This is a genomic window from Marisediminitalea alba (genome assembly GCF_002993365.1).
Taxonomy (GTDB): Bacteria; Pseudomonadota; Gammaproteobacteria; order Enterobacterales; family Alteromonadaceae; genus Alteromonas; species Alteromonas alba.
In genome coordinates this window covers 1-43,107 of record NZ_PVNP01000021.1, presented here as the reverse complement: position 1 = coordinate 43,107, position 43,107 = coordinate 1, and the positions used below count along the sequence as shown (strand labels likewise).

At 48.2% G+C, this 43,107-nt stretch carries 34 protein-coding genes, 1 rRNA gene and 1 pseudogene; 23 read left to right on the top strand and 13 right to left on the bottom strand.

All coding sequences use genetic code 11. From position 1 onward, the window contains the following. A pseudogene (locus C6Y40_RS03310) lies at nucleotides 1–295 on the bottom strand (IS4 family transposase); the annotation flags it as partial. A gap of 309 nt (nucleotides 296–604) precedes the next feature. On the opposite strand from C6Y40_RS03310, the gene C6Y40_RS03305 reads away from it, so the two are divergent. Next, a complete protein-coding gene (locus C6Y40_RS03305) occupies nucleotides 605–745 on the top strand; it encodes a hypothetical protein (RefSeq protein WP_205664740.1) in 141 nt (46 codons plus the stop codon). Nucleotides 746–777: 32 nt separating this feature from the next. On the opposite strand, the gene C6Y40_RS03300 is transcribed toward C6Y40_RS03305, so the two are convergent. From C6Y40_RS03300 to C6Y40_RS03290, 3 genes are all read right to left on the bottom strand, one after another. Next, entirely contained in the window at nucleotides 778–1,554 is a 777-nt protein-coding gene (locus tag C6Y40_RS03300) for a hypothetical protein (RefSeq protein WP_105933334.1), read from the bottom strand. A gap of 550 nt (nucleotides 1,555–2,104) precedes the next feature. Continuing rightward, on the bottom strand, nucleotides 2,105–3,535 hold the full coding sequence (locus tag C6Y40_RS03295; protein WP_105933333.1) for a sugar porter family MFS transporter: 1,431 nt from the start codon (nucleotides 3,533–3,535) through the stop codon (nucleotides 2,105–2,107). After that, nucleotides 3,535–4,605, bottom strand: coding sequence for a glycoside hydrolase family 43 protein (locus C6Y40_RS03290; RefSeq protein WP_170308397.1), 1,071 nt, complete (start codon nucleotides 4,603–4,605; stop codon nucleotides 3,535–3,537). Before C6Y40_RS03290 ends, C6Y40_RS03295 begins: the two co-directional genes overlap by 1 nt. A gap of 374 nt (nucleotides 4,606–4,979) precedes the next feature. On the opposite strand from C6Y40_RS03290, the gene C6Y40_RS03285 reads away from it, so the two are divergent. The 7 genes from C6Y40_RS03285 (at nucleotide 4,980) to C6Y40_RS03255 (ending at nucleotide 15,606) form a co-directional block, all read left to right on the top strand. Beyond that, complete coding sequence (locus C6Y40_RS03285) at nucleotides 4,980–5,987, top strand: C4-dicarboxylate TRAP transporter substrate-binding protein (RefSeq protein WP_105933337.1); 1,008 nt, start codon at nucleotides 4,980–4,982, stop codon at nucleotides 5,985–5,987. Continuing rightward, entirely contained in the window at nucleotides 5,984–6,451 is a 468-nt protein-coding gene (locus C6Y40_RS03280) for a TRAP transporter small permease (protein ID WP_105933331.1), read from the top strand. The genes C6Y40_RS03285 and C6Y40_RS03280 overlap by 4 nt, the downstream gene beginning before the upstream one ends. Continuing rightward, the gene (locus C6Y40_RS03275) at nucleotides 6,448–7,734 is read left to right on the top strand and encodes a TRAP transporter large permease (protein ID WP_105933330.1); all 1,287 of its coding nucleotides are present in this window, start codon (nucleotides 6,448–6,450) and stop codon (nucleotides 7,732–7,734) included. Before C6Y40_RS03280 ends, C6Y40_RS03275 begins: the two co-directional genes overlap by 4 nt. Before the next feature lie 24 nt (nucleotides 7,735–7,758). After that, nucleotides 7,759–8,967, top strand: a complete 1,209-nt coding sequence (manD, locus tag C6Y40_RS03270) for a D-mannonate dehydratase ManD (RefSeq protein WP_105933329.1) — start codon at nucleotides 7,759–7,761, stop codon at nucleotides 8,965–8,967. A 447-nt stretch (nucleotides 8,968–9,414) separates the two neighbouring features. Then, nucleotides 9,415–12,444, top strand: coding sequence for a TonB-dependent receptor (locus C6Y40_RS03265; RefSeq protein ID WP_205664739.1), 3,030 nt, complete (start codon nucleotides 9,415–9,417; stop codon nucleotides 12,442–12,444). Nucleotides 12,445–12,496: 52 nt separating this feature from the next. Continuing rightward, complete coding sequence (locus tag C6Y40_RS03260) at nucleotides 12,497–14,056, top strand: tryptophan halogenase family protein (protein WP_105933328.1); 1,560 nt, start codon at nucleotides 12,497–12,499, stop codon at nucleotides 14,054–14,056. After that, nucleotides 14,053–15,606: a tryptophan halogenase family protein gene (locus tag C6Y40_RS03255; RefSeq protein ID WP_105933327.1), complete on the top strand. Its 1,554-nt coding sequence runs from the start codon at nucleotides 14,053–14,055 to the stop codon at nucleotides 15,604–15,606. Before C6Y40_RS03260 ends, C6Y40_RS03255 begins: the two co-directional genes overlap by 4 nt. A 457-nt stretch (nucleotides 15,607–16,063) precedes the next feature. Here the strand turns inward: C6Y40_RS03255 and C6Y40_RS03250 are convergent, their stop codons facing one another. Further along, nucleotides 16,064–16,924, bottom strand: coding sequence for a nucleotidyl transferase AbiEii/AbiGii toxin family protein (locus C6Y40_RS03250; protein WP_170308396.1), 861 nt, complete (start codon nucleotides 16,922–16,924; stop codon nucleotides 16,064–16,066). Next, nucleotides 16,908–17,939, bottom strand: coding sequence for a type IV toxin-antitoxin system AbiEi family antitoxin (locus tag C6Y40_RS03245; RefSeq protein WP_105933325.1), 1,032 nt, complete (start codon nucleotides 17,937–17,939; stop codon nucleotides 16,908–16,910). Before C6Y40_RS03245 ends, C6Y40_RS03250 begins: the two co-directional genes overlap by 17 nt. Before the next feature lie 346 nt (nucleotides 17,940–18,285). Between C6Y40_RS03245 and dusA the strand changes: the two genes are divergently transcribed. From dusA to C6Y40_RS03195, 10 genes are all read left to right on the top strand, one after another. Then, a complete protein-coding gene (gene dusA / locus C6Y40_RS03240) occupies nucleotides 18,286–19,332 on the top strand; it encodes a tRNA dihydrouridine(20/20a) synthase DusA (protein WP_105933324.1) in 1,047 nt (348 codons plus the stop codon). Nucleotides 19,333–19,520: 188 nt separating this feature from the next. Then, nucleotides 19,521–19,799: a hypothetical protein gene (locus C6Y40_RS03235; RefSeq protein ID WP_105933323.1), complete on the top strand. Its 279-nt coding sequence runs from the start codon at nucleotides 19,521–19,523 to the stop codon at nucleotides 19,797–19,799. Nucleotides 19,800–20,366: 567 nt separating this feature from the next. Continuing rightward, nucleotides 20,367–21,035, top strand: coding sequence for a phage shock protein PspA (pspA, locus tag C6Y40_RS03230; RefSeq protein WP_105933322.1), 669 nt, complete (start codon nucleotides 20,367–20,369; stop codon nucleotides 21,033–21,035). Nucleotides 21,036–21,100: 65 nt separating this feature from the next. Beyond that, nucleotides 21,101–21,304, top strand: coding sequence for a PspC domain-containing protein (locus tag C6Y40_RS03225; RefSeq protein WP_105933321.1), 204 nt, complete (start codon nucleotides 21,101–21,103; stop codon nucleotides 21,302–21,304). Then, nucleotides 21,304–21,630, top strand: a complete 327-nt coding sequence (locus C6Y40_RS03220; protein ID WP_105933320.1) for a hypothetical protein — start codon at nucleotides 21,304–21,306, stop codon at nucleotides 21,628–21,630. Before C6Y40_RS03225 ends, C6Y40_RS03220 begins: the two co-directional genes overlap by 1 nt. Nucleotides 21,631–21,761: 131 nt before the next feature. After that, nucleotides 21,762–22,754 (top strand): DUF2333 family protein, encoded by a 993-nt coding sequence (locus tag C6Y40_RS03215; RefSeq protein WP_105933319.1) that lies wholly within the window; start codon nucleotides 21,762–21,764, stop codon nucleotides 22,752–22,754. A 3-nt stretch (nucleotides 22,755–22,757) separates the two neighbouring features. Then, a complete protein-coding gene (locus C6Y40_RS03210) occupies nucleotides 22,758–23,513 on the top strand; it encodes a TIGR04219 family outer membrane beta-barrel protein (protein ID WP_105933318.1) in 756 nt (251 codons plus the stop codon). A gap of 90 nt (nucleotides 23,514–23,603) precedes the next feature. Beyond that, on the top strand, nucleotides 23,604–25,442 hold the full coding sequence (locus tag C6Y40_RS03205; protein ID WP_105933317.1) for an assimilatory sulfite reductase (NADPH) flavoprotein subunit: 1,839 nt from the start codon (nucleotides 23,604–23,606) through the stop codon (nucleotides 25,440–25,442). Continuing rightward, the gene (cysI, locus tag C6Y40_RS03200) at nucleotides 25,442–27,154 is read left to right on the top strand and encodes an assimilatory sulfite reductase (NADPH) hemoprotein subunit (RefSeq protein WP_105933316.1); all 1,713 of its coding nucleotides are present in this window, start codon (nucleotides 25,442–25,444) and stop codon (nucleotides 27,152–27,154) included. The genes C6Y40_RS03205 and cysI overlap by 1 nt, the downstream gene beginning before the upstream one ends. Continuing rightward, nucleotides 27,147–27,896 carry a phosphoadenylyl-sulfate reductase gene (locus C6Y40_RS03195; protein ID WP_105933315.1) on the top strand — a complete coding sequence of 250 codons (750 nt, stop codon included), beginning with the start codon at nucleotides 27,147–27,149 and terminating at the stop codon, nucleotides 27,894–27,896. Before cysI ends, C6Y40_RS03195 begins: the two co-directional genes overlap by 8 nt. 11 nt (nucleotides 27,897–27,907) lie before the next feature. Here the strand turns inward: C6Y40_RS03195 and C6Y40_RS03190 are convergent, their stop codons facing one another. Further along, nucleotides 27,908–28,810 (bottom strand): TIGR03899 family protein, encoded by a 903-nt coding sequence (locus C6Y40_RS03190; protein ID WP_105933314.1) that lies wholly within the window; start codon nucleotides 28,808–28,810, stop codon nucleotides 27,908–27,910. Nucleotides 28,811–28,938: 128 nt separating this feature from the next. Between C6Y40_RS03190 and C6Y40_RS03185 the strand changes: the two genes are divergently transcribed. Together C6Y40_RS03185 and C6Y40_RS03180 are read left to right on the top strand one after the other, a co-directional pair. Beyond that, a complete protein-coding gene (locus C6Y40_RS03185) occupies nucleotides 28,939–31,170 on the top strand; it encodes a bifunctional diguanylate cyclase/phosphodiesterase (RefSeq protein ID WP_105933313.1) in 2,232 nt (743 codons plus the stop codon). A gap of 132 nt (nucleotides 31,171–31,302) precedes the next feature. Continuing rightward, nucleotides 31,303–31,611, top strand: a complete 309-nt coding sequence (locus C6Y40_RS03180; RefSeq protein WP_105933312.1) for a pyridine nucleotide transhydrogenase — start codon at nucleotides 31,303–31,305, stop codon at nucleotides 31,609–31,611. A 68-nt stretch (nucleotides 31,612–31,679) separates the two neighbouring features. Here the strand turns inward: C6Y40_RS03180 and sthA are convergent, their stop codons facing one another. The 4 genes from sthA to C6Y40_RS03160 form a co-directional block, all read right to left on the bottom strand. Continuing rightward, entirely contained in the window at nucleotides 31,680–33,107 is a 1,428-nt protein-coding gene (gene sthA, locus C6Y40_RS03175; RefSeq protein ID WP_105933311.1) for a Si-specific NAD(P)(+) transhydrogenase, read from the bottom strand. A 120-nt stretch (nucleotides 33,108–33,227) separates the two neighbouring features. Next, a complete protein-coding gene (locus C6Y40_RS03170) occupies nucleotides 33,228–35,090 on the bottom strand; it encodes a sensor histidine kinase (RefSeq protein WP_105933310.1) in 1,863 nt (620 codons plus the stop codon). 21 nt (nucleotides 35,091–35,111) lie between these two features. Continuing rightward, nucleotides 35,112–37,343 carry an EAL domain-containing protein gene (locus tag C6Y40_RS03165; RefSeq protein ID WP_105933309.1) on the bottom strand — a complete coding sequence of 744 codons (2,232 nt, stop codon included), beginning with the start codon at nucleotides 37,341–37,343 and terminating at the stop codon, nucleotides 35,112–35,114. A gap of 194 nt (nucleotides 37,344–37,537) precedes the next feature. Continuing rightward, on the bottom strand, nucleotides 37,538–38,665 hold the full coding sequence (locus C6Y40_RS03160) for an acyl-CoA desaturase (protein WP_105933308.1): 1,128 nt from the start codon (nucleotides 38,663–38,665) through the stop codon (nucleotides 37,538–37,540). Nucleotides 38,666–38,785: 120 nt separating this feature from the next. Here C6Y40_RS03160 and fabR point away from each other — a divergent pair, with 120 nt between their 5' ends. Further along, on the top strand, nucleotides 38,786–39,412 hold the full coding sequence (gene fabR, locus C6Y40_RS03155; protein ID WP_105933307.1) for an HTH-type transcriptional repressor FabR: 627 nt from the start codon (nucleotides 38,786–38,788) through the stop codon (nucleotides 39,410–39,412). Here the strand turns inward: fabR and trmA are convergent. Next, on the bottom strand, nucleotides 39,409–40,509 hold the full coding sequence (gene trmA, locus C6Y40_RS03150) for a tRNA (uridine(54)-C5)-methyltransferase TrmA (protein ID WP_105933306.1): 1,101 nt from the start codon (nucleotides 40,507–40,509) through the stop codon (nucleotides 39,409–39,411). The genes fabR and trmA overlap by 4 nt on opposite strands. 146 nt (nucleotides 40,510–40,655) lie before the next feature. On the opposite strand from trmA, the gene C6Y40_RS03145 reads away from it, so the two are divergent. Next, nucleotides 40,656–41,900, top strand: a complete 1,245-nt coding sequence (locus C6Y40_RS03145; RefSeq protein ID WP_105933305.1) for a DUF5610 domain-containing protein — start codon at nucleotides 40,656–40,658, stop codon at nucleotides 41,898–41,900. Between the two features lie 37 nt (nucleotides 41,901–41,937). Here C6Y40_RS03145 and C6Y40_RS03140 read toward each other — a convergent pair whose 3' ends face one another. Further along, nucleotides 41,938–42,426, bottom strand: a complete 489-nt coding sequence (locus tag C6Y40_RS03140) for an RNA recognition motif domain-containing protein (RefSeq protein ID WP_105933304.1) — start codon at nucleotides 42,424–42,426, stop codon at nucleotides 41,938–41,940. A gap of 525 nt (nucleotides 42,427–42,951) precedes the next feature. Between C6Y40_RS03140 and C6Y40_RS03135 the strand changes: the two genes are divergently transcribed. Continuing rightward, nucleotides 42,952–43,107: ribosomal RNA gene (locus C6Y40_RS03135) — 16S ribosomal RNA — on the top strand; the annotation flags it as partial.

Sequence of the window (43,107 nt, the reverse complement as noted above, 5' to 3'; positions counted from 1 at the left end):
CTGACCAGTCAACGGCAATGACAGGATGTTTACAGGTACAAAATAACCGGCAAATCATTGCATAGATAAACGGTACTTCACGCTGGAGGTGACCATTAGATAACAGCCGGTCAGCCCGCTTAATACGGTGTTTCTCATAGGCATTGGAACGGATACCGCGCCCCATACTGGTCACAGTGGCCGAACCGCTCTCAATCAAGCTTCGCACACAGGCGACAACGGCCTGTTTGCGGGTTTTATGCATTTTATGGCTGACAAAAGAGACAAGATTGTTCAATATAGAGCGTGCATTCATGGTGTTTTCTGTGTTGGTTTTTTTTGGCGAAAGATCTGATCACCAAATGCCATGAATGTTCCCTAACTCTTTGACTTTATTTTACTATTCGTGGGGATAGCTCAGTACTAAATAGTAGTGTTTAGTTTACTGCTTATTCGAGAGAAAAGAACGTCAATAGTGCCTATTTCAGTGCTTCCAACCCATACTGCAATTTAGCAATAGCTGGGAGGTTGCTATGACAACCGCAAGCAAACCTTGGAACATCCCCGAATTATTGGACAGAACCGACCGCTAAAGATCTCACACATATGGGGCATCCTCATCCGATTGGAATTGGAGGACCACAAAGAAGGCAAGGTTATCGCGGCATTAGCAAAATACTATCCGAAGCTGACAGCAAAAATGGTCATCGAAATGGACGACCACGTATCGCTGGCATCTGTGAAGGCGGAGCTAGAAGCGGCATGAATCAGGCTAATCTCATCAATAGACTAAATGAATCAGAAAGTCAGCAGCATATACATCCAGTAGGAGCCGTCGTCATTCATCATGGTAGTGGGGCTGGGGCCGCCGGTGATGCCGAATGGCCGAGTTTGCATCAGCTGCATGTAAAGAATAATTCCCGCTCTGTCGTCTTTACCAGTCAGGGTTACTTCGCATTTCTTTTGCATACAAGTAATATTAAGGATTTCCAGCCTGGGGTCGGTGCTGTTCATAATAATGTAATCATGAATGTTAACCTGAGCCTGCTCGCGCCAGGCAAAATCTTCTTCCATGGGTTGCTGTGCGAGCGGTTCGTTGAGCATGGCATTGTCCTTAAGTACCTCCTCAAACATGAAGCCACTGCTCTCTCCGAGCGTCGCTTCCATGCGGGATTTTAAATCCGCCTTGTGCAATTCAGCCCACTCATGCAGCTCCTGTTGAGCTGCGGGATAGTTGTCCTGAGCCATACGACGAAGATCTTCATAGGTCTGCTGTTCTGCGATTTGTTCATTACTGTAAGGCGCGCTGCTGTCCGGGTCAACGTCGGCTCTGGAATAAGGCGAAGGTTGCGATGTTGCAGGGGACGCAGACATTTTCGTTGAAGTACTTTCAACTGGCGATATAGGTTTTGTCTCCGAGTTTTCCGGCGCGGATGTCGGCAGGGAGGGCACTACTGACGAATCATCCGTTGATAATTCACTCACCGGCAAGGACGCAGTAGGCGCTGACGCTCTGCCGACCAAAAAACCAGATACAGCAGCGAAAACAATCAGGCTAATCCATAAAACTTTCATCGTACCTCCTGTACAAAATATGACTCTAATTTCTACGCTACTGTATCCGTAGGTAAATGAAAAGTAAAAGCCTTTTGAGAACCTCCCGATTGTTTAGCGAAATGTTACAACCTTTAATTTAACCGAAAGAGATAAGGCTTGAGAATCCTAGACACTTTCCATGTTCCTAAAATATTGCCGGCCATATTATATTGGTGACAATCATTCGTTGCTGGTACGTCGACGTTTGGGATTGTAGAACATTTCGATTTAATTGAACCTCGCCTGGCGAGCATCATCTCTGGTTTTATATTTAATTCACCTGAACACGTAGTTCAATAGACGTTACAGTAGTGTTGGTGCATTTATCTGAGTACTCAAGCATCACGACGCCCCTTTCCTGTTCATCGCTGGCCCTTTGCGCGGGCTGAATATGTGTCAGTAACGCCTAGTGCATCGGCATTGCAACGGATGTTGGTGCTTCCATAGGTAAATAAGCATAAAAAAGCCAGCGCAGAAGCGCTGGCAACACTGATTTTTATTATTGTAAACAGTGCGGGAGTGGGTACAGCTATCCCTGCATTTGTTCCAGCTCTTTACCTTTGGTTTCGTTAACAAACTTCACCACAAAAATTACCGACAGGAAGGCGAAAATGGCATAAATACCGTAAGCACCGCCTAAGCCAATACCGGCTAGTAGCATTGGGAAAGTAATGGTGATCAGGAAGTTTGAAGTCCATTGCACCAGGCCGCTTACCGCAAGGCCAGAACCACGGATCTGATTGGGGAACATCTCGCCCAGCATTACCCACATTACCGGGCCCCATGACATATTAAAGAAAAAGACATACAGGTTTGCCGCTACCAGTGCAGTGGTTCCCCAGTCACCCAGGATAAGCTTACCGTCTGGCCCTTGTGAGGCATTCAAAAAGGCTACTACCATTATGCCAAGGGTTATTGTCATGCCAATTGAGCCCCACTTGAGCAGTGGTTTACGGCCGATTTTATCAATTACCAGCAAGGTAAGAATACAGGCGGCAATACTGATAGCCCCACTTAACACATTGATTAGCAGAGCGTCCGACTCGGAAAAGCCAACCGCTTGCCACAGCACCGCACCGTAGTAAAACACGACGTTAATACCAACGAGTTGCTGAAACGCCGCCAGGCCCAAACCAACCCAAACAATGGGGCGCACCTTAGTGGTGTTATTGTCGATTAAGTCTTTAAGTTGAGGACGGTGATCGTCGGCCAGTGATTGCTTAATTTCGTTGAGTTTATGCGTGGCTGCATCATCGCCCAGTAAACGGGTGAGTACGCGGTGAGCTCGCTCGGTTTTGTTGCTGGATACCAGAAAACGCGGGCTTTCAGGTATAAACCATAGCATCACAAAAAACAGGGTTGCCGGAATAAGCTCAATCCAGAACATCCAGCGCCAGGCCTCAAAATTTAGCCACAGCGTATTGGTTGAACCGGCTGCTTCACCAGCCAGCATGTAGTTACTCAGAAATGCAGCAAACAAACCGCTGATAATGGCAATTTGCTGAATACTGGTAAGCATACCGCGGTAACGGGCCGGGGAGACTTCCGAAATGTACGCTGGCGCCATCACTGAGGCCGCACCTACCGCAAGGCCGCCAAGGACCCGGTAGATAACAAACTCAAAAGACGACGTAGCAATACCAGAGCCCCAGGCGCTGATGATAAACAGTACTGACGAGACAATAAGTAGCGCACGGCGGCCGTATTTGTCGGCAAAGCGGCCAGCAAAAAATGCCCCTACCGCACAGCCCAGCAGCATGCTGGAAACATTAAACCCGGTGCCGGCGCTGGCCGAGTTAAACGCTTGCTGTAAGCCATCTACGGTACCGTTGATTACCCCGCTGTCGAATCCAAACAGGAATCCGCCTATGGTGGCCACAATACTGATAAAAATAACAAAGCCGATATTTTCGCCCGACGGACTGTCCGTCGATGCTGGCGTGGCGGTTGATTCAAGCATTACTTCTGCTCCAGGTATGGATCGATGGTAACGATGCTGCCATCCGGGTTATAGGTGAGTTCGGTCATTTTTACGCTGCGTAAATGCGTTTGACCGCCGGATAATGAGCTGTCGTGATAGAACAGGTACCATTTACCCTTGAATTTGGCGATAGAGTGGTGGTTAGTCCAGCCTTCTACCGGTTGCAGGATCACGCCCTGATAGGTAAACGGGCCGTATGGATTATCGCCGGTTGCGTAAACAATTTTATGGGTATCGCCGGTAGAGTAAGAAAAGTAATACTTACCCTGGTATTTGTGTACCCAGGCTGCCTCAAAGAAGCGACGGTCATTATCGCCTTGCAGGATGGGACTGCCATCTTTATCGAGTAATTCAATTTCTTTAGGCGTTTCGGCGTAAGAAAGCATGTCATCCGCCATTTTGGCGATACGTGGTTTTACTGCCGGTGCATCATCGGCCGGATAAGCATCTTCCGGGTTATAAGTGCCGCCTTCATAGCGCTGTAGCTGACCACCCCAAATTCCCCCGAAATACATGTAGTACTCGCCGTCGTCATCTTTAAACACGGCGGGATCCATACTGTAACTGCCGGCAATCGGCTCCGGCTCGGGAGTGAACGGGCCTTCCGGCGTGTCGCTCACGGCTGCACCGATGTGGAAAACGTCGTTCTTGTCTTTAAGCGGGAAATACAGGTAGTACTTACCGTCTTTTTCGGCGGCATCCGGCACCCATAGCTGGCGTCCGGCCCAGGGAATATCCTTAACCGATAAGGCTACGCCATGGTCGGTCACTTCTCCGCCCACTTCGTCCATGCTCAGTATATGATAATCGCGCATGTCGAAATGATCGCCATTGTCGTTTTGCGGAATGCCTGATTCCACGTCATGAGAAGGATAAATATACAGGCGGCCGTTAAACACGTGGGCGGAAGGATCCGCGGTATAGATATGTTCTACTAACGGCTCGGCAAGGCCGCTTTTTACCTGTGGTTGTGTTTGTGGCTCAGCTTGAGCCTGAGTGCTCTGGGCTTCAACATTTTGTTGTTGTGGCTGACACGCTGTTAGCACCATGGCTGATAACAACGCAGAAAAGGTCAGTGAATATTTTGGTTGAAACGTCATAATACGCTCCCGGTCAGTGATTAAAATTCAGGGGCAAATAATGCAGCGACTGACGGCAATCGGCAATGTTAACGAGCTGTGAAACGATAAAAAGATAAAGCGGTAATGAATAACATAAATTTCACAATGTAAAGTGCTTATACTGCACTCGATTTTCGGCAATGGAAAAAATTCTTTTTTAAATAACGCTTTGCTAATTACTGGCTTTGCCGAGGATTTTTTCGGTCATCCAAAAAACGTTGCTGGAATGTGAAAAATGGCAATGTCGCCTGCCAACCACCAGCGCTATCCTGACGCCTTTACGCAGTAATTTAAGTAAATCTATGGTGACACAACATCGTCTGCTCAATTTGATTTTTGGCTTGCTGCTGGCTTTTTTTGCTACCGGTAGCAATGCAGATGCGGGGTCAGAAAAAGTGACGTCACTCAACGTGGTGACGTCGCTGAGTAGCAGCGATCCTATGTATAAAGGCCTGATGCACTTTAAGCAGATGGTCGAAACGGGCAGTAAGGGCTCACTTAGCGTTAACCTGTTTATTGGTTCTCAGCTCGGTAATGACGACGACATTCTGGAGCAGGCCATGGCGGGTGCTGGCATTGCTGTGCTGGTAGATGGCGGGCGTCTGTCTGTGTATGCCCATGAAATGGGCATTCTTGGCGCTCCTTATCTGGTGAACAACCTGGCTGAGCTACAACACCTGGTTGGATCTGATCTGTTTCAACAGTGGAATGGCAGCCTGCAGCAAAACGCCGGTTTACGTGTGCTGGCATTTAACTGGTGGCAGGGCGCACGGCATCTGCTAACCCAGCAGCCGGTAGCTCAGCCTGAGGATCTCAACGGACTAAGACTTCGCACGATCAGTGCGCCGGTTTGGATAAGTACCATCGAAGCCATGGGGGCTTCGCCCACACCATTGAGTTGGTCTGAAGTATACAGTGCTTTGCAGCAGCGCGTTATCGACGCCGGTGAAGCACAGCTTGCTGCTGTATGGGGCGCAAGGCTCTATGAAGTAATAAGTCATGTGACTAAAACTGGCCACATTCAACTAATCTCCGGCCTGGTGACCAGTGATGAATGGTTTAACCGGCTAACAGCCGCCGAACAAGATATCATCATCCACGCTGCCACTGCGGCAGGTAAGTATGCCACTTCTCAGGTACTTACTGCTGAAAATGACATCGAGGCTAAGCTAGCCGCAGCCGGCGTTTCAATATCAACCCCGCCGCTTGAGCCATTTTTACACGCTACGGAGTCAGTCTATCAGGCCCTCGGCTATAGCGAGCTGCGCCAGCAGGTTTGTGCATTGCTGGATGAGGGGAACGCCCAATGAACCACCTCGATAAGATAGAGCGCATAGTGTGTATTGGCTTGTTATCTGCCATTGTGTTGCTGGTCTTTGCGGCGGCAGTGATGCGCACTGTAGGCTTGCCGATTATCTGGTCGGTCGATATTGCCCAACTTCTGTTTGCCTGGCTGTGTATGCTTGGTGCTAATCAAACCTTAAAACACGCACAACATGCCACCGTGGATATTGCCACCCAATACCTGCCCGCACGTTGGCAGCGGCGGCTTTCAGGCCTGGCATCTCTTATCATGATCGGCGTGCTCGCCGTTATTGTTGTATATGGCATTGCGCTGTTTAACCTTAACCCTCAGCGAACGCTGGGTAGTACGTCTTTACCTTACCGCTACGTAGCCCTTGCACTCCCGGTAGGCGCCGGATTGATGCTGTTAACCCTGCTTGAACAAAGCTGGCTTAAGTGGTTTTCAAATAAACAGAGGGCGGCGCAATGATGATGCTGCTGGTTTTCTTAGCCTTGCTATTAGCCGGGGTGCCTCTGGCGTTTAGCCTGATGGCCAGCGGCCTGCTGTTTTTTGTGATGCATGACTCCTTACCGGCGCTGGTGGCCGTGCAGCGAATGGTATCGAGCAGTCAGAGTTTTCCATTACTGGCAGTGCCGTTTTTCATCCTGGCGGGGCACATTATGAATGCTTCGGGTATCACCACGCGGCTGATTAGCTTTGCTAATTTACTGGTGTGTTGGATCAGTGGTGGTCTGGCTCATGTCACTATTGTGCTCAGTGCTTTGATGGGCGGCGTGTCCGGGTCAGCGATTGCCGATGCGGCCATGCAGGCCCGTATTCTTGGTAAGCCTATGGAAGACTCCGGCTTACCGCGGGGCTTCAGTGCTGCCATTATCACCGTGAGTGCTTTGATCACGGCCTGTATTCCGCCCAGTATCGGCTTAATTTTGTATGGCTACATGGGCAATGTGTCGATTGGTAAATTGTTTATCGCCGGACTATTACCCGGCGCTTTGCTGACTATCGCACTGATGCTTTGTGTACGTTGGGTGGCAAGCTCTCAGAAGCTGGGTAACACCGAAACACAAAAGCCGCCGGCATTCCGGGAAGTAATGCACGCCGCCAGCCGTTGTAAGTGGGCGCTGTTATTCCCGGTATTGCTGATTGTTACCATTCGTTGGGGGATCTTCACGCCATCAGAAGCCGGTGCCTTTGCTGTGGTATACGCCGTTTTAGTCGGGCTATTTGCCTATCGGGAACTTACCTTTGCACAGCTGTACAGCGCCTTAAACGAAAGCGTACGGGATATCGGCATGATCATGTTGATTGTACTGGCAGCCGGCACGGTAGGTTATGTGATTGCCTTTCAACAACTACCGGTTGAGCTAGCCCAAAGCGTGTCGGCAGTAACCCAGTCGCCGCTGCTTGTGCTGATGATATGTTTGGCGCTGTTGCTGGTGATCGGTACGTTAATGGAGGGCACCATTACGGTACTGTTGCTCACTCCTATTCTGGTGCCCGTTATCCAAAGCGTGGGGATCGATCCGGTTCACTTTGGCATTTTACTCGTACTGGTAGTGACCTTTGGCGGTACTACACCGCCGGTGGGTATTGCCATGTACACCGTGTGCAACATCATGGATTGCTCGATCACTCAGTTTATTCGTCATGTCTGGCCATTCTATCTCACTGTGCTGGTGGTATTGCTGTTACTGGCATTGTTGCCCGAGCTGGTGCTGTTTTTACCCGACTATGTGTATGCCACGCCTTAACCAATTTGAAGATGAGACTTTATTATGAAAATTACTGATGCGTATGTGATTGTTTGTTCGCCTGGTCGCAACTTCGTTACCCTCAAAATAGTCACCGACGAAGGGGTATACGGTATTGGTGATGCAACACTCAACGGCCGTGAGAAAACGGTAGTCAGTTATCTTGAGGATTACCTTATCCCGGCATTAATCGGTAAGGATCCGGCCCGGATTGAAGATATCTGGCAGTATATTTATCGCGGTGCTTACTGGCGTCGTGGGCCAGTGGGTATGACAGCCCTGGCCGCTGTTGATATGGCTCTGTGGGATATTAAAGGCAAAGTGGCTGGCCTGCCGTTATACCAGTTACTCGGTGGCCGTAGCCGTGATCGCATCATGACATATACCCATGCCAACGGCAATGATCTGGCCTCAACGCTAGAAGCGGTGGGTGAAGCTATCGATCAGGGATATCAGGCGGTGCGCGTGCAGTCGGGTATACCTGGTATGGACAGCACTTACGGCGTTGCTAAAGACGGCAAAAAGTATGAGCCGGCGGATGCGGCGCTGCCATCCGAGGCGGTGTGGTCTACCGAAAAGTATCTCAATTTTGTGCCACACCTGTTCAGTGAAGTGCGTCGCCAGTATGGCGAAGAAATTCACCTGCTACATGATGTGCATCACCGCTTAACACCCATTGAGGCAGCGCGGCTGGGTAAGGAGTTGGAGCCTTATCATCTGTTCTGGATGGAAGATGTCGTGCCCGCTGAAAACCAGCAGGGCTTTGAGCTTATCCGCCAGCACACCACCACCCCACTGGCTGTGGGAGAAGTGTTTAACTCTATTCATGACTGTAAGGAGCTTATCCTTAATCAGTCGATTGACTATATTCGCTCTACGCTGGTTCACGCCGGCGGCATTACGCAAATGCGCCGGATAGCCGATTTAGCGGCCCTCTACCATATTCGTACTGGTTTTCATGGTGCGACCGATCTGTCTCCGGTATGCATGGGGGCCGCACTTCACTTTGATTACTGGGTGCCTAACTTTGGTATTCAGGAGCATATGCCGCACAGCGAACTGATGGAATCGGTGTTCACTTTTGACTACCAGTTTGACCGTGGTTTCTTCACGCCGGGTGAAGCGCCCGGCCATGGTGTGGATATCGATGAAAAGCTGGCAGCAAAATATCCTTACCAGCGAGCGGCGCTACCAGTTAACCGACTCGAAGACGGCACGCTGTGGCATTGGTGATCGTTTTTTCTTATTAAAACCGACTCAGGACAACCCATTTGTAGGTTAAAAAAAAGGTTAATTTTGAATTGAGGTGAAAGGTTATCGGGGCGATTGTCACCCTGAGGCATGCTTTTGTTTATGTGATTATTTTACATGGTAATTTTTTATTAATGTTATTTAAGCAAAAGCAATAAACTTACCAATAAACGTAAATTAAATGTTAATATAATAAGTTAATAATACCCTCCGGAATGAGTTGTACAAAGGAAACTCTGACACTCGATTGCGAACTCGATTGTAAATTCACAGTTGCCTCAATAAAGGCTGAGAATCACTGAAACCGGAGGGCTGCTACACATGCCTAAATCAAAAAGCAGAAATTTAAATTCACAAAGTGAGCAAAACGGCTTGATGCCAGGGGAGTCATTCCCGCGGTTTAAAAGGTCGGTGCTTGCCGCTGCTATTATGTCTTGTACCACAGCGGTAATGGCGCAAGAGGCAGTTGATGAAAGCAAAGAAAGCGAGGACGAGAGCGCTGTAGAGGTGATCTCGGTAACGGGTCAACGTCAGTCGCTGGAAAGCGCCATCGACTTAAAGAAGAATGCCGATACCATTGGTGATTCTATTGTCCTTGATGAAGCTGGCAAAGTCCCCAGTACCTCATTGTTAGAAATTCTGGAACGTTCACCGGGTGTTACCATGAACCGGGTTAGAGCGGGCAGCGAAGGCTCACCAGATGGTTTCGCCTTCGAAGGTTCAGGTATTCAGGTACGCGGCTTAAATAAGTCCAAAACACTGATCAACGGGCGCGAAGTATTTTCCGCTAACGGTGGTTCAGGGCTGAGCTGGGCAGATGTAGGCCCGGAGCTGCTAAAAGCGGTAACCGTATATAAAGCCAGCCGCGCCGATCTGATTGAAGGTGGTGTGGCCGGTACAGTAAACCTGCAAACCCGTATGCCTTTTGACTTTGAAGGCTTTAAAGCGAATGGCTCAGTAACGGCCGATTACGGTGACTTTTCTGAAGAGCTAACCCCAGCTTATTCTGGTCTTATCTCAGATCGCTGGGAAACTGACTACGGCGAATTTGGTGTGTTACTCAATATGGGTTACTCAAAAATCGCCTCGCACGACAGTAATATTATTATTCCGCCGTACCACGCGACCAACTACAACGGCCAGCGCGTATATGCCCCTGCCGGAGTGCGTTTTACCCAGGACCAGTTTGAGCGTGAACGGACCGGCTATTACGCAGCCCTGCAGTGGAAGCCAAGAGAAAACCTGGAATTCTTCCATACTACCTTTATATCAGAACGTGAAAGTAACCGTGACAGTCAGATCATGACTATTGAGCCGGGTGCGCCGGTAGGCGTGCTTGATGGTGCGCAGTTTGATGGTGACGTATTCGTTAGCGGTGCAATTTCCAGCACTAACCTTACTTCTGGCTTGCCAGTGGCAATGAACTCTAGCTTTACGCCGGGCTTCAGTAAAACAGCTGATCACAGCTTTGGCTTTGAATACGAGTCGGATTACTGGGATTTAAGCGGTAGCTATCAGTACGTTAAAGCGGAATCTCGTTCGGGCAAGTACAGCCTGGGTGGTGCGGTGCTTGAGAATATTATTGAAACCAATATGGACTTAACCGGCAGTCGTCCGGCGGTAACCTTTGGTAATCCGCTGTCTACCGATCCGGCGAATACCGGTATGTCGCGGATTAACTGGCTGGATATGGAAAATGAAGGCGATGCGCACGCGTTCCAACTGGATGCCAGTTTCTATCTTGAGCATGACTTCTTCCGTAAAGTCGCAGTGGGCGGCCGGGTAGCCGACCGTGAAGAATCAGATAGCTTTGTAGGTACCTGGTGGTCGGCCACAGGTCGTAACTGGAACGGTGTACCCAGAGCATTTGTTGATACGGCACCGGAAGGCGATTTCTATTTAGAAGAATTTTCCGACTTCTTTAAAGGTGATGTACAGGCGCCAGGCGCTGTATGGGTAGGTACCGACCAAATCAACTCTGCCGACCAGTTTGCGCGTGTTTATAACACTTATACCGCTTGTGGACCAGACCTGTATTACCAGTGTAGTGATCCGGAAGCGAGTAATTATATCTACGGCAACCCGCCAAACCGTAACTTTGATCAGCGTCCGTCTTTCTACGATACCAAACATAAAACCCAGTCGTTATATGCCATGGTAGGGTTCGAGAATTACGGTGATTCGTTCTGGTCTAACTTTACCGGTAACTTTGGTGTGCGTTGGGTGAATTATGATATTGAGAGTATGGGTAACTTTGCTTTCAATGGCGGTGCGCGCTACTACGCCAGTGTTGCTGATGCTCAGGCGTCGGTAGAAGCCATGGGCGGATTGTCTAATATTCTTGCCTGGCAGGAGGCCAACGAAGGGGTGCAACCACCGTTTACCCGCGAGAGTGTCGGGTTTGAAAACGAACGAGTGGGTGAATTGACGAAAGACTACTTCCTGCCATCCTTCAACATTAAGTTTGAACCGGTTGAAAACTGGATTGTTCGCTATGCGTTTACCAAAACCCTAACGCCACCGCGTTATCCGGACATCCGGGCTCAGGGTATTGCCTCAGTACAAACCACTGAGAATGTAATTAACCAGGAGCTGGATGCGTTGTATCCGGATGATGATGTATCGATTCCGGCCATCTTCTCGGGCTACACCAACACCTCTGGTAACCCGTTCCTTGAACCGGAAATTGCATATAACCATGATATATCGGTGGAGTGGTACCCGCGTAAAGGCTCTTCGGTGCATCTATCGCTGTTCCATAAAACCATTGAAAATTACATCACGTTCAACAACTTCTCTGGCCCGGGGGCGGAGTATTTTAATGAAGACAGCTATCCGCAATCGGCGTTTACCGACGGCAGTGGAAGTAGCTTCCTGGATGGGCCGGTACAGAGCCGTACCAACTTTAACGCTGAGGAAGATACCATTATCAGCGGTTTCGAGTTGGGAGGCAGAACCTACTTCGATGACCTGCCGGGTTGGTTAAGCGGCTTTGGTGTGGATGCCAACGTTACCTATATTGGCAATGATTCGCCGGATGCTTTCGCGCTGGATATTAATGGCGATGAGCTGAGTGTACCGGTGATTGGTTTGTCTGAATGGTCTTACTCAGCCACCTTACTTTACGATAAAGGCGATCTGAGTGCGCGTCTGGCCTATAACTGGCGTGATCGTTACCTGACTACCACCAACGACTCAGGTACTACGCGGGTGTATACCGACCCGTTCAGCGGTGACGATATTCAAATCGGTCTGCCGGTTTACGCAGCGGCTATTGGGCGTCTGGATGCCAGTGTTTCGTATCGGGTGACTGACGCTATCAACGTTAAGCTGAACGTACAGAACCTGACCGACGAAGACCAGCGTACCGAGATGGAAATCCTCGACGGCGTGTTTGTCGACCGGGCCGTGTTTGTGACCGACCGTCGTATCAGCCTGCACGTTGGATTTGACTTCTAAGCAGGGTGTTGAGATGGTTCAAACTAAGTTGTAAATAAAAGGTAAATGTAAGATGAGAAAGAGTGTATTGATCGTTGGCGGCGGTACCGCAGGCTGGATAACCGCGGCTTACATGGCGCGGATGCTGGCAGCAGACACCCCCGGCGGCGTATCAATCACTCTGGTCGAATCTGAAGAAATCGGTATCCTCGGCGTAGGCGAGGGTACCTTTCCTATCATCCGTAAAACCATGGGCCGTATAGGCCTGGATGAAAGTGATCTGATTAAACACGCGGATGCTACCTTCAAACAGGGCATCCGTTTTAATAACTGGAAGAAAAATCCCGCTGACGACCCGAATGACAGCTACTTTCACCCTTTTCAGGTAGCATCTCAGCATACTGATATGGATTTGTTGCCCTACTGGTTGTTAGGTGTCGCCGGGGATGTGCCCTGGTCTGAATGCTGCACAGTACAGGAACGGGCGGTGGAGGCTAAGCTGGCACCCAAGTTAATATCGCATCCCAATTATGAGGCGCCCCTTAATTACGCTTACCATTTTGATGCGACCAAGCTGGCAGCGTTAGTACGCCGTCGGGCGATGGAGATGGGGGTTAAACGACTAATCGATACCATTGACGATGTGAAGCTCGATGAAGGCGGTGCCATTGCATCGGTTACCGCCAGAGAGCATGGCGAACTCACTGCCGATCTGTTTATTGACTGCACCGGCTTCAGAGCCAGACTCATTGGTGAAACCCTGGGGTCGGAATTTACTTCCTATAAAAATGAGTTGTTCTGCGACCGGGCGGTAGCTTTGCAGGTGCCTTATGAACAAGCCGGCGGCCCCATTCCATCCTGTACTTATACTACAGCCAAAGATTACGGCTGGATTTGGGATATTGGTTTGCATGAACGGCGTGGACTGGGATATGTGTATTCCTCAAAGTACTGCGATGAAGAAACCGCAGTGGCTACCCTCAAAGCGCATATCGGGCCAGCGGCCGATAACCTGCAACACCGCTTACTGAAATTTGAGCCGGGTTATCGTAAAACCCAGTGGCATAAAAACTGTGTAGGGATAGGCTTGTCGGTGGGCTTTATTGAGCCGCTCGAAGCTACGGGGATAAGCTTTGCGGAAGTGGCCGCATTGATGCTGTGTAATCTGTTTCCGTGGTCCGGTGATTATGAGCGTTCTGCTACCCAGTTTAACAACGCCATGAGTAAACGCTTCGAACACGTAAAAGACTTCATTAAGCTCCACTACTATCTTACTGACCGCGACGATACGGCATTCTGGCGTGACAACCAGGATCCGGCCACAGCTTCTGAGTACCTTAAGGGGAAGCTGGAACAGTGGCGTCACCGGCCGCCTTCGTTTTTAGACATTGACGCCAGCCACGATATTTTTGATGAAAACAGCTGGCAATATATTCTTTATGGCATGGGCTTTAAAACCGATATTTCGGCCCGTGAAGGCGCGTTGCGTTTCTTTGATGATGCACGTAACGAGTTTGCCAGCATTCGCCAGCAAAGTGAGAATGCCAAACGGGCAGTGCCTACCCATCGCGATTTGGTGAGTGAGGTATGCCAGAATGGCTTTAAACCACAGCCGCGGAGGGCCCGTCGATGAGCCACTCAGCTAACCCCGTTAATACACCTGAAGTAAAACGCGTGGTGATAGTGGGAGGAGGCTCCTCAGGCTGGATGTGTGCAGCCGCCATTGCTCGCATTGCGCCGCCGGAAACCCGCATTACCCTGGTGGAATCTGAGGATATCGGCGTGATAGGCGTGGGTGAAGCCACCATTCCAACGTTGATGGAGTTTAATGATTTTCTCGGCATTAAAGAGCACGATTTACTCCGCGAGTGCCAGGGTACTTACAAACTGGGCATCGACTTTGTCGACTGGTATCAAAAAGGCGAGAGCTATTTTCATCCCTTTGGCTTTTACGGCCGCGATACGCCGGAGTTCTCCTTTCACCAACTGTGGCTGCGCTTAAATGCAATGGCTGAAAAAGGCGAAATCCCTGCCGATGCCCCTGGCATTATCAGCGACTATAATTTGTGTAGCGTAGCGGCTAAGCAAGGGCGTTATGCGCCGCCTCAGGGGGGCGCTGATACCATCTTATCGACCATGCGTTACGCCTATCATTTTGATTCTGCCCGCTATGGTCAGATGCTCCGGCGCTATGCCGAGCAACGCCATGTAGAACGCATTGAAGGCATTGTTAACAGTGTTGAACGGGATCACAATACGGGCCTGCTACAATCAGTAACGCTAAACAGCGGGCAGGTGCTGCAAGGTGACCTGTTTGTTGATTGCAGCGGCTTCAAGGCACTGTTGATTGATGGTGCGATGCAAAGCGAATTTGTCGACTGGCATCACTATTTACCCTGCGACCGGGCTATTGCTGTGCAAACCAAATTAGCCGGTGCGCCTGACCCGTTTACCCGTTCCACTGCCGACGATGCGGGTTGGCGCTGGCGCATACCACTGCAAACCCGGTTAGGGAATGGCCATGTGTATAGCAGTGACTTTATGGAGCACGACGAGGCACTGCAAAAGTTACTTGCCGGTGTTGAGGGAGAACCGGTTACTCAACCGCTTCCACTTAAGTTTCGTACCGGGCATCGCAAAGCATTCTGGGACAAGAATTGCGTGGCTATCGGCCTGGCCGGCGGATTTATCGAACCGTTGGAATCCACCAGTATTCACCTTACTCAAATGGGGATCCAGCGATTAGTGAATTTGTGGCCGGGGCGCGGCTGTAACCGTTCAGAGATAGCGCAGTACAATGCGTTAATGACCGCCGACTATGAGCGCCTGCGCGACTTTATCGTACTTCACTATAATGCTACCGAGCGCGAGGATACTGAATTCTGGCGCTACGTAAAGCATATGGCTATTCCGGACTCGCTGGCGGCCAAGCTTGAAATATTCCGCAGCAGTGGCCGGGTGATCCCGTCCCCCGAAGATCTGTTTACGCCGCATAGCTGGCTGGCCGTGATGCTGGGGCAGGGGATATACCCGCAAAACTACGATGTGCTGGTGGATCGGGTGCCTGCACAGGCGTTACTTAAAAACATGCAAATGCTGCGCATGTCTGTAGCGAAAACGGCCGGGTCTATGCCTACTCACGAGGAGTTTATCCGCCGTTATTGCCAGGCCTCGGCCGCATAATTCTGTTGCGCAATGCTAAGGAAGCAATGAGGGGAAGGCAAAGCCCCTCTATTTCAGAGCTTTTGGTATCAGTTCAATCTGGCTGCGCTCTCTATTACCCTTCAGCGTTCCTGCAGTACACCTTACTCCACGCCAATGTAAAAGCGGTTTTACTATTACTGAACCCCATCAGCCCTTTGTTTTCCTGCGCCGGGGCAAGTAAACTATGCGGCCCCATCGCCATGGATCTGCTTGATGGTTATGTCAGAAGTTAGTTTTCAATATAAATCGCAGAGGTAATGGTTGTGTCTATCGGTCCCTTAGATCGTAAAATTTCAGTGGCTCCAATGCTCGATAGCCAGGACTAACATACAATAGCGTTGATTTATAAGGTGATTTCAACAAAAAGTGACAATTGTTGTATTCCCATTGTGTTTCTCAGTCTACTGAAATAGACGGAAAAAACCAGAAACCCACGTTAGTTTTTTTCTTCATTTAATTGTTCTTTGATTATTTCAATCAGCGTCTCAGCTTCCTCGAAGCCTGCACGGGTGAACTTAGTGATATCAGTCTTGAGGCGTTCCAATACTCGTTCATTGTTGAGCAGAGTCTGCCTGATATAGTTTAAGGTATCGTCGAGTGCTATAGCAGCGACCTCATCAGCGAGCATCATTGCACTGGCTTTCATATCGTCATAATTCTGTAAATCCATGTACTCGCGCTCATAAAGGGCTTCAAATACGTCGGGAATTTTACCGTAGTGTTTTATGACGTAATAAATATCGATAGCGTCCTTTCCCTGGTACTCGCGACCTCGTTCTGTCCAGGCGATGAGTTTGAGTAACAGGATGCCAGCCGGAGAGGCTACTTTCACGCTAAGCGTAGGTTCTCTGGTAAGGAGCACGTCCCAGGCATGTTTGTATACTTCATCAAAGCCTAACACACTCATTTGAAAAGCATGTTCTGGCGGCCAGGTGATCTGGCCCTCGGCGTCACTGACGCCCCCAAATGGAATAAGGTCGATTTCCCAGGGGTGGCCGTCACTGTCAGTAGTATTGAGTTGATGTATTTTCATTGGGTGTGCTGTAAACCCAGATTGGATCAGGGTATCTCGCATTTTTTGGTAATGTTCCCAACTCGGCACTTTCAGGCCGAAATCCACATCCCGCGTGCCGCGTTCAATCGCAGCGCTATAACCATGAACTAAAATTATATCCCTTGCCGTCGCACCTACGATTAGTAGTGGTATGTCTAAGGCTATGGCAACCCGCTGAATTCGGCCATAAACCTCAACCAGTCCTTCTGGTAGTTTGTTGCTGACATTAAGCGAGATAGTCATTGTAGATCCTTTTGGCGGTTTCCAGATTACGAGGGTCGTCGCTATTGAGCAATTCTGCATAGACCAGTAAAGGCGTGGCATAGCCTGGTAATTTACCTTTAATCTTCTCAATTGCGACAGGCGGCTCTACAACCCTGATTGGGGTAACCTCTGTTTCATTGGCATGTAGTCGGCGCAGTCTGAATTTTTTTAACAGTGTTTTATGCGCCTCGGCATCTGCGTAGATTTGATAGGTTTTCGGTTTGAGGTAATGGGTATAAGCGTCGGCAGCAACCTCACCGCCCCAAAGTGCACCGTATGGTTCAAGCGGGGTATTGCGGATTTCAGTTAAATCTTGAGCGACATAGAGAGCCTGTTTCAGCTTTGCTTCCATGTTGTGAGGGTAAGCATCCAGCCATCGTGTGAGGAGTAGGTCTTGTTCATTGAGCACGCCCCCCTTTTTCCCTTTGTCGATAATAAAGGTAAGTTGCTTAAGATCATCTAAAACTTGTTTTACAGTGCCCAAAGCAATTTCAGCTTGTTCCGCAAGTACCCGCATTGGCTGATTAACTAGCTCAGGCTTCAATAACAGCATCATCACCAGTTTCATCCCTTTAGGCTGGAAAGCCTTACCTGTTAGCTGGCGAGTTAGTTGTATCTGATGCTCTGGCGGTGGTTTACGGCCCCGAATGTCTATATAAATCGGTGGATGATTGAGGTGAGCGTTTCCCGCGAGATCTAAGTAATCTACCTGCATTTCCCGACAAAGTTCGGCAATATTTTCATTAATGTAGGGGGCAATGATGAGCGCTTTTTCATCATGAAGCACCGTTTTACCTTTTGTGAGCTTTGCCAGCATCTGACGTGTGAGTCTTTTGTTTAATTCAACGCCCCAGGTAAACTTTTGTTGTCGGTTGGTAATAGCTAGATGCCCGTCGATTCCCCTATCAATCTTTTCTTGGTCATAAGTGTAGGTGACGTTTAAGTTTGTTGTTGCGGCTAACAGTTCGGCTGCTTCAGCTAATAGAGTGTCCATATGTTCACTTATTGATATTGTTCATTACCACTGAACAATGCACTAAAGTGAACAGTGTGGCAATATGTTGTTCATTAATTTTATTTGTTCATTTATTTTGAACATTGTTTAAAAGTGAACATTAAGAAAAGTCGGCGCGTTTCTGTCTGACCCTGGCGATGTAACACGCCGTTTTTTCTCGTCCCTTTACTTATGCTAATATTAGCCATCTTATTTTCACTCACTTTAAGTGTAACGCTGCCCAAAAGTATTCCCCTATTTGGGCACCGAGTTCCCTTGAAAGGGGACAAAACAGTGTGAAAATGCTCAACTCTTGAATGTTTAGTTTACCTGAGGAACGCCGTAAGTGGCTGATGTAAAAGATTTAAATAGAAAACTTGCGAAACCCACTTTGGACAGGCGAGTCTCTGTCGCTCCTATGCTGGACTGGACAGACAGGCATTGCCGGTACTTCTTGCGGTTGATATCCCGCCACACTCTGCTGTATACCGAGATGGTCACCAGCGGCGCAATTATTTATGGCAAGGGCGACTATCTTGGCTTTAACGAAGAGGAGCATCCTGTGGCGGTACAACTTGGCGGCTGCGATCCGGAGCATATGACACAGTGCGCGGTTAAGTCACAGGAATACGGCTATGATGAAGTGAATATCAACGTTGGTTGCCCTTCCGATCGGGTAAAAAACGGCAGCTTCGGGGCTTGTCTGATGGCCCAGCCCCAGGTGGTGGCAGATTGCGTAAAAGCCATGCAGGCCGAAGTGGATATTCCGGTTACTGTTAAATGCCGGATTGGCATTGATGATATGGACGAGTACGAAGACTTCAGCCGGTTTATTGATGTGGTGGCCGGCGCCGGGTGCGATACGTTTATTGTACATGCCCGTAAAGCCTGGCTGCAGGGACTCAGTCCGAAAGAAAATCGCGATATTCCGCCACTCAACTATGAGCGGGTGTACCAATTAAAATCGCAACATCCCGAACTGAACATTTCAATCAACGGCGGTATTACCAGCCTGGAGCAGGCCGAAGGGCACCTTAATCAGGTCGATGGCGTAATGATTGGCCGTGAGGTTTATTCAAATCCCTACATTCTGGCAGAGGTTGATAAGCGCTTTTACGGCAATACTGCGCAGCCGCTGGACCGCGCAGAGATTGTCCGCTTAATGCAGGCTTATATTGAGCGCCAGGATGCACCGTATTTTAAACCCTGGCATGCCGCCCGACATATGCTCGGCCTGTTTCAGGGGCAACCGGGTGGCAGAGTGTGGCGACGCTACCTGAGTCAGAAAGGCACTGGCAAGAATCCGGATCCGAATTTGTTGATGAATGGTTTAGCGGCAATGCAGGAAACCGCATCGAAAGCTATTGAGTATCAAACTAAAGAGGTTGGTTAATTTCACAACCTTATTTGGTTAAATTAACCAATAGTTGGTACGCTTCTTTTTTGTACGATAATTGGCATGCCAACACTAAAATTAAAAATCAATATATTTCAATTGCTTAAAATTTTTTGAAAGAATGGCACAGGTTTCGCTATCTAGTGTGTAACAAATCACTTGTTTAACTAAATAGAGGAAACACCATGAAAATCAAATCAATCATCATTACTTCAGTCGTTGCTTTAGGTCTGTCTGTAAGTGCTCAGGCAAATGCCCAGGAATCAGCAGTAGAGCGTTTAATGAGTAGCCTGATCTCCAGCGCAGTATCAGTAACTCAGGCCGAAATTAGCCGTGAAGTTCAGCAAAATATTGCTAATGCCACCTATCATGTATCACTGTCTGATGCGCCGGTAGGTAAAGTCTCTGTACAGGAACTGGCTGCCAATACTGAGCAAAACAACAAACAGGCTGATAGCGAGTAACAGGCGGCACTGGCTATGATGTTCAGCCATGCACTACTCGCCAGTTACGTAGTCCTTCTACCGATAGTCAGCATAGGCCTCTGCGCTCTGGTGACATCCGCGATACAAAGCTACGTACAAAGGGTCAGAAACATAAGACCCCATGTCTTACTAAGACAAATTCGAAGGCACAGGTAACCGTAAAAACGTTACCTGTTTTTTTTTGCACTGCTTTTTTCCTCTGCTAATCTTTGCTAATCCTCCAGTCTCTGTGTCCTTCTGCACGTCTTACCATAATGAATCCTTCACATCGCTGCTCTGAAGCTCTCCTATACGCCGACTGGTGCGGTTAATTGATGATTTAAACGCCTTATATGGCGTTGGATTAGGCTTTTGGTCAATTAGGCTAAGCCGTTAGTCAATTATGCCAATATGTGGTTCTGATAATTCAATATTCACTATGAGAAACACGTGTCTTTATTTTATTTCCTTATAATCAATGGCTTATAAGTTGGCATGCGAATTGTTATATCTAAGCAAGTGTTAAGTAACTTTTTAAACAACGTTTCGCCAATCGGAGATTTAATTATGGGAATGTTCACACGTATCAACGACATCATTCAGTCTAACATTAACGCGCTGCTGGATAAGGCAGAGGATCCTGAAAAAATGATCCGCCTGATTATTCAGGAGATGCAGGAAACCCTGGTGGAAATCCGTACGCTGGCTGCGCAGCATATTGCTGAGCAAAAGCACCTTAACCGCCAGATTGACAACCTGGAAAAACGCGCCGCTCACTGGCAGGAAAATGCAGAGCTGGCAGTCAGTAAAGGTAAAGATGATTTGGCTCGTGCAGCGCTGAAAGAAAAGAAAGAGCTGGAAGCGAAGCAAGCCGAACTGCAGGAGCAGTTACAGGTAATCGATGAAGCACTGTTGAAAGTGCAGGACGATACCGGCCGTTTAAACGAGAAGTTAAACGAAGCCAAAGCCAAGCAAAAAGCGCTGGCAGTACGTCGTCAGTCTGCCTCAGTAAGAATGCAGGCCAAACAGGCAACACACAGCGACAAGTTAGATAGCGTGATGGGCCGTTTCGATCACTATGAACAACGGGTTGATGAACTGGAAGCACGGGTTGAAGCCTACGATTTAACCGACAGCGCTGCAAAAAGCTCATTACAGGCTGAGTTCGACGCCCTGGAAAAAGACGAATCAATCGAGCAGGAACTGGCCGCGTTAAAAGCGAAAAAAGTCGCGTAAACGCATGATGGTCCGCACTGTGCGGGCCTCGCAACCAACCAGGTCATTCAAGCAGGAGTAAGGTTATGAAAACTATTTATGAAAAAAAACGTGTATCAAGAGATTTAGGTCGGGCTGTTATTTCAGGTGTGTGTGCTGGTGTAGCCCGCCATGCTGACATCGATCCGGTTTGGGTTCGCGCCGGTGCCGCTTTAGGTTTAGTGTTCATGCCAATGATTACTCTGCCTGCTTATGTTGCGGCGGTGATCCTGTTACCAGGAAGAGCATAATGAAAAACTTTATTCTTGCCATCCTGATTGCCATCGTGCTGACCAAGGTTTTGGGCGGTGTAGCATCTGACTGGTTCGATTTACACCTGGTCATGGGGGACGAACTGGTAAGTGGTACGCTGGAATGGATAATTATGGCCGGAGTTGGTGTACTGTTGGTGGTTATTGGCTTTGTGGTCGCCATGAGCATTGCTGCAGCCCTGGGCATCGCTGCCATCGCGGTACTTGGCGGACTGGTGTTTGCCGGACTGGGTGTGTTCTGGCCGGTATTGTTAATTGTTGCCATTGTAATGCTGGTAGGGAAGTCAAATAACGCAACAGCCTGATTCCCCCTTCGCCAGCCTTTACCAATCACCGTGGATTTACTTTCAGAGATGAACAACTTAGCATAATGAGCCATACTTTGAATGTATGGCAGGTTGTTCACCTGCAAGGCCAATCGCAAACAAGGAAAACTATGAAACAGTATTTAAATGTAAAAACCATTAGTATTACCGTAGGTGTTTTGTTTCTGCTTCTTTGGCTGGTTGGTTTTTACTGGAGTTTCGAGCCCGATACGTTCGACGTTAAAGCTAATGCCAGGGCACAAATGAGCAGCACCAATGCGCAGCCCGTCCCCGGCTATACCGTTACTACCACATTAATCACTGTTGCCGATACTCTCATGGATAAACCCGGCGGCTACTTATCAAACGACGTAATGCCCCCTTCGGTGTTCCTCGACAACATGCCCAGTTGGGAATTCGGAGTGTTGGAGATAGTGCGTGATATGTCATTATCCATGCGCAAGGATTTTAGCCGTTCACAGTCGCAATCTGTTGAAAACCCTCATCTGGTAAAAGCGCAGCCAAAATTCAACATCGACAGCCGCAACTGGTTGTTTCCTTCCGCTGAGTCGCAGTACGCTGAAGCCATTGATTATCTGCGTGAGTACCGTGATGATCTGGCCGATCCTACGCTTGGAGATAGTCAGTTTTACACCCGGGCCGATAACCTTCGTGAATATTTAAAACAGGTTGAGAAAAAGCTTGGCAGTTTATCGCAACGACTCAGCGCCAGTGTTGAGGCGGAGCGGGTAAATACCGACCTGGCCGGAGATAAGTCTGCATCCAACAGTACACCGCGTCCCAGTTCTATTCAAACCCGTACCAGTTGGTGGCAACTGGATAATGTATTTTATGAAGCCAGAGGGTCTACCTGGGCACTTTTACACCTGCTGAAAGCCATTGAAGTAGACTTTGCCAGTGTCCTGGAAAACAAGAACGCGTTAGTGAGTTTACAACAGATAATCAAAGAGTTAGAAGCAACTCAGCAGACTATCTGGAGCCCGATGATTCTTAATGGCAGTGGCTTTGGTATGTTAGCTAATCACTCGTTAGTAATGGCGAACTATATTTCTCGTGCAAATGCAGCCATAATTGAGTTGTCTGAATTACTCAATCAAGGATAAACGATGAAAAAACGTGTCATTGCCGCCGCTCTTGGGGCGTTATGTCTTGCCCCTGCCACTCATGCAGATACGCTGCTTGGGCTCTATGCTGGCGCTCAGGGATGGAACACTTCAACTTCGGGCGGTTTCTCAGAAACCTCTAACACGGCTGATTTTGATTTTGACAGCAGCACCAATGCATCTGTATACGTTGCATTTGAACACTTTGTACCGCTGGTTCCTAATGTAAAAGTTAACTACCTGCAACTGGATACCGACGGTGTAACTAATCTGAATGCGGCCTTCGAATTTGAAGGCACCGTATACGAAGCCAACACCTCGTTATTAACCGACGCGAGCATCGATAGCGCCGACCTTATTCTGTATTACGAGATCTTTGATAACGATCTGGTTAGCTTTGATATTGGTGTTAACGGCAAATACATCGACGGCACATTTTATGTTGAAGATGTTGATAGCGGCGAAAGTGGTGAAGCATCGTTTAAAGGTATTATCCCAATGGCTTACAGCCGGGTGGAGTTCGGCCTGCCGTTCACTGGTTTAGGTGTTTACGCTGAAGGTAGCTATCTGAGCTTTGATGATCACGAGGTTCGTGACATTCAGGCAGCGCTAACTTATTCTTTTGTCGAGAATTTAGCTATCGATATGACCTTACAGGTTGGCTATCGCGACATTACTGTAGACATTGAAGATCTGGACGATATCTACGCCGATCTGGGCTTTGATGGCGTCTTTGCCGGTCTTGAAATTCACTTCTAGTATTTTAAGATATAAAAAAGTAATTTTAATTCTTTCCAGTTATCAAGAAAACTCATTAGCCTAGTAGTATGCAAATAAGGCTAATGAGTTATGTCAGCAAATTCTAACAACCAAAACAGTTCAGTCGGTGCACCGGGAGCAATTCTGAGTGAACCGCAATGGAATGCGATCACCCAGTCGATCTCTGGGCTGAACGCACAGCAATTAACCTGGGTAAGTGGTTACCTGGCGGGTCTGGCAGCGTCCGGACAAGCGTTACCGCAAGGGCAGGCTGCTGCCGTGCCAGCGGCGGCCGGAAAAGCGCCGGTATTAACCATTTTATTCGGCTCTCAAACCGGTAACGCCAAGGGTATTGCCCAGTCGTTACAAGCTAAGGTTGAAGCGGCAGGTTACTCCAGCAAATTAATCAGTATGGCCGATTACAAACCGCGCCAGATTAAAAATGAAACTCACCTGGCTATTGTGGCCAGTACCCATGGTGAAGGCGAGCCGCCTGATGATGCCATTGAGTTACATGAGTTCCTTGGCACTAAGAAAGCCCCTAAAGTGGATAAGCTGAAATACGCAGTGTTGTCGCTAGGCGATTCAAGCTATGAATTCTTCTGCCAAACCGGTAAAGACTTCGACGAGCGTCTGGCGAAGCTCGGCGGTAAGCTGGTTGTGCCTCGCGTAGACTGCGATGTGGATTATGAGGCTGAAGCCGAGGCCTGGGTTGCCAAACTGATCGAAACGTTAAAAGACGATTTCACTTCAGCAGGTTCAGCCGCCGTTGCCATGCAAACTGGTTCTGCAGTAGCTGCCGGCACCGCGGCGCAGGTATACACCAAGAAAGCGCCTTATCAGGCAACCTTGTTAACCTCGCAAAAAATTACGGGGCGTGATTCGGTTAAAGATATCCGCCACATCGAAATCAGTCTGGAAGATTCTGGTATTACTTATCAGGCCGGTGACGCGCTGGGCGTTTGGTTTAAGAACGATGCAACACTGGCCGACGAGATTATTACTCTGATCCAGGCCTCTGCCGATCAGGAAGTCACCGTTGCCGAACACACGCTGTCGTTTAAAGAAGCGCTGATCAATAAGCTGGAGCTTACCCTGAGCTATCCGGGTTTTGTAAAAGCCTATCAGGAAGCCTCCGGCTGTGAAGCATTAGCGAAGTTGCTGGAAGACAAAGCTGCACTGCGTGACTATCTGGCCGATCGCCAGATTATCGATATTGTTCGTGACCATCCGCATCCGGTTACAGCTGAGCAATTTGTGGCAGCTTGTCGTCCGTTAACACCGCGTCTGTACTCGATTGCATCAAGCCAGTCTGAAGTAGAAGACGAAGTGCATTTAACCATTGCCCACGTTGATTACGATGCCTTTGGTAATCGTCATCAGGGCGGCGCATCAGGCTATCTGTGTGAGCGTCTTGAAGAAGGCAGTGAAGTAGAAGTATTTGTTGAGCCAAACGATAACTTCCGTCTGCCGGAAAATCCGGATACGCCGGTGATCATGATTGGTCCGGGTACCGGTATCGCACCGTTCCGCTCGTTTATGCAGGAACGTGATGCCCAGGGCGCTGAAGGTAAAAACTGGTTGTTCTTTGGTAACCCTCACTTTACTCAGGACTTCCTGTATCAGCTTGAGTGGCAAGGCTACGTGAAAAGTGGCCTGCTGAGCAAAATCAGCCTTGCTTTCTCGCGTGATCAGAAAGACAAGATTTATGTTCAGCACCGCTTGCTTGAAGAAGGCAAGGAGGTTTACCAGTGGTTAGAAGAAGGCGCTCACCTGTACGTGTGTGGCGATGCTAACCAAATGGCCAAAGATGTTGAAAGTGCGCTGCTTGAAATCTTCAGGACCCACGGTGGTAAGAGTGATGAAGAAGCCAAGGCTTACTTACTTTCACTGCGCAAAGCGAAACGATATCAGAAGGATGTCTACTAATGAGCGATACTAAGTCTCCTTTTATTGTTGAAGGCAAACTGGCCGACAACGAACGCCTTAAGGCAGAGAGTCGTCATCTGCGCGGCACCATTGAGCAGGATCTCAAGGATCCGTTAACCGGTGGCTTTACCGCAGATAACTTTCAGCTGATCCGCTTTCACGGCATGTATCAGCAGGACGACCGTGACATCCGCGCAGAGCGTACCAAGCAAAAATTAGAGCCATTGCATAACGTAATGCTGCGTGCCCGTTTACCGGGTGGTGTGTGTAACCCTGAGCAATGGCTGGCCATCGACAAGTTTGCCGATGAGTACACCATGTACGGCAGTATTCGTTTAACAACCCGTCAGACGTTCCAGTTTCACGGCGTGTTAAAACCGAATATTAAGCTGATGCACCAAACCCTTAATTCCGTAGGTATTGACTCAATTGCAACAGCCGGTGACGTTAACCGTAATGTGCTGTGTACCTCTAACCCGGTTGAGTCGGAAGTACATCAGCAAGCTTACGACTGGGCCACTAAGATTAGTGAGCACTTACTGCCTAAAACTCGCGCCTATGCCGAGATTTGGTTAAATGGTGAGAAAGTAGAAACCACCGATCAGGAGCCAATCCTGGGTGATACCTACTTACCCCGTAAGTTTAAAACCACCGTGGTTATTCCGCCGCAAAACGACGTAGACGTTCACGCTAACGACCTTAATTTTGTGGCAATTGCTGAAAACGGCAAGCTGGTGGGCTTTAACGTATTAGTGGGCGGTGGCCTGGCCATGACTCATGGCGACAAAACCACCTTCCCGCGTAAGGCCGACGACTTTGGCTTTATCCCGTTAGAGCATACGCTGGCGGTTGCTGAAGCCGTGGTCACCACCCAGCGTGACTGGGGTAACCGGGTGAATCGTAAAAATGCGAAAACCAAGTATACCCTTGAGCGTGTTGGTGTGGATAACTTCCGCGCTGAAGTCGAAATGCGTGCCGGTGTTACTTTTGCTGAAAGCAAGCCCTATGAATTCACCAGCCGTGGCGATCGCATTGGCTGGGTAGAAGGCATCGACGGTAAATTCCACTTAACGCTGTTTATCGAAAACGGCCGGATTCTGGATTACCCGGGGAAAACCCTGAAAACCGGTTGCCGCGAAATTGCCAAAATCCATAAAGGTGATTTTCGCATGACGGCTAACCAGAATTTGATTGTGGCGGGCGTACCAGCCGATCAGAAAGAGGCTATTGAAGCGCTGGCCAGAGAGCATGGTTTAATTCAGCCAGACGTATCGGCACAGCGTTTAGATTCCATGGCTTGTGTAGCGTTACCAACCTGCCCGCTGGCAATGGCGGAAGCCGAGCGCTTCTTACCCGGTGCAGTAGATCAGCTCGACGAGCTAATGGCTAAGCACGGTTTAAGCGACGAAAGCGTGATCTTCCGGGTAACCGGTTGTCCGAATGGTTGTGGTCGCGCCATGCTGGCTGAAGTCGGTTTGGTGGGTAAAGGGCCGGGCCGTTACAACCTGCACTTAGGTGGTAACCGCGAAGGGACCCGTATTCCTCGTATGTTTAAAGAAAACATCACCGAGCAGGAAATCATGACTATTCTCGATGAGCTTCTTGGCCAGTGGGCCGGCTCGCGTGAAGCGAATGAGTCATTCGGCGATTTCGTAGTGCGCACAGGCGTGATTGCCCCGGTGATCAACTCCGCTCAGGATTTTTATGACTGATCACGATCTTCAATCGATTCGTCGACCGGTTACCTCCGATACTACTGATGAGGAACTGGCGGCGATCAATCAGCTGCTGGAAACACTGGATGCGTCAGCGCGTATCCGGTGGGCCCTGGAGTATTTGCCGGGTAACCATATTGTGTCGTCAAGCTTTGGCGCGCAGTCTGCGGTTATGCTGCATTTACTTACCCAGGCAAAGCCTGATATTCCGGTTGTGTTAACCGATACCGGTTATCTGTTTCCGGAAACGTACCGGTTTGTCGACGAACTGGCAGAGCAGCTCAAGCTCAACTTAAAGGTGTATCGCAGCGATATCTCACCCGCCTGGCAAGAGGCGCGTTTCGGCCGCTTGTGGGAGCAGGGCATCGACGGTATCGAGCGTTACAACAAGATGAACAAAGTTGAGCCTATGCAACGGGCGTTAAAAGAGCTTGAGGCACAAACCTGGTTTGCCGGATTGCGTCGTAGCCAGGCGGATACACGTCAGCATTTGCCCGTACTGCAGCGCTCTGGCAACCAGTTTAAGTTGTATCCGATTATCGACTGGTCGAATAAAGACCTGCATTATTACCTTAAAGATAATGGCTTGTCTTATCACCCACTGTGGGAGCAGGGTTATGTTTCCATTGGTGACTGGCATACCACTCAGTCACTGCAGGAAGGGATGAGCGAGCAGGATACCCGCTTCTTCGGGCTTAAGCGTGAATGCGGCCTGCACGAATTCGGTGACGGTATCTAAAAAATGGTTGTTTACTCCACATCAAAATGTGGGGTAAACAGCGATTTAATATGTGCAGTAAATGCCTCAGACTTTTGTTTTGGTAACAAGCGTGCCAACTCACTGCCCACCGAAGTAAACTTATAATACGTCATCAGCAATTGCCTACTTTTCGCTTCTAACGTCAAACTTTCGGTTGAAAACTTCAGGGTCATGGATGCTCCCTTGTCCAGCAGGCCGGTTTCTATCTCTGTGGCATACAATAATTTCATGCTGCCCAGTGCCAGAATATCAGTGTAAGACAAGCCAAACTGAGCCAGTTGGGTTTGTGCGGCCGGGGCCGGAAACAAGGCATTAAGTAATCCGGGTTGTTGATGGTACCCGGTAATGATAATTGGTGCCGGGTCACTGTTGCGCCGACAGGCTAACTGGCAAGCCTTGCTGAATAAACCTGCATCCCGTTGGGTGAGTTTTGTCAGCGTTTCCAGACTCCGTAGTGAAAAGCTGCCTGGTCGCTGCACTTCCACTGCCAGAATCTTGCCCCACAATTCCTGCATGGTAGGGGAATAAATATTTTCAGCCATGGAAATAAACGAATGAAACCAGTCCGGGTCGACCTGCTCCTGAGACTGTTCGCCGCTGGAAACGGATAAAGCTACTGACATAATTTTTTGCAGGTTAGCCAGTCGCTTCTGTTCGCGCAGGCTTTGATACTGAGCTATCTGCCTGGACGGCTGAGTGGAGTAATCCAGCGCCGATTGCTCAATGCCGATGGATGAAAACCAATGGGTTATACGGTGTTGAGTTGAACTACTATGCTGTGTAGAGCGGCGTTTGGCGGATGAAGGTTCTTCACTGGCAGGCTTAGGGACTTTACGTTCCTTACTGGTAGCGCTGGTCCACTGCGTGGCTGATGTGTGCGTGGGTATTTTCATCTTATAACATTCGCCGTAAACACATAACTAAAAATACCCTGTTTCGACTTTAGTGTATAGGAAGTTTACTATGCAAAGGTCTATATTAGGGGTAGGATACTAATAATATTGGTCACAACGTAAACAAGATGTCCGCGGAATACGATAACGACGAGCTGGTATTTCTTGATGAAGACACCCATCAGGAATTAGAACATAGCAATAAAAGAGAATGGAATATCTTGATCGTAGATGATGATGAAGAAATTCATACCGTTACCCGCCTGGCCTTATCTGATCTTGAAGTTCACGACCGCAAGTTAAACTTTCTCCATGCCTATTCCGGCACAGAAGCCAAAACCATACTCGATGAATACGGCAGCAGCATTGCTATTATTTTGCTCGATGTAGTGATGGAAACCGATGACGCCGGCCTGACAGTAGTACGCTATCTGCGTGAAACACTGAATCACCATGAGCCGCGAATAATTCTGCGTACCGGCCAGCCAGGTTTTGCCCCTGAAGAAGAAGTCATTAAAACCTATGATATTAATGACTACAAAACCAAAACAGAGCTGACCCGGGCAAAATTGCTTACCACGGTCATTTCTTCGGTGCGGTCATATCAGCAAATTCTGACCATTAATCAAAGCCGGATTGGTTTACAGAAAATCATCCACTCAGCCTCCAATTTGCTGGAAGAGCATTCCATTAAAGGATTTTGTGAGGGGATCGTTACTCAAATCAGCTCGATGGTAGGGCTAGAGGCCGAAGGCATTGTGTGTGCCCGGGCGGGGTCTGTGCTAGATCGCGACGATGATGGTGTTTACGTGCTCGGCGCGGCCGGCGATTACGCCACCTACATAAACGAACGTATCGAGTCGTTGCATAATGCCCTGATAGTAGAGCATGTCAGCCGCTGTTTACGGCTTAAGAAGCATATCTTTGAAGCCGGCGTATCCGTGCTTTACTTAAATAGCTCAGGCTTTGAAGCCGCTGTGTACTTAAACCTGCACAGTGAAATCAGCGAATTGGATAAACAACTGCTGGAAGTGTTCCTGTCGAGTATTTCTGTAGGTTATGAGAACGTGTATCTGTTTCATGAGCTCAGAAACGCTGCCTTCAGAGACTGGCTCACACGGCTGCCCAACCGCAACGAATTTATTAATATTCTCGACCACTCAAAAAACTACCACACCCAGGAGCAGCTCTGCGCGGCGTTAATTGATATTAACCAGTTTTCAGATATTAACGACGGGTTAGGGCAGGAAGCCGGTAACGAACTTCTTAAAGCCGTGGCGCAGCGGTTAAATAACTGCTTTGGTGCAGAGGTTAAAAAAAGCCGTATCGCAGCAGACGTATTTGGCCTGTTTGGTAAAGCTGATAAGGTGACTCCGGCACTGATTAATCAGGCTTTTCAGCAGCCCTTCAGTGCCGGTGATAACACTATGCCACTGAATGTCACAATTGGTTTGTGTTTGCTGGGGCGTAAGCCCGAAGCCGGCGTGGATATTCTCAAGCGCACCAACATCGCACTTAACCGGGCCAAGAAAATCCCCACTACCAACTTTGAGTATTTTGCCCCGGAAATCGAAGAGCAAACTACCTGGCGACTGCATATGATCCGTCGTCTGCGCAACGATTTTACTGCCCGCAAACTGGAACTCTGGTTTCAGCCGCAGGTCGACCTTTCCAGCGAAAAAGTGATTGGCATGGAAGGCTTATTACGCTGGCCTGACGGTAACGGTGGTTTTATCTCACCGGCTGAGTTTGTGCCTCTGGCCGAGTATTCCGGGCTGATTGTTGATATTGGCTACTGGGTGGTTGAGGAGTCTTGTAAACGTCTTCAGGAACTGGCGAATCTGGGTTATCCGAACTTACGGGTTGCGGTAAATGTGTCGATTCCGCAGTTCCGGGATCCGCAGTTTGTTAAAAGCATCAAACGTTTAATTACCGAATCTGGTATCAGCCCCAGTTTACTTGAGCTCGAAATTACCGAGAGTGTGGTGATGGATGAACCACAAATCGTCATCGATGCACTCACAGACCTGAAACAATTTGGCGTGACCATCGCCATTGATGATTTTGGTACCGGCTTTTCGTCTATGAGTTACCTGCAAAAGCTGCCGTTGGATCGCCTCAAGGTAGACCGCTCCTTTGTGGCCGAAATCCGTCCCGGCGAAACCGCCTTCATTGCCGAGACCATTGTGACACTCGGCAGTAAACTAGGCCTTACCACCATTGCCGAAGGCATTGAAAAACGCGAGCAGGCGAGCTTTATGATCAAGCTCGGCTGTGATGAAGCTCAGGGTTATCTGTTTGGTCGCCCCATGCCATTTACCAGCCTGGTAGAGTTTCTGGCCGAAAGAAACGCAGACTAAACGCAATTAGCGAATTTTTTTGCTTTGTTACACTCACTGTAATATTACTGTCATATAGCTGTGATTTGGCGTTTGCTAATTGGACAAAAATACAGTAAAGTAAAATTATCGTTAACAAAAGGAGATTATCTCATGCGTAAAGTTGTATTAGCATCACTGTTGCTTGCTGGAGCTAGTGTGGCGCATGCTGACACCGGTAACGATAAAGCATTTTCTTGTATGGATGCGAAGACGTTTGAAATTAATAGTACATGTATGGTTGATAAAATCAGCAACAACATGGACTTCCGGGCTGCTCAACAAACTATTGTTGAAGCTGCTGATACCAACAGCAGCAAGTACGCGATGGCAACTATGACTTTTAATGTCGAAGAAATGACTATCGATATCGTCGCTCACAGAGACGCACTGTTAGTGCGTAACGCCACCGAGCAGAAATAGCCTTCAGCATTGACTGAATAAAAAAACCGGAGTTTATCTCCGGTTTTTTTCCTTTAAGGGCCTGATGATTAGTCAGTAAAGACCCGGTTTAAACCATTGAGTGCGGCCACCCGATAGGCTTCGGCCATAGTGGGGTAGTTAAACGTGGTATTGATGAAATACTCAATAGTGTTACTGGCGCCCTGTTGCTGCATAATCGCCTGGCCGATGTGAACAATTTCCGACGCACGTTCACCAAAGCAGTGAATACCCAAAACTTCTTTAGTCTCACGGTGAAACAGAATCTTTAAGCTACCCACCTGAGTAGACGCAATTTGTGCTCTGGCTAGGTGCTTAAACTGAGCTCGGCCTACTTCGTAAGGGATCTTAAGCTGTGTGAGCTCCTGCTCATTTTTACCCACCGAGCTGATCTCAGGAATGGTATAGATACCGGTTGGGATATCTTCAACCAACTGCGCATTAGCGTTGCCGTGTAACATGGCTTCAGCAGCGAAGCGACCCTGGTTATAGGCAGCTGATGCCAGACTGGGGTAGCCAATGACATCACCGATGGCATAAATGTTATCTACCTCGGTCTGATAATTGTGGTTAACCTTAAGCTGGCCACGGGAATCGGCTTTAAGACCGATGTTTTCCAGCTTAAGCATATCGGTGTTACCGGTTCTACCGTTTGCAAACAGCAGGCAGTCGGCGCGCATCCGTTTGCCGGACTCCAGGTTTAAGATAACCGAGTCTTCTCTGCCTTCTACCGAGCTGTACGTTTCGGTATGGCGGATCACCACGCCGTTATTCCATAAGTGATAACTCAGGGCGTCAGAAATCTCGGCATCAAGAAATGAAAGCAACCGATCGCGCATATTTACCAGGTCGACCTTTACGCCCAATCCTCGGAATATCGACGCGTATTCAGTACCGATAACCCCCGCTCCATAAATAATGATGGATTGCGGTTCATGGTCGAGATTTAAAATGGTATCAGAGTTATAAATTCTCGGATGGTTAAAGTCGATATCCTTAGGACAATACGGCCGTGAACCGGTAGCAATAGCAGTTTTTTCGCCAGTGATAATTTCTTTAGAGCCGTCATTGCGGGTGATTTCAATGGTGTGAGCATCAATAAAGCTTGCTTCGCCATGAATCAACGTAACTCTGTTGCGATCGTAAAAGGTAGAACGAAGCCGGGTCTGACTATGAATAACGCCGCTGGCATGTTTCATAATGTCGGAAAAGGTCAGACTGCGGGATACGTGATTATCGGCGAATAACGGCGTGTTGTTATATTCAATTAAACGACTCACCGAATGCCGTAACGCTTTTGACGGGATGGTTCCCCAGTGCGTACAGCCTCCACCCACTGCATGATATTTCTCTATTACTGCGACCCGTTTGCCTGCCTTGGCCAGCTGCATGGCAGCACCTTCACCACCAGGACCGGTACCAATAACGATCGCATCAAATTGATAGTTGGGTTTAGCTGTTTTCTTTTTGGTTGTCATAATTGTGCGCTGTTCAACTTGCGTTAAGTGAATGAGTGGGAGATATCAAAATTATAGTAGCAAAAAATACTGATATGTTTAGGATTTTCTGCCGGACTATCGCTTTGAAGGGGTCTCTCTTCAGGTAAATGGGTTTTCCGGGATCTTATTTTTGGCTATTTGCTCTGCCAGTTTGCGCGCCGAACGGAATGTCAGCTCAAAAGTGGTACCCACACCAGGTGATGATTCAACCTTAATATCACCGGAAAAAGCCTGTTCAATCCAGACCCGGGCCATATGCAAACCCAGCCCGGTGTGTTCCTGTTGCCGTTTGGAGGTAACAAAGGGCTCAAAAATATGCGGTAATTCATCAGCCTTAATGCCCTTGCCGTTGTCGCGGATAGTCACCACCACATCACGACCACGGTATTCGCAGCTTAATTCCAGGCACGCTCCGGCCATATTCTCAAACGCATGATCGATAGCATTGCTAATAATAATCTGCACTATCTGGCTAAACGCGCCGGCATAACCGGTAAGGGTGATATGGTTTGGAAGCTTATTTTCGAGCCTTATGTTGTGCTTGTGCAGCATGCCGTGCATCGACTTGCAGAGGTCATCAAGGTGCTGGGCCACATTAAATGTATTGAGTTCATTATTGGCCCGTTCGAAAGTAAGGCGTTTAAAACTCTGAATCAACTCGATAGCCCGCTGATTATTACGCTGAGCCTGTTGCAAGGTTTTACCGGACTGCTCCAGGTAGTTGTCGAATGCCGACTTGGTCAGGCCGGTGTTCTTATTTTCTATCAAATTATCCAGTAACGACGCCTGACTGGAGAGTGCCAGCTGAGTCGCTCCTACCGGGGTATTAAGCTCATGGGCGAGGCCCGCCACCATAATACTCAACGATGATAGCTTTTTGGTTTCGGCCAGTTCATTAATAAGCGAAGACTGCCGCTCCAGTGTGGTTTTAAGATTGTCGCGTTCATGCTCCAGTTTCACACTCAGTTCGTTAACTTCACGTAGGTGCCGCGAGTACAAGGTTAGCAAAATCACACCTGCAATGCCTGTAGCAATAGCCAGTAACGCAGCCCGAAGCAGTGCCTGATTTTTAAGGCTACTTAGCACCAAGGGAGCGGTTTGAGTGATGACGACAATATCCTGCAAACTCGATTCGCTTTGATAAGGTGATGCAATAAGCTGTGCGGTATAGAGTTGATTGTTATCTTCAGCACCCTGCGCGAGGCCGTCATCCTCAATTAAGCGCGCCAGTTTGGGAAGGTCCGTCTCAATCCCTGTCGCTCCCAGTTTAAGATCGCTGCGCCATAGTTGGTTTTCATCCGGGTGAACTATCCAGCGGTCTTCACCGGCAGCTACCAATAACTGAATGTTTGTTTCACTTAAGGCAGCCACTTCATTCAGTAATGAGCGTAAATCAAAATTAATGACCAACAGGCCATCGCCCATGCTTGCTAAGCTGGCCTTGATTACGCCACGTAAAGTGGGTTGGAATGGCCACTCTACCTTGCCTTGCTCCACATTGAGGTCTATTTGAGAAATAAATACTTCATCGTCAGCCAGTGCGAGGCCGGCCTCAACATAGTAGCGGTTCCGTTTGTTTTGCAACTCGTCGGTGAGTACTACCCCTACGTTATTGTCGGCAGTTTTATTGAGTCTTACCTGCTCAAAGCCTTGTTCGTCAATCCAGCGAACCTGCAGAGTGTCGCTGTAAAGCTTAAACATGGAGATCATGGCAGGCTCAAGCTCAGCTTGCGTGGGGTTGAGCAACTCAAGTTCGTGGCGAAATAATCGGATTTGCGTTTCTACCAGACTGAGGCGGGTATTAATAAGCAGGGCTGCCTGGTCGATAAGCGCGCCCTGGCGAATTTCATAAGGCTGTTTTAATTCATTAAAGCGGTCAACGAAGGCTAATCGAAATACCAGAGCGCACACCAGCACAACAAAAAATAACCACAGATATCGCCAACGGGCCGGTATAAACAAGGTACTTCCTTCTTATTCAGGTTAAGTTTTAGCCAGCCAGTCTAACAGCTCGTCCATCGGCATGGGCTTGGCAAAATAATACCCCTGAGCATGCTGATATCCGTTCTCCATCAACAGCTGTCGCTGCTCCTCAGTCTCTACGCCTTCGGCAATAAGCTTAAAGGCAAAGCGCTCGGCAAGGCGGGCAATCATCTGTACTATGTGCAGGGCCTTGTCTTTATTCTCAGCAGTAAGATCGTTTACAAATTTCTGGTCGAGCTTAATGGTGGTAGCGGCCAGGTCGGCCAACTGCGACAGGGAGGAATAACCGGTACCAAAATCGTCAATGCTCACGCCAACGCCTTTATCGATAAAAGAGCGCAGTAGCGGGTTAATTACTGTGTAGTCTTCGGTGGCCTGGGTTTCGGTAACTTCGATATCCAGTAAGGAGGCATCAATTTCCTGTTCATCGATACAACGGTGAATTTCGTTAAAGATAATCGGGCTCACCACATCGCTGTTGGCGAGGTTAAACGAAACCGGTAGCGAGTAGCCCTCGGCTTGTAGGCGTTGAATCACTTCAATGGTTTTTGCTACTACCATCTCAGAAATTTCGAGGCTCAGGCCTGAGGCCTCGGCAATGGGAATAAACTCTGATGGCGGGCACAGGGTATTGTCCTCCATACGCCAGCGCAGCAAAGCTTCAAAACCAACCGGCTTGCCCGTTGCCAGATTAACTTTGGGTTGGAGTACCAAAAAGAACGCTTCTCTGGTAGTCAGGGCTTTCTTTAATGCAGTGAGAATGCGCATGCGATTGGCGAGTCGCTGAATAAGCGCATAGTCAAAATTATAAACATCTACGCCTGAACTACGGGCTTTGCCCAGTGCTGTATTAGCCAATACAAGCACTTCGGCAAGGCTTAAAGACTGGGTATCTTTAAAATCCATGGTGCCTACCTGGAATTGTAACTGGATATCCAGTTCATCCATTTCCATGGTGGTGTTACGAATGGCTCTGAGCTTATCCTCGCCTGGTTTGTTGTCGAGGGTAAAAACCACGGCAACGGTTTCTCTGTCCCACACGGCTAGCAGGTAATGCTTAGGGAGCTGCTCGTTAATGAATAAGCAGAATGCCTTAAACATTTTGGTGGCATAATCATGCCCGGCCATTATTTCTGCCGTGTCGTAATTGAGTAACCGGAACAGTACTAAGGAACTGTTATTAATATGATAGGTAGATTGCTGTCCCAGTTCTCTTGCCAGCCAGTTAAAGTTATGGATACCGGTGGGGGTGTCGAGGTAGGCTAACTGACTAAGCTTGTTCATCAATGCCTGATTAACAAAGCCAGAACTGATATTTTCGGCAAATGCCTGCAATAAATTGAGCTGGTTGCTATCCAACGCATGCGGCGAGTCAACCAACATCAGGTACTGTTTCTCATCGTGCTCGCTGGTATCAAAAAACAGCAGGGTAAAATCGTTTTCAAAGATATGTTGTTGTGTTTGCCACGCCTCGAATATAGCTTTTTCTACCCGTTGCTTTCTGTCTTCGTCGTAGATACTAAAGACATTTTCGAGCCTGGCATCAATCAATTCCCGAAAGTGACTACTTGCTGCCACAATGGGGGCGAGCTGCAAACTTTCGATGCCCGTTTTGACTATGCAAACGATGCCGCCGGTATTTGGCACATTAATAACCCGGGCAATTTCCTCTAATACCGTGTGTGCAAACTCTGCGGTATCCTGCCTGGCAGTGAGCGAGCGTGATGCGTCAACAATCATTTGCAACCCACGCCGGGCTATTTGGAGTTGCTGGGATATTTGCCAGGTTCTTAGATTACTGACTACAACGCTCTTGAGTTTATCCGCGCTCAGGTCGGTTTTGTTCCAGTACTCAGAAATGTTGTATTCGTTAATGGCTTTGTCGTGGGGTTTAACGCCAGGCTGGCCAGTAAGCACCACTATGCGTACCAGTTCGTCGCCAATAACGTTGCGTATGGTGTCGATAAGGTAAAAACCGGCGTCGTCAGTTTCCATGACAATATCCAGCAGGATCAGGCTGATGTCCTGCCGTTTGGATAAGATAGTTGCCGCAGATGCTGCAGAAGTAGCACGTAGTAGCTCTATTTTACGCCCTTTAAAGGATACCTCTTGTAAGGCTGATTCCAGCACGTCCTGGTAGGGCTGGTTATCCTCTACACTTAACACTACCCAGTTTTTTTGTGATGGCCCTGCGGTATCTTCCTCTGCGCTAAACTCAAACAGCTCGTTCATTCACTCTCCCTCACCTCCTGACTGTAGTCATATTCCGTGCAGTTTTGCGTTGAAATAAATATTGGGGGCTACAGGAATAAGTTTTGACGAAGATTGGGGAAGATCAAGTCAGGAAGAAAGAAGTTAGCGGAAAGTATAACGCACAGAAAGTGCGTGGTGGGCATAAACCCACCACGGGTAACGCGGATAATAGATTAACTAAAAGCAAATTCCATCTGGCTCAGCTTAAGCCACTTTTCTTTTTGCAGTAGTAAGGATTGCTTAAGCTCTTTGTATTTAAAGTCCAGCTCAAGCCGCTCCATGCTTTTCAGCAGGTGCTTTTTGCGCAACGCCATAATACGCTTTTTAGTGGTGTAGTAGTCGGTCATCTTCTGCATCAGCACATCATATTCGTGTTGCAGGGTTTGCATCACTTCTTCTGCGTTAGGCAGTTTAGACACCTTCTGGCTGGCATACTTTAATTGCATCGCCAGACGTGCTTTTTCAATACGCTCTTCGGGGCAGGTACGCAGGTTTTTAGTTAACCCCACATAAGAAAGCCCTTTAATCAGCCATTTGGTTGGATCGTACTGGTACCACTTAATACCGTTGCGGTAATCGTATTCAAAAATGTGGTGGTAGTTATGATATCCCTCACCAAAGGTGAACAGCGCAATAACGCCGTTGTCCCGGGCGGTGTTGGTATCTGTGTACGGACGGCTACCCCAGATGTGCGCCAGGGAGTTGATAAAGAACGTAACGTGATGAACCATGACCAGACGGAATACACCGGCAATCAGAATCATGCTCAGAACATCACCATTGATCCAGCCAAGTAATGCCGTAATACCAAAGTTTGCGGCTAATACGATAGCCAGATAGTGATTGTGTTGCCACATGACAACTTTATCTTTGAGTAGATCCTTACAGTTACGGTAATCACCGTAATTCTCGGCCTGATATTCGCGCAGCATCCAGCCCATGTGTGAAAACCAGAAACCTTTTTTAGCTGAATACGGGTCTTTATCGTTCACATCAACATGGCGATGGTGTACCCGGTGATCTGACGACCAGTGCAAAATACTGTTTTGCAGAGCCATGGCGCCGCCAATGGCCAGGAAAACTTTTACAACAGGATGAGCCTCGTAGGTTTTATGCGCCCACAGGCGATGGTAACCGGCAGTAATCGACATGCCAGTAACAAAAAACAGCACTACGGTAGTGATGATTTCAGTGGTATCAAATCCGTATGAGAATGCCCAGAATGGAACTCCTACAAATGCGATAAGTCCGGTCACCACAAAGACCAGCACATTAGTAACGATTAAACGTGGCTTATTCATTGATTTCTATCTCAGCTTACAACTGTACGCTAATTTAGCTTTAAAAGAGGTGTTTCGCAAGGGAAATACCGTTAAGATTAGTCTTAAGAATAAGCCATAGGTATCAGTCGGGGAAAGTCGTTGAGCCGTCAGGAACAAAAACAAAAAACCAGGCAAAATATAATAGCCGGGGCATTTCAGTTACTTAACGAAAATCGCACCCTGTCGGCCATCAGCCTGCGGGAAGTCGCCCGGGAAGCCGGTATTGCGCCAACGTCTTTTTACCGTCACTTTAAGGATATGGACGAACTGGGGCTAACCCTGGTAGACGAAGCGGGTTTAGCCTTGCGCCAGTTAATGCGCCAGGCCCGGCGACGAATTGCATCCGGTGGGGGCGTTATTGATACCTCTGTGGATACCTTTATGGAGTTTATCTCTGCCAACAGTAACGTCTTTCGTTTGTTGCTGCGTGAGCATACCGGCACGTCGGCCGCTTATCGCCTGGCGGTGTCTCGTGAAATTCAGCACTTCACCGACGAACTGAGCGACTACATCATTGAACAGCTGCGCATTCCCCATGACATTGCGGTGTTACAGGCAGAAAGCATGGTACGGCTGGTGTTTAGTGCCGGCGCCGATGCCCTGGAAGCCGACACCATTTTGAAAAATGACATCAGCGACAGGCTCAAGCGCCAGCTACGGTTTATTCAACTGGGCAGTCTGGCCTACTGGCAAACCATGCCAGAGGCCCAGACACAAAAGTCTTAAGCTTTGCGGGTGAGCAACACACCTGATTCCATGTGCTCGGTGAAAGGGAACTGATCAAACAAGGCAGCCCGGCTTACTTCATGGGTTGCCGATAGCGCTTCAAGGTTATCAACCAGCGTGTGCGGGTTACATGATATATAGATAATGTTGTCAAACTGACTGATCATTTGTGTGGTGGCGGGATCAAGCCCCGCTCGAGGCGGATCTACCAGCACCGTATTAAATTGCCGCTCAGCCAGCTCAATGCCTTTTAACCGTTCAAACTGGCGTTTACCAGCTAATGCCTCAACAAACTCCTCAGCAGATAGCCGGGCTATCTGGACATTATCAATCTGGTTGACTGCAATATTAAACTGCGCTGCTTCCACTGAAGGCTTTGCTATTTCTGTGCCCACTACATGATCAAAGTGTGCGGCCAGCGGAATAGAAAAATTTCCCGCGCCACAGTAAAGCTCCAGCAGATCGCCGGTTAACCCCTGGCTTTGCGCAATCGCCCATTCAATCATATGGGTATTCACATAGGCGTTAGGTTGGGTAAAGCTGTTTTCGATATGTTTAAACTGGTAGGTTTTTCCGTCGGCGGGTAATTCTTCAATAATAAAGTCGTCACCCAGGATGACCTTTTGTTTGCGGGCACGGCCGATAACGCTGACCTTAAACTCTTTATTCAATTCGGTACGCAGTGCTTCGGCCTGCGCCTGCCATTCGTCATCTAACTGGCGATGGTATAGCAGGCTAATTACACACTCCTGCGATAAGCCGCTGAGAAAATCGACCTGAAACAACTTTTTGCGCAGCACAGGGTTGGGCTTTACCAGCTCGATAATACGCTGCATTAACCGGTTAATGGTTTCTGATGCTGCCGGGAATTCATCTACCTGGTAGGGGGTCTTGGTTTCTTTATTAAACATAATGTAATAAAGGTCATCACCATCATGCCATACGCGGAATTCAGCTCGCATACGGTAATGCTGCTCCGGCGACGGGTAAACATCCAACGCTTGTTTATAAAAAGGGCTCAGCAGCGACGTTAAGGTGTCGACTTTTGCCTGAAGCTGGTCCTGATAGGTGATGGTAGTAGTTGGTGCTGTGCTCATTTTGTTCCCCGTACCGCATTTGCAGCGGCATTGTAGAGACTTTTCAAAAAACTTCCAATGTAGCGGCGTTAAGCTAATTATGTATTAAAATTAAACAATCCTCATTAACTGCCGATAACACTAGTGAGGTGTGAGAGGATTAAATTATGAGTGTGGATTCAATTCCTGCTGCAAAAGGTGGCCAGGCGACCGTTGAAAAGCCTGACGTTGCCCTTAAAAAGCAGCTTCAACAAGAAGGCTTGCGTCAGGCACGCGAGTTTCAACAAAGTAGTCAGGCAACACAAGTGACTGTGTCTCAAACCCGGGTGGGCAGTACCGTACTGGTGAGCTCCCTGGAACAGGAAGTTGTGTTAAACGAAAGACGCTTCGATAACCGACAGTTCGATAAGGCTGAGGAAAACAAGTCTGCCTTTGACTTTGAGAAGGTCGCTTCTAATGTGCTGAAGTTTGTTGGCGGTGTTGTGCGTGGTGCAGCGAAAAGTGGTGCAGATGAAGCGCAGCTTACCGATCTGCTTGGTCAGGCCCGCTCCGGCGTGGCCAAGGGCATTGCGCTGGCTGAAAAAGACCTGGCCGGGTTTATGAACCCGGAGATCACCGATGGTATTCGCAACAGTAAAGAAGCTATCGGTGAAGGTATCGATAACATCGAGAAAGAAGTCTTATCGCCGTTTCGCGGTACCATGGAAGTCGGCGCATCGTTATCTGCTCAGTATGCCCAGTCACAGTCAGGCGGGTTAAAGATAACCACCCAAGACGGTGACGAGGTAGAAATCAACTTTGGTCAGTCGCGTCAGTATCAGTACAGTGCCAGCGAACGGATAACGTCGTCGGCCAATAGTAATGGAGATACTAATGCGACTGCGGCGCCGCAAAGCGATGTTGTTGCCCAGCGCTCACTGAATGTGCAGTTCTCAGAATACCGTGGTATCAGTTTTTCTGTGCAGGGCGAACTGGACGATGATGAACTCGGCGCAATCTCTGATTTGGTTAAGCAAATTACTGATGTCAGCAAATCATTCTTTAAAGGAGATTTGGATACTGCGCTGGATAAAGCCCTGGATCTGGGATATGACGAAAAGGAACTGGCGGGTTTCGCATTAAAGCTTAACAGTCGTGAAGTTGTCAGCGAAAAGATCTCGGCTTATAAAGAAGTCAGTGATGGGGATTCATCAGAGCTTAAAAAATACATGCGTCCTATTAAAGAATACATGGACGAGCTGAAGTCATTAAATCAGTTACTCGATACGACGTTAAAAGACGGTGATGGATATAAAGAGTTGGTCACCGGTGTTATTAATCAGATGAAAGAGGTGCACGTGCCGGATGTGCTTTCGGCGATAAACCGCTTCCATTTATTTAATGGGCGTATCAACGCACTTAAAGCTGAATAAAAAAAAAGGCCCCTTAATAGGGGCCTGCTTATATGGGTTAGTCAGTGACTTTGTCTTTAGCCGGTCGGACCTTCAAAGTACGGTCCTGAAATACCGAATCATTAAACTGACCGATAATGGCCTCAACGTCACCATCGATGACTTCAATAAAACCATATCCTTTACGCTTACCGGTTTTCTTATCCTTCATTAACCGTACCGATTGAATACGAATGTGATCTTCAAAGTAAGCTTTTACTGCTGCTTCGTTGGCTTTGTAGGGAAGGTTACCTACATATAATGTAGAAACGTTATCAGACGAAGAGTCGGCGCTGTGATTAGTAGTGGGAGCAGAAGCCTGAGAATGACTTTGCTTATTCGTCCCTATAAAAGAAGCTATCCATGGTGTAACAATACCACTAATCAAAAGAGACAAAGCAACCATGGTAGGTGCCTGCCCTTCAAATGAAACCTGTTGAGTAATTACAAATCCTAAAACAGCCAGAACAAGACTGACTAAAAAACACTGCATTAAGCTGACTTTCATAATGCTACCTTAATAATTGTTATGAGAAAAAAGTGTCGGCTATCTAAATTTTACTCATTTATAACAAAATGAACAATATTGATTCACATATATAGACAAAAGAATAACTCTCCATATGCCTTTTGCTGTAAAAATAGACGCTTAACATCTATTTCGACAAAAAACCGTTAAAAAGACAAAAAAAGGCTTGATCAAAATAATCGGGTCTGTAGAATGCGCGCCAGTTTCGAGGGACACAGAGCAATAAGCGAAGACGTCCATCAACGCAAAAACTTAAAAAATAAATTAAGAAAAAGCATTGACATCGAAACTAAACAGCGTATTATACGCATCCCGCTTCGGCAGGTTCTAAAAAGAGCGCTGAAGCAAGCAAGGTAAAGTTTTTAAAACTGAGTGTGACGAAAGTCCTCCTTGCGCAGAAAGAGAAATCCTTTCTGCACTTAGTTCTTTAACAATTTATAACAAGACAATCTGTGTGGGCACTCATTAAGAGTGTCAACAACGACAATTCAAAATTTCGATATTTAATTGAAGAGTTTGATCATGGCTCAGATTGAACGCTGGCGGCAGGCCTAACACATGCAAGTCGAACGGTAACAGGATTAGCTTGCTAATCGCTGACGAGTGGCGGACGGGTGAGTAATGCTTGGGAACTTGCCTTCAGGAGGGGGATAACAGTTG

What these genes read in the sequence shown, in the direction of transcription:
- C6Y40_RS03300 (WP_105933334.1), bottom strand. Translation starts at nt 1,554, where the DNA reads ATGAAAGTTTTATGGATTAGCCTGATTGTTTTCGCTGCTGTATCTGGT.
- C6Y40_RS03295 (WP_105933333.1), bottom strand. Translation starts at nt 3,535, where the DNA reads ATGCTTGAATCAACCGCCACGCCAGCATCGACGGACAGTCCGTCGGGC.
- C6Y40_RS03290 (WP_170308397.1), bottom strand. Translation starts at nt 4,605, where the DNA reads ATGGTGCTAACAGCGTGTCAGCCACAACAACAAAATGTTGAAGCCCAG.
- C6Y40_RS03285 (WP_105933337.1), top strand. Translation starts at nt 4,980, where the DNA reads ATGGTGACACAACATCGTCTGCTCAATTTGATTTTTGGCTTGCTGCTG.
- C6Y40_RS03280 (WP_105933331.1), top strand. Translation starts at nt 5,984, where the DNA reads ATGAACCACCTCGATAAGATAGAGCGCATAGTGTGTATTGGCTTGTTA.
- C6Y40_RS03275 (WP_105933330.1), top strand. Translation starts at nt 6,448, where the DNA reads ATGATGATGCTGCTGGTTTTCTTAGCCTTGCTATTAGCCGGGGTGCCT.
- manD (WP_105933329.1), top strand. Translation starts at nt 7,759, where the DNA reads ATGAAAATTACTGATGCGTATGTGATTGTTTGTTCGCCTGGTCGCAAC.
- C6Y40_RS03265 (WP_205664739.1), top strand. Translation starts at nt 9,415, where the DNA reads ATGTCTTGTACCACAGCGGTAATGGCGCAAGAGGCAGTTGATGAAAGC.
- C6Y40_RS03260 (WP_105933328.1), top strand. Translation starts at nt 12,497, where the DNA reads ATGAGAAAGAGTGTATTGATCGTTGGCGGCGGTACCGCAGGCTGGATA.
- C6Y40_RS03255 (WP_105933327.1), top strand. Translation starts at nt 14,053, where the DNA reads ATGAGCCACTCAGCTAACCCCGTTAATACACCTGAAGTAAAACGCGTG.
- C6Y40_RS03250 (WP_170308396.1), bottom strand. Translation starts at nt 16,924, where the DNA reads ATGACTATCTCGCTTAATGTCAGCAACAAACTACCAGAAGGACTGGTT.
- C6Y40_RS03245 (WP_105933325.1), bottom strand. Translation starts at nt 17,939, where the DNA reads ATGGACACTCTATTAGCTGAAGCAGCCGAACTGTTAGCCGCAACAACA.
- C6Y40_RS03235 (WP_105933323.1), top strand. Translation starts at nt 19,521, where the DNA reads ATGAAAATCAAATCAATCATCATTACTTCAGTCGTTGCTTTAGGTCTG.
- pspA (WP_105933322.1), top strand. Translation starts at nt 20,367, where the DNA reads ATGGGAATGTTCACACGTATCAACGACATCATTCAGTCTAACATTAAC.
- C6Y40_RS03225 (WP_105933321.1), top strand. Translation starts at nt 21,101, where the DNA reads ATGAAAACTATTTATGAAAAAAAACGTGTATCAAGAGATTTAGGTCGG.
- C6Y40_RS03220 (WP_105933320.1), top strand. Translation starts at nt 21,304, where the DNA reads ATGAAAAACTTTATTCTTGCCATCCTGATTGCCATCGTGCTGACCAAG.
- C6Y40_RS03215 (WP_105933319.1), top strand. Translation starts at nt 21,762, where the DNA reads ATGAAACAGTATTTAAATGTAAAAACCATTAGTATTACCGTAGGTGTT.
- C6Y40_RS03210 (WP_105933318.1), top strand. Translation starts at nt 22,758, where the DNA reads ATGAAAAAACGTGTCATTGCCGCCGCTCTTGGGGCGTTATGTCTTGCC.
- C6Y40_RS03205 (WP_105933317.1), top strand. Translation starts at nt 23,604, where the DNA reads ATGTCAGCAAATTCTAACAACCAAAACAGTTCAGTCGGTGCACCGGGA.
- cysI (WP_105933316.1), top strand. Translation starts at nt 25,442, where the DNA reads ATGAGCGATACTAAGTCTCCTTTTATTGTTGAAGGCAAACTGGCCGAC.
- C6Y40_RS03195 (WP_105933315.1), top strand. Translation starts at nt 27,147, where the DNA reads ATGACTGATCACGATCTTCAATCGATTCGTCGACCGGTTACCTCCGAT.
- C6Y40_RS03190 (WP_105933314.1), bottom strand. Translation starts at nt 28,810, where the DNA reads ATGAAAATACCCACGCACACATCAGCCACGCAGTGGACCAGCGCTACC.
- C6Y40_RS03185 (WP_105933313.1), top strand. Translation starts at nt 28,939, where the DNA reads ATGTCCGCGGAATACGATAACGACGAGCTGGTATTTCTTGATGAAGAC.
- C6Y40_RS03180 (WP_105933312.1), top strand. Translation starts at nt 31,303, where the DNA reads ATGCGTAAAGTTGTATTAGCATCACTGTTGCTTGCTGGAGCTAGTGTG.
- sthA (WP_105933311.1), bottom strand. Translation starts at nt 33,107, where the DNA reads ATGACAACCAAAAAGAAAACAGCTAAACCCAACTATCAATTTGATGCG.
- C6Y40_RS03165 (WP_105933309.1), bottom strand. Translation starts at nt 37,343, where the DNA reads ATGAACGAGCTGTTTGAGTTTAGCGCAGAGGAAGATACCGCAGGGCCA.
- C6Y40_RS03160 (WP_105933308.1), bottom strand. Translation starts at nt 38,665, where the DNA reads ATGAATAAGCCACGTTTAATCGTTACTAATGTGCTGGTCTTTGTGGTG.
- trmA (WP_105933306.1), bottom strand. Translation starts at nt 40,509, where the DNA reads ATGAGCACAGCACCAACTACTACCATCACCTATCAGGACCAGCTTCAG.
- C6Y40_RS03145 (WP_105933305.1), top strand. Translation starts at nt 40,656, where the DNA reads ATGAGTGTGGATTCAATTCCTGCTGCAAAAGGTGGCCAGGCGACCGTT.
- C6Y40_RS03140 (WP_105933304.1), bottom strand. Translation starts at nt 42,426, where the DNA reads ATGAAAGTCAGCTTAATGCAGTGTTTTTTAGTCAGTCTTGTTCTGGCT.